This window comes from Saccharothrix lopnurensis (assembly GCF_042658445.1).
Classification (GTDB): Bacteria; Actinomycetota; Actinomycetes; order Mycobacteriales; family Pseudonocardiaceae; genus Actinosynnema; species Actinosynnema lopnurensis.
Genome location: NZ_JBHSQO010000024.1, coordinates 56,406 through 105,661, shown reverse-complemented (window position 1 = coordinate 105,661; position 49,256 = coordinate 56,406). Strand labels below are relative to the sequence as shown.

Here is a 49,256-nt window from a genome sequence, read left to right as displayed (position 1 = left end):
AGGCTCGGCGGGACGCTTTACCCCGCCGTGCCTGCCGACTGCGGCCTGCCTCCGGTACTCGTAAGGGCCCCATGTCAAATCGAGCCGGACCCACCCAAGGCCAACCCCAAGGCCAACCCAACAACACAGACCACACCCCCCGCTGAGACCTCCACCACAACCCCCTCCCCCACCGCACACCGAACCAGGTGGCAGTGCGCCTCGCCCAGCGACCTGAGGCAGGATGGAGGGGTGACCACTCCTCCGGAGAACTTCTACGAAGCGGTGGGCGGATACGACACGTTCCACCGGATCGTCAAGCGCTTCTACGAAGAGGTGGCGACCGACCCGATCCTCCGCCCCCTCTACCCGGAAGAAGACCTCGGTCCCGCCGAGGAGCGCTTCCGACTGTTCCTCATGCAGTACTGGGGCGGCCCGCACACCTACTCCGACACCCGGGGCCACCCCCGACTGCGGATGCGGCACGCCCCGTACGTCATCGGCCCCGTGGAGCGGGACGCCTGGCTGCGCTGCATGGAGATCGCCGTCGACTCGGTCGAACTGGACCCCGAGCACCGCAAGCAGCTGTGGGCCTACCTCGACATGGCAGCCAACAGCCTGATGAACGCCTGGGCCTGACCAAGTCGACCACCACAACGTCGGCCACCACAACGTCGACCAAAGGCCGACCAGCCGACCACCCAACTCGGCCAATCGAACGTTGACCACCCGAACGGGCTCGTGCCTCAGGCCGCGAATGGCAGGATGACTTCTCGTGCGACGATCCTCCGACCTCCAACCAGAGATCGCCGACGAGTCCGCCTGGTGGCGCGACGCCGTCTTCTACCAGGTCTACGTCCGATCCTTCGCCGACGCCAACGGCGACGGCGTGGGCGACCTCGACGGCATCCGCTCCCGGCTCGGGTACCTCGAACTGCTCGGGGTGGACGCGCTGTGGCTCACGCCGTTCTTCACCTCGCCCATGGCCGACCACGGCTACGACGTGGCGGACCCCCGGGACGTCGACCCCCTGTTCGGCGACCTGGACGCGTTCGACCGCCTGGTCACCGAGGCGCACGCGCACAACATCCGCATCACCATCGACCTCGTGCCCAACCACACCAGCGACCGGCACGCGTGGTTCCAGGCCGCCCTCCAGTCGCCTCCCGGCTCCCCGGAACGCGCCCGCTACGTCTTCCGCGACGGCGGCGGCTTCGACGGCTCCGTGCCGCCCAACAACTGGCCGAGCCAGTTCGGCGGCCCCGCGTGGACGCGCCTGCCGGACGGGCAGTGGTACCTGCACATCTTCGCGCCCGAGCAGCCGGACCTGAACTGGGGCAACCCCGAGGTGCCCGCCGACCTGGCGCGCACCCTGCGCTTCTGGCTGGACCGGGGCGTCGACGGGTTCCGCATCGACGTGGCGCACGGCATGGCCAAGCCCGATGACCTGCGCAACATCGACCCGCGCGCGGAGCTGGGCTCCGGGGTCCGGCACGACAACGCGCTGGACCCCCGCTTCGACAACGACGGGGTGCACGAGGTGCACCGGATGATCCGCAAGGTCGTCGACGAGTACCCGGGCCGCATGACCGTCGGCGAGATCTGGGTCAAGGACGACGAGCGGTGGGCCCGCTACGTCCGCCCCGACGAGCTGCACCTCGGGTTCAACTTCCGCCTGGTCGAGGCCCCGTTCGACGCCGACGGCGTGCGGTCGGCCATCGAGCACTCCCTGGCGGCCGTGCAGGGCACCGACGTCCCGCCCACCTGGACCCTGTCCAACCACGACGTGGCCAGGCACGTGACCCGCTACGGCGACGGCGCGATCGGCCGGCAGCGCGCCCGCGCCATGACCCTGGTCGAGCTGGCCCTGCCCGGCGTGGTCTACCTCTACAACGGCGAGGAACTGGGCCTGCCGAACGTGGAGCTGCCCGACTGGGCCCTCCAGGACCCGATCTGGACCCGCTCCCGGCACACCAGGCGCGGCCGCGACGGCTGCCGCGTCCCGCTGCCCTGGGAGGGCGACACGCCGCCGTTCGGCTTCACCCGGGCGGTGAACACCTGGCTGCCGCAGCCGAACGAGTGGGCGGGCCTGACCGCCGAGTCCCAGCTGGAGGACCCGAACTCGATGCTGTCGTTCTACCGGCACGCGATCGAGCTGCGGAAGTCGAACCCGGCGTTCTCCGGCGTGGAGCTGGAGTGGTACGGCGCGCCGGCGGGCTGCTTCGCGTTCCGCCGCAAGGGCGGGGGCCTGATCTGCGCGCTCAACACCTCGGGCGGCCCGGTCCCGCTGCCGCCCGGCGGTGTGCTGCTGTCCAGCGGCCCGATGGACGGCAACCAGCTGCCGCCGGACACCGCGGTGTGGCTGGTCTGAGCTTGGCGGGGTGCGTCCCACCGGGGCCGCCCCCGCCCAAGCCCGGCCAGCTCAACCCAGCCCGACCAGCCCAAGCCCAGCCCGGCCCAAACCCCGACTCAGACCAGCAGCGGCAACATCGAGTGCCGCCGACGGACCACCGCACCGAACCGGGCGTCGATGCGCAACCACGAGTCGGTAGCCGTCACCCGCACGTCGTCACCACCCAGGAACCCCATCCCGGACAGCGCGAACAGGCACCGCATCGGCACCTTCACGTCCAGCCCGGACCCGCTGACCGTGATCACGGTCTGGTCCAGCAGCGACGCGGGCGGGGTGCCGCGCGGACCCGCGTTCTCCCGCGCCACCGCCACGCCCTTCTCCGCCAGCTCGGACACCACGCTGCCGGGCAGCCGGTCCACGGGCAGCCAGCCCGCCGTCGGCGGCAGCGCCGAGCGCCACATCATGTCCCGCGCCGGACCGGTGTCCACGACCTCGCTGCGCACCACCGCCAGCCCGGTGAGCAGGTCGGTCGCCGACACGGTCAGGTCACCGGGGGTCACCTGCCCGGCCACGGTCCGGGTGGCCAGGGCGTCGAACGGTGTCGCCACCCACGCGTCGACCAGCCCGCCGACCGGCCCGTCACCCCCCGGACCACCGGCCGACCCGCCACCCCCGGAACCACCGACCGGCACGTCCCCGACCGGCCGGTTGCGCAGCCGCACCACCGCCTGGGGGTCGAGCCGCACCGCGCGGGCGACGAAAGCCCCGAGGTCGTCCCGCTCGGCGCGGTCGACGAGGACCAGCTCAGGCACCATTACCTCCGGCACGCCAGCCGGCGAGGAAATCGCGCTCGGCTTCGAGGAGACGGCGCGGACGCCCGGCCGTCAGGTTGTAGGGCACCATCAGTGTCTCAGCCCTGGTCACCACGGGACCGTCCTCCCGGCGATCACCGCGCACCGCGTAGTCGAGCGTGAACGACGCCGACTTCAGCTCCCGCACCGACACCTCCACCCGCACCTCGTCACCGGTGAAGGTCAGCGGCGCCAGGTAGTCCACCACGAGCCGCGCCACGACCATGCCCTCCGCCATCTCGGGGACGCCGTGCCGGGCGGCCTCGGTGAACAGCAGGTCGATCCGCGCCTCCTCCAGCAGCGTGACCGTGTTGGCGTGGTTGACGTGACCGAACGCGTCCATGTCCGACCAGCGCGGACGGACACCCGTGACGAACACACCCAACTTGACGCGCCTCCCGGGGTCGACATAGGTGGCAGTGACCTTATCCACGTGCCACGCCCTCACCGCGGCCGAGCCCCCGTGGACCCGCGCACCACCAGCTCCGGTTGGAACACGAACTCGGCGTGCGGCGCCGGCGTGCCGCCGATCTCCTCCAGCAGCGCGTGCACGGCCGCCTGCCCCATCGCCTCCACCGGCTGCCGGATCGTGGTCAGCGGCGGATCGGCGAACACGATCAGCGGCGAGTCGTCGAACCCGACCACCGACACGTCCCGGGGCACGTTCGCCCCGCGCTGCCGCGCCGCCCGGATCGCCCCGAACGCCATGAGGTCGCTGCCGCACACCACGGCCGTGCAGCCGCGGTCGAGGAGGGCGTTGGCCGCCGCCTGCCCGCCCTCGACGGTGAACAGCGAGTGCTCCACCAGCTCCTCCGCGCGCGACCGCACGAGGGTGAACCCCTCCACCATCCGCTGCGCGGGCACGAACCGCCGCGGTCCGACGGCCAGGCCGATCCTCTCGTGCCCGAGTTCCACCAGGTGGGACACTGCCAGCCGCGCGGCCGCCCGGTAGTCCACCGACACGAACGGCGCGGACACCTGGTCGGTGAACCCGTTGACCATCACGAACGGCACCCCGCGCCCGGCGAGCTTGACGTAGCGGTCCATGTCGGCCGTCGTGTCGGCGTGCAGGCCGGACACGAAGACGATGCCGTTGACGCCTCGGTCGACCAGCATCTCGGTCAGCTGGTCCTCTGTGGAGCCGCCCGGTGTCTGCGTGCACAGCACCGGCGTGTAACCGTCGCGGGTCAGCACCTGCTCCACGACCTGCGCGAACGCCGGGAAGATCGGGTTGCTCAACTCGGGGGTGATCAACCCGATCAACCCGGCGCTGCGCTGGCGCAGGCGTGGCGGGCGCTCGTAGCCGAGGACGTCCATCGCGGCGACCACGGCCTGGCGGGTGGCGGCGGAGACGCCTGGCTTGCCGTTGACCACCCGGCTGACCGTCGCCTCGCTCACGCCTGCCTGGTTCGCGATGTCACTGAGCCGCGCTGTCACACCGTGTGACTCTACGGGCGCGAGAGCCACACAGTCGTGTCCGGCGGCACGAGAACGTCCGCGTCTTCGGTCGCCACGCCCCCGGAGGACAGCAGCACCTCGCCGTCACGGGGTAGCCGCACCACCGCCGGACCGAGGTTGACCACGCACGTGAACCCGTTCCGGCGGAAGGACAGCACGCCCTCGGGCGCGGCCAGCCACTCCACTTCGGAGCCCGCCCCGAGGTCCGGGTGCTCGCGCCGGACCCGCAGCGCGCGGCGGTACAGCTCCAGCACCGAGTCCGGGTCGCCCTGCTGCGCCCCCACGCTCAGCGACGCCCACCCGGCCGGCTGCGGCAGCCACGAGCCGCCGTCGCCGAAGCCGAACGACGGGCCGTCGGGCGTCCACGGGATGGGAACACGGCAGCCGTCGCGGCCCCGGTCGGTGTGGCCGGAGCGCTCCCACACCGGGTCCTGGAGCACGTCCTCGGGGAGGTCCAGCACCTCGGGCAGGCCCAGCTCCTCGCCCTGGTAGACGTACGCGCTGCCGGGCAGCGCGAGCATCAGCAGGGCGGCGGCGCGGGCGCGGGCCACGCCGCCGTAGCGGGTGACGTGCCGCCGCACGTCGTGGTTGGACAGCACCCAGGTGGTCGGCGCGGCGACCGGGGCCATGGCGGCGAGGGAGTCGTCGATGACCCGCCTCAGCTCGGCGGCGTCCCACCCGGCGGTCAGGTAGTGGAAGTTGAACGCCTGGTGCAGCTCGTCGGCGCGCAGGTAGCGGGCGGTGCGCTCGGGGCTGGGCGTCCACGCCTCGGCCACGCCGATCCGCTGCCCCGGGTAGGAGTCGAGCACCTTGCGCCAGTCGCGGTAGATCTCGTGCACGCCGTCCTGGTCGAAGAACGGCAGGGTGTCGGTGCCCAGCATCCTGAGGTGGCCGGGCGTGCCGACGTCGGGCAGGCCGTCGGCCTTGACCATGCCGTGGGCCACGTCGATGCGGAACCCGTCGACGCCGAGGTCCAGCCAGAACCGCAGCACGTCGAGGAACTCCTCGCGCACCTCCGGCTGGTCCCAGTTGAGGTCGGGCTGCTCGGGCGCGAACAGGTGCAGGTACCACTGGCCGTCGGCGGTCCTCGACCAGGCCGGGCCGCCGAACACGGACTCCCAGTCGTTGGGCGGCAGGTCCCCGCCCTCGCCCCGGCCGTCGCGGAAGTGGTAGCGGGCGCGCTCGGGCGACCCCGGGCCCGCCGCCAGAGCGTGCCGGAACCACTCGTGCCGGTCGGACGTGTGGTTGGGGACGAGGTCGACGATCACCCGGAGGCCGTGCGCGTGCGCGTCCCCGATCAGCAGCCGGGCGTCCTCCAGGTCGCCGAAACTCGGGTCGACGGCGCGGTAGTCGGCCACGTCGTAGCCGCCGTCGGCCATCGGGGACGCGTAGAACGGGGTGATCCAGACGGCGTCCACGCCCAGGTCGGCGAGGTAGGGCAGGCGGGACCGGATGCCCGGGAGGTCACCGACGCCGTCCCCGTCGGAGTCGGCGAAGCTGCGCACGTAGACCTGGTAGATGACGGCCTCGCGCCACCAGTCCTGCGTCATGGGGGTTTCCTTCCGGATCGGGTCGACCGGAGGGCCATGAAATACTTTGCAAGTGTTTTCAGCAAGTCCCGCAGCTGGTATGACCTAAAGCACATCCCTGCCAGCCAAGGAGACAACGTGGTTTCCGCACCCCGGCGAGCGTTGCTCGCCATATCGGCCCTGCTGTTGACCTTGCTCGTGGTGCCGCAAAGTTTTGCGAGCCCGCCCTCCTCCAAGGACGTCACGGCGACGCTGTTCCAGTGGCCCTTCGCCCGGGTCGCTAGCGAGTGCACCACCGTGCTCGGCCCGAAGGGCTACGGGTTCGTCGAGGTCTCGCCCGCCACCGAGCACATCCAGGGCTCCCAGTGGTGGACCTCGTACCAGCCGGTCAGCTACCGGATCGCCGGACGGCTCGGCGACGAGAACGCGTTCCGCAACATGGTCAACACCTGCCACGCCGCCGGCGTGAAGGTCATCGCGGACGCGGTGATCAACCACATGAGCGCCGGGTCCGGCACCGGCACCGGCGGCTCGTCCTACGCGAAGTACAACTACCCCGGCACCTACGGCGACCAGGACTTCCACTCCTGCCGCACCAGCATCAGCGACTACCGCAACCGCGACAACGTGCAGAACTGCGAGCTGGTCGGCCTGTCGGACCTCAACACCGGCAGCGACTACGTGCGCGGGCGCATCGCCTCCTACCTCAACCACCTCATCTCGCTGGGCGTCGACGGGTTCCGCATCGACGCGGCCAAGCACATGGCGGCGGCCGACCTGGCGGCGATCAAGTCGCGGCTGTCGAACCCGAACGCGTTCTGGGTCCACGAGGTGATCTACGGCGCGGGCGAGGCCGTTCAGCCGGGCGAGTACACCGGTTCGGGTGACGTCGACGAGTTCCGCTACGCCTACGACATCAAGCGGATCTTCAACAACGAGAACCTGGCGTACCTCAAGACGTTCGGCGAGTCGTGGGGCTACCTGCCCAGCGGCCGGGCCCGCTCGTTCGTGGACAACTGGGACACCGAGCGCAACGGCTCGACCCTGACGTACAAGGACGGCTCCACCTACACGCTGGCGAACGCCTTCATGCTCGCGTGGCCCTACGGAGCCCCGAACGTGTACTCCGGCTACGAGTTCAGCAACCACGACGCGGGTCCGCCCGGTGGTTCCGAGTGCTACACGTCCGGGTGGAAGTGCCAGCACCGGTGGACGCAGATCGCGAACATGGTCCAGTTCCGCAACACGGTGGCGGGCACGGCGGTCACCAACTGGTGGGACAACGGCGGTGACGCCATCGCGTTCGGTCGCGGGAACAAGGGCTTCGTGGTGATCAACCGCGAGAGCGGTGGGCTGACCCGCACGTTCCAGACGTCCCTGCCCGCCGGCAACTACTGCAACGTCCAGCGGGACGGCTGCACGACGGTGGCGGTCGGGTCGAACGGCCAGTTCACCGCCACCCTGGGCGCGGGCGAGGCGCTGGCCCTGCACACCGGCGCGACCAGCGGCGGCGGCACCACTCCCCCGCCCACCGGCACGGCGTCGTTCTCGGTCGGCGCCACCACGTCGGTCGGGCAGAACGTCTTCGTCGTCGGTGACCACCCGTCGCTGGGCGCGTGGAACCCGGCGAACGCCGTGGCGCTGTCCTCGGCCGCCTACCCGACCTGGCGGGCGTCGGTGTCGCTGCCCACCGGCACGTCGTTCCAGTACAAGTACCTCCGCAAGGACGCGGGCGGCAACGTGACCTGGGAGAGCGGCGCCAACCGCACCGCCACGGCCCCGGTGACGCTGTCGGACACCTGGCGGAACTGATCCACCCCGGATGTCGGGGACGCCCGCGCGGGCGTCCCCGACATCCGGGCGTTTTCGGGTTATCTGGGCCTTTCAGGTGGTGCAGGTCTTTCGGGTGTTCTTGGTCTTTCAGGTGTTCTTGGTCTTTCGGGCGATCAGGGGCGGAGCCTGCGGGCCATCAGGTCGCGCAGGGCCCCGGTGCGGTCCGCCAGGTCGTGCAGGGAGTCCACCACCCGGTCGGCCCCGGTGCCGAGGGAGGCCAGCAGCTCGGCCGTCACCGCCGCCCGAGCCGCCCGCCCCGCCTCCACCGCCTCGTACCCGCGCGGTGTCATCTCGACCAGGCGGACGCGGCTGTCGCCCGGGTCGGGCCGGCGCACCACGTAGCCGACCCGCTCCATCTCGGCGACCACCTTGGACGCGCCCTGGGCCGTCATGCCCAGCAGGTCGGCCAGGTCGGTGACGCGGACCGGGCCGACGAGCAGGTGCTGGAAGACGTAGCCGTGGACGGTGCGGACCTCGTCGTGGCCGGCGGCGACCAGGCGGGCGCGCACGGCGGCGTCGCAGGACGCGGCCAGGGCGGTGAGGAGCAGGGTGAGGTCGGGACTTGACGGCACGGTCCGGATGCTGCCATGTTCAACCAAGGTTTATCAACCGGAGTTGAGGACATGGCGATGATCTGCGATCCGGCGTTCGAGCACGTGGTCGAAGCCTTCCGCGACGGCGTGGGCAAAGGCGGCGCGGCGCTGGCGATCGTGGCCGACGGACGCCTGGTGGTCGACGTGTGGCACGGCACACGCGACGAGGCGGGCCGGCTGCCGTGGGAGCGGGACACCGCGGTCAACGTGTTCTCCCTGTCCAAGGCCGTGCTGGCCACAGCCGCACACCTGGCCGCCCAGCGGGGACAACTCGACCTGGACGCCGCGGTAACGGCGTACTGGCCGGAGTTCCGGACCGACACCACCGTCGCGGACCTGCTGGCGCACCGCTCCGGCCTGCCCGCGATCCGCCGGAAGCTGCCGGCGGGCAGCCTCTACGACTGGACCGCCATGACCGACGCCCTGGCCGCCGAGGAACCGTGGTGGCCACCCGGCTCCCGCCACGGCTACCACGCCGTCACGTTCGGCTGGTTGGTCGGCGAGGTGCTGCGCCGCGCCACCGGCCGGGAGCCGCGCGAGCTGACCGCCGAGCTGGGCCTGTCCCTGGGGTGGCCGGGTCCAGGCGAGCCCGCGTTCGTGCTGCCGCTGGAGGGCGCGGGCATCGAACGGCTGCCCGCGCCGATCGCCGTGCGGGCCTTCGCCAACCCGGCCGACCTGATCGCGCCCGGCGTGGCCAACACGGCGGCGTGGCGCGCCGCGCAGATCCCCGCGGCCAACGGCCACGCCACCGCCCGCGCGCTGGCCGACCTGTTCGGGCGGATCGGGAACCTGCTCACCCCGACCCTCCTGGCCGAGGCCACCGCGCCGCACAGCGACGGACACGACGAGGTGCTGGCCGGCCCGACCCGGTTCGGCCTGGGGTACATGCTGCCCAGCGGGCTGCGCCCGTACTCACCGAACCCGCGCGCGTTCGGCCACACCGGGGCGGGCGGGGCACTGGTGTTCGCCGACCCGGACCTGGGCATCGCGCTCGCCTACACGCCGAACCGCCTGATCACCACGCCCACCGGGCCGGACCCGCGTTGGACGCCGATCACCGACGCCGTCTACGCGTGATGCCCTACCCGTGACGCCCTCACCCGTGACGCGCTCGCGCGCAACGCACTCACGCGTGACGCACTCACGCGTGACGCACTCACGCGCAACGGGCTCGCACGTGACGTCCCCTGCGCTGCGACATCCTCCCCGACGGCTCCTGCGCCCGACGGCCACCGTGAGCCCGTGACCCCGTGACCCGACGGGCTCCGCGGTGATCCCGACAGCCCCACGGTGATGCTGACCGCTGCTCGACCATGGCCGCTGGGGTCCCGCCGCGCCGCCTCCTTCTCTTCCGGCAACGACCAGGCTAGCCGTGGAGTTTCCGCAGATCTTCCATTCACGACCGGTTAACTCGATCGGGTCGCCGGGGTGTCCGGAGCACCCCCGAGCCACCAAGCCGGGGGTGCTCCGGACAGGTCTAGCGGATCATGCTGCGGACCTGCCTGGCCGCCACCGACAGGGTGGCCAGGTCCAGCTTGCTGACCCGGTTGATCTCCTCCAGCGCGGCCCTTGCCCGCCCCAGCCGGGACGAGTTGGCCTGCTCCCACTTGGCGATCTTCTCGTCCGCCGCGTCACCGGGGTCGGCGGACCGCAGCACGTCGACCGCGATCGACCGCAGCGACGAGTAGAAGTCGTCCCTCAGCGCCAGGCGCGCCAGCGCGTGCCAGCGGTTGAGGCGCTCCAGGCCGGACACGGAGCTGAGCATCCGGTCGACGTCCAGGTGGGCGGACAGCGCGTAGTACAGCTCGGCCGTCTCCACGTGCGTCCGCTCCCGGCCGGCCGTGACGCCGTCCTCGCGCTCGGCCAGCTCCGCCACCTCGGTGACGTCGAGCAGCGCGTAGGTGAACAGCAGCGCCGCGACCCTCCGCGCCAGTCGCACCGGCACGCCGTGGGAGACGAGGCGCTCGGTGGACTCGGCCCAGGACCGCTCCTCGTCGCCCTGGAGCAGGTCCGGCACGCGCGGTGCGAGGGAGGCGACCACCGGGGCGAACCGGCTGATCGTGGCGCCGACCGGCAGCGGTTGGGGGCGGTTGGTCAGCAGCCAGCGCGACGCGCGGTCGAGCAGGCGCCGGCTCTCCAGCACCATCTCGTCCTGGACCTCGGTCGGGATGGTGCTGTCCAGCGCCTGGATGTCCCGCCACAGCGACGGCAGGTCGAACACCGCCGTCACCACCGCGTACGCGCGCACGGCGTCCGTCGCGGAGGCGTTGGCCTCCTCGGCCAGCCGGAACGCGTAGGACACGCCGCCGCCGTCCACGACCTCGTTGACCAGCACCGTGGTGATGATCTCGCGGGACAGCGGGTGGCCGCCGATGGCGTCGCCGAAGCGCTCGCGCAGCTCGCTGGGGAAGTAGTCGGGCAGCTTGCGGGCCAGCACGTCGACCGAGGGCAGGTCGCCGGCCAGCACCTCCTCCTTCAGCGCCAGCTTGACGTGCGCGAGGAGGGTGGCCAGCTCGGGCGAGGTCAGGCCCTCGCCGGACTTCTCCAGCGCCTTGAACTCCGCCGGGGACGGCAGGGCCTCCAGCGCCCGGTCCAGCGCGCCGCGCTGCTCCAGGTCCGCCACGAGCCGCGCGTGCACCGACAGCATCGGCGCGGCGTGCGCGCGGGACACGCCCAGGACGAAGTTCTGGGAGTAGTTGTCGGCCAGCACCAGGTCGCCGACCTCGTCGGTCATCTGCCCCAGCAGCTCGTTGCGCTGCCCGGTGTCGAGCTTGCCGTCGCGGACCAGCTCGTCGAGCAGGATCTTGATGTTGACCTCGTGGTCGGAGCAGTCGACGCCGGCGGAGTTGTCCAGGGCGTCGGTGTTGACCTTGCCGCCGGCGCGGGCGAACTCGATGCGGCCCCGCTGGGTGAGGCCCAGGTTGCCGCCCTCGCCGACGACCTTGACGCGCAGGTCGGCGCCGTTGACGCGGATCGCGTCGTTGGCCTTGTCGCCGACCTCGGCGTGCGATTCCGCGACCGCCTTGACGTAGGTGCCGATGCCGCCGTTCCACAGCAGGTCGACGGGGGCGAGCAGGATCGCCCTCATCAGCTCCGGCGGCGACAGCTTGACCACGCCCTCGGGCAGGCCGAGCGCCACCCGCGCCCGCTCGCTGATCGGGATCGACTTGACCGCGCGCGGCCACACGCCGCCGCCCTCGCTGATCAGCGAGCGGTCGTAGTCGTCCCAGGAGGAGCGCGGGAGTTCGAACAGGCGCTTGCGCTCGGCGAAGGACAGCTGGGCGACCGGGTCGGGGTCGATGAAGACGTGCCGGTGGTCGAAGGCCGCGACCAGGCGGATGTGCTCGGAGAGCAACATGCCGTTGCCGAACACGTCGCCGGACATGTCGCCGACGCCGACCACGGTGAACTCCTCGGCCTGGGTGTTGACGCCCAGTTCGCGGAAGTGCCGCTTCACGCTCTCCCACGCGCCGCGGGCGGTGATGCCCATGGCCTTGTGGTCGTAGCCGACCGAGCCGCCGGAGGCGAAAGCGTCGCCGAGCCAGAAGCCGTAGGACGCCGACACCTCGTTGGCGATGTCGGAGAACGACGCGGTGCCCTTGTCGGCGGCGACGACCAGGTAGGTGTCGTCGCCGTCGTGGCGCACCACCTGCGGCGCGGGCAGGACGGTGCCCGAGCTGAGGTTGTCGGTCAGGTCCAGCAGGCCGGAGATGAACATGCGGTAGCAGGCGATGCCCTCGGCCAGGGACGCCTCGCGGTCCAGGCCCGGGTCGCCGGTCGGCGCGGGTGGCCGCTTGACCACGAACCCGCCCTTCGCGCCCACCGGCACGATCACCGCGTTCTTCACCGCCTGCGCCTTGACCAGGCCCAGGATCTCGGTGCGGAAGTCCTCGCGTCGGTCGGACCAGCGCAGGCCGCCGCGGGCGACCGGGCCGAACCGCAGGTGCACGCCCTCGACGCGGGGCGAGTACACGAAGATCTCGAACCGGGGCCGCGGTTGCGGCAGGTCCGGGATCGCGCGCGGGTCGAGCTTCACCGCCAGGTAGGGGCGCGGGGCGCCGTCGGCGTCGCGGACGAAGTGGTTCGTGCGCAGCGTCGCCTGGACGAGGGTGAGCAGGCTGCGCAGGATGCGGTCCGCGTCCAGGCTGGTCACGTCGTCGATCAGGGTGACGATCTCGGCGGCGAGGGACTCGGTGCGGCCCTCGCGCTGGTCGTCGGCCAGGCTCGGGTCGAACCGCGCCTCGAACAGGCGCACCAGGGCCGTGGCGACCTCGGTGTGCGCGAGCACGGCGTCCTCGATGTAGTCCTGGCTGTAGGGGGTGCCCGCCTGGCGCAGGTACTTGGCGTAGGCGCGCAGCATCGACGCCTGCTGCCAGGTCAGGCCGGCCTTGAGCACCAGGGTGTTGAAGCCGTCCACCTCGGCCTCGCCGCGCCAGGCGGCGGCGAACGCCTCCTGGAAGCGGGTGCGGACGGTCTCCAGGTCCTCCCGCGACAGCTTGTCGAGGGTGAGCTGGTCGAGGCGCAGGCCGAAGTCGTAGATCCAGCACTCGGCGCCGTCGTCGCGCGCCAGCTCGTAGGGGCGTTCGTCGACCACCACCACGCCCATGCGCTGGAGCATCGGCAGCACGTCCGACAGCGTGATCCGGGCGCCGACCAGGAACAGCTTGAACCGGCGCTCGCCGGGCTCGGCCTCGCGCGGCACGTAGAACACCATGTCGAGGCCGCCCGGGGCGAGCGCCTCGATGCGCCGGTAGTCGTCCAGGCCCTCGGCGGCGGTGAAGTCCTCCTTGTACGCCTCGGGGAACGCAGCGGCGATGCGCAGACCACGCTCGGGGGCCGACTCCGCGCCCAGCCCCTGGCCCTGCTCCAGCACCGCCTCGACCATGCGGTCGTCCCAGGTGCGGATGGCCTCGGCCAGCAGCTGCTGGAGGTAGCCGGTGTCCGGCTCGACCTGGCGCTGGGGCTCGGTGTGCACCATGAAGTGCACGCGGGCCAGCGCGGACTCGCCGATGCGGGCGCTGTACTCCAGGTTCACGCCGCCCAACCGGTCGATCAGCACCTCCTGCATGGCCAGCCGGGAGGTGGTGGTGTAGCGGTCGCGCGGCAGGTAGACCAGGCAGGAGTAGAAGCGGCCGTAGGGGTCGCGACGCAGGAACAGGCGCAGGCGGCGGCGCTCGGCCAGCGCGATGACGCCCGTCACGGTCTGGTAGAGGGTGTCGGGGTCGACGGAGAACAGCTCGGTGCGCGGGTAGTTCTGGATCACCTCCAGCATCTGCTGCCCCGAGTAGGAGTGCAGCGGGAAGCCCGCGCGGTGGATCACGTCGCGCACCCGGCGGTCGATGGCCGGGATGTCCAGCACGTCCTCGTGCAGGGCCGTGGTGGAGAAGACGCCGAGGAACCGGTGTTCGCCGGTGACGTTGCCGTCGGTGTCGAAGGTCTTCACGCCGACGTAGTACGGGTAGACCGAGCGGTGGACGCTGGACTGCGCGCTGGCCTGGGTGAGCACCAGCAACTCCGGGGAGAGCGCCTGGGCGCCCGCGTCGGGTCCGGCGGTCAGGCTGCGCGCCGCGAGGCTGTCCTGTCTGAGCACGCCCAGGCCGCTGGCCAGGACCGCGCGCAGGGCGGGCTCGCCGTCGGTGGCCGGGTCGTCGCGGACCACCTCGTACCGGCGGTAGCCGAGGAAGGTGAAGTGGTCGTTGGCCAGCCAGCGCAGCAGCTTCGCGCCGTCCCCGACCTCGTGCTCCGGCAGCGGCGGCGGGGACGCCTCCAGTTCGTCGGCCAGCGTGAGGGCGGTGCCGGTCATCTTGCTCGTGTCCTCGACGACCTCGCGGACGTCGTTGAGCACGGCGTGCAGCTTGGTCTCCAGCTCACGGGCCCGCTGCGGGTCGGTGAGGAGGTCGACCTCGATGTGCATCCACGACTCGGCCAGCGCGTCGGCGGGCGGGTCGGCGGGGTCCGCGCCGGGCAGGGCCTCCTCGAGCGCGCCGGTCACCACGTCCCGGCGCACCACGACGATCGGGTGAACCACGCGCTGGACCTGCACGCCGCCGCGGGTCAGCTCGGAGGCCACCGAGTCCACCAGGTACGGCATGTCGTCGGTGATCACCTGCACCACGGTGGCCGGGCAGGTCCAGCCGTCGTGCGCGCGGGTCGGGTTGATGATCCGCACCACCGGGCGACCCGGCACCCGGGTCTCGGCGAGCTGGTAGTTCGAGCGCACCGCGCCCACCAGGTCCACCGGGTCGTCGTCGATGACCTCTTCGGCCGGGACGTGCCGGTAGTACAGGCGGATCAGGTCGGCGAGCTCGGGGGCGTTGGCGGCGGCCCGCTCGATCAAGTCGTCGCGCGCCTGCTCGGGGCTGGCGGCACGAGCCACGGCGCCGTTGCCGGTGGCGTGCTCGGATCGGGACGGGACTCCAGTCGAGGTCATGTTCAGGCGGCTCCACAGTATGCGGACAGCATCCGGTACCTCTGTGTACCGAGTCCGCGCTCCACTTAATCACATGCGCGCGAACCCGATCATCGCCACCCCGCGACTGAATCGAACCACTGACGGAAAGTGGCTATTTCACTACGGCAGGACTCATTTACCCGCTTTGTTACCGGCGGGAAACCTTATTAGAACCTCAAATTGTTTCAGGATTCGGGAAGCGTCCAGGTGTCGAAGCGGGGCGGGTCCACGCGCCGGATCGGACCGGTGGTCTCGTTGTCCGGGTCGGGCGGGCGGACGGGGGCGGGCCGGGGGGCCGTGGCGACGGGCGCGACCGGCGCGTCCGAGGGGACGGGGGGGATCGGCACGGTGTCGTCGTCGGCCGGCGCGGGGTGTGCGGCGCGGTCGGGTTGCGCGACCCGGGGGGCGGGGTCGGCGGGGACGTCCTGGTCCACCTCGTCGGTCCAGCCGGCGGCCTCGTCCTCGCGGCGGGCGTCCTCGTACGCGACCAGGGCTTCGGCCAGGAGTTCGGCGAGGCTGAGGTCGCTCTTGGGGCGGCGCTCGGCGCGGGTGGTGCTCGGCAACTGGATCGGCTTGCTGATCGGCGGGAGGTCGATGGTCCTGCCCCCGACCACGACGGACCTGATGAAAGGTTCCTCCGCGCTGTCGTCCTCGACGTCGGCGGCGCCCAGGAACCCGGTCGGGTCGAGCGACTTGGGCGTGGACGGGGTGGGGGGTGTCGGGGCCGGTTCGGGCTCCGGGGCGGCGACGGGCTCCGGGGCGGGTTCCGGTTCTGGTGCCGGGGTCGGTGCGGACACGGCCTCGGGTTCCGGTTCGGGCGCCAGGTCGGGTGCTGCCGCCGGTTCCGGCAGGAACACCGGCTTCAGGATGGACGTCAGCTCGGACGCGGACTCCGGGGGCGCGGACACGGGTGGCGCGGACACGGGTGTCGGTGACGGCCCGAACAGCGGCGCCGACAACGACAACGACGCGGGCAGCGGCCGGGGTTCGGGTCGGGGTTCGGGCCGGGACACGGGCTCCTGAACGGACCGGGTCTCGTCCACGACCGCCGGGGAGGCCGGCTCCCCCGGCGCTCCGCTCGCGGGCGCGGATTCGGGTTTGATCTCGGTCTCGACCCCAACGGGGGCGTCATCCGCGTCGTGCATGGGGAACGCGGAGGGAACAGAAGCGAAATCCGGCGGTTCGGGCACCCTCGCGGTGGGGATGACCGGGCCCTTCACAAATGCGGCGCCAAGTCCAACCGGCGGAACATCGTCCCGAATCGCGGGCTGAACCATAGTGGGCGAGTCGAACATGTCGACGGGTTCCTCGACGCGGAACCTCGCCGGCGGCTCGACCCGCCATTGCACCTGCTCGACCACGGCGTCCGCGCCGGTGGCGACCTCGGGGCCGGCGGTGGGCACCGGCGCGGCGGACACCGGCTCGACGGCTCCGGGCTCGACGACGTTCGAGTCGGGGACGGCAGGCACCGAGAGGTCGACGACCTCCGGCTGGTCCGAGCCGGCAACTCCGGAGGGGAGTGCTCCGGGACCGGTCGCGGTGGCGGGTTCAGCGGTGGCAGGTTCAGCGGCGACCGGTGCTCCGGTGATGCCGTCCGCACCGTCCGGAGCCCGACGTCGTCCTCCACCGCGCGGGGAGTCGAGCAACCCGGCGGCCTTCAGGCTGTCCAGCACGCTGGACGACTCGCCCGCCTGCTCGGCGGACTGGTCGGGAGTCTCCTCGGTCGCCTCCCGGGCAGCTCGTCGGCGCCCGCTGCGCACCGCCCCGGCCGCGGCGATCAGCCCGGCGGCCGGAACGGTCCGGTCGCCACCGGACTTGGCGGTCGGAGCGGTGTCGGCGGAGGTGTCCTCGCCATCGGTCCAGCCCGCCCCGTCGAGAGCGGTCGGCAGGCTCAGGTCGAACGGCTCGCCACTGCTCGGCGCGGTGCTCGGATCCGCGCCGGTCCGCACGTTCGGCGACAGGTCGTCCGGAGGCGAGGCCACGGGATCGGTAGCGGCTGCTGGAGCGGGTTCCGGCGGGAAAGGACCGCGCAGGATCGGACCGCGCAGGATCGAGCTGGGCAGGACTGGGTTGGGCAGGACGGGAGCAGGCAGGCCAGGACCGGGCGGCGCGGAAACCGGAGGCACGGGAACCGGAGGAGTAGCGCTCGGCGGGAACGCGGGGCCCACGGCCGGGGCGAACAGGCCGGAACCCGGCATCACCGGCCCCGAGGTGGGCACGACCGGCTCGGGAGCGGACGCGGCCGGGCCGGAAACAGGCGCAGCCGGAGCGGCAGTGGTTGTAGCCGGAGCGGCAGTGGTCGGGCCGGCAGCGGTCGGGACCGGGCTGGCGGTCGGGACCGGGCCGGCAGTAGCCGAGACCGGGCCCGGAGTGGGCGCGACGAGCCTGCCGCCGGGAGCGGGGGCGGCGGGGGGCTGGAGGTTCAAGCCGCCCGGAGGGGTGGGGGGCTGGGACAGGGCGGTCGGTTTCGCCTCGATGCTCCGGGCGTGTTCCGGTCGACCCTGCGTGAAGGGCAGCGGCTCCCGCGACTGCGACCCCGGCACCGCGTCCGGGGCCCGGCGACGACCGGCGGGCTTGGACGTGTCTTCCACCTGGTCGCCCCGCCCACCCGGGTGGTCCTGCTGACCCTGCGGTCCCTGTTCGCCCTGCTCACCCTGTTCGCCCTGTTCGCCGAAGGGGTGCACCAGGCGCCAGCGGTCGGCGGCGTGCGCCCTGGCCGCCGAGATGCCCTCGACGGTCATGTCCTCCGCCGCGCGGCGGGAGCGCTTGACGCGCAGGCCCTCGTTGCGGTGGACCTGCACCGGGCGCCACTGGCGCAACTGCTGCTGCCCGACCTCGGGCGCCGGGGTGGTGGTGTCCGGGGCCGGCGGAGCGGTGGGGGCGCCCGTCCGCAGCAGCGTGGCCAGCTGCTCGTGCAGGCTGCCGGCGGACTGGCGGTGGATGCCGGAGAACTCGGCCGCGAGCCTGGCGCGGACCGCGTAGACGGCCCGCGCGCGCCTGCGCTCGGCCGCGTGGGCGGCGCGGAGGTTCGCCAGGGCCTCGGTCAGGTCGCCGGACACCTCGTGGACGTGCGCCAGCGCCAGGAAGCTCTCGGTCTGGAGGGTGTCGAGCTGGTGGCGTTCGGCGCTGTCCGCCACGTCGCGCAGCAGGTCGCGGGCCTGGTCGACCCGCCCCGCGGGCAGGTGGACCCTGGTGGCCAGGGCCAGGCGCAGCCAACCGGCGGTGGCCGCGGAGGGCGCCCGGACGGGGCGCTCCAGGAGCGGGGTGCCCACCCGTGACGCCTCGGCACCCTGGTTGGAGTCCAGCAGGGCGCAGACCAGCTCGACCGTGAGCCTGCCGCGGACCTGGCCGTTGTCCGACTCGGCCTCCCGGAGGCCGTCGAGGAGGGCGAGGCCCTCGCGGCAGGCGACGATCGCCTGCGGGAGGTCGCCCCAGCGGCGGTGCTGCCCCGCGGCCGCGGCGCGGAGCAGGCCGCGGTGCAGGATCGTCGTGTCGTGGTCCAGCAGCGGGTCGGCCTGGTAGAGGCGGTCGGCCTCGTCCAGGGCCTGGCCCAGGGCGGCGCCGCGGCCGACCGAGACCAGGCACTCGCCGGCCTGCACCAAGGCCGAGGCGCGCAGGCCCGGTGGCACGTCGTCCGCTTCGAGGACCGGGCGGACGGCGGCGAAGCCGGTCAGCGGCGCGCCCACCGACCTGGCGCTGTCGGCCAGCTCGACGCGGAGGCGCCAGGCCGTCTCCCGCTCGCCCGCGGCCTCGGCCGCCTTGAGCGCGTCGAGCGCCCGGTCGGCGGTCTTGACGCCCCGGCCCATGCGGTTGCTCGCGAAGATGACCAGTGCCTCCGCGCGCAACCGGTCGACCTCGTCACGGCGGGCGGAGGCGAGCGCGACGGCGCGCTCGCCCAGCACCAGAGCAAGCTCCGGTGCCCGCCAACGCAGCCGCCAGGCGGGCACGACCAGCGTGCTCACCTCGACGTCCGCCTGCGCTTCGCCCCTCGCCGCCACGATGTCGGTACTCGGCTCTCAGTCCCGGGTGAGCTTGCGGTAGGTCACGCGGTGCGGACGTGCCGCCTCCGCGCCGAGGCGCTCGACCTTGTTCTTCTCGTAGCCCTCGAAGTTGCCCTCGAACCAGTACCACTGGGCCGGGTTCTCCTCCGTGCCCTCCCAGGCCAGGATGTGGGTGGCGACGCGGTCGAGGAACCACCGGTCGTGCGAGATGACCACGGCGCAGCCGGGGAACTGCTCCAGCGCGTTCTCCAGCGAGCCCAGGGTCTCGACGTCCAGGTCGTTGGTCGGCTCGTCGAGCAGGATCAGATTGCCGCCCTGCTTGAGGGTCATGGCCAGGTTCAGCCGGTTGCGCTCGCCGCCGGAGAGCACACCAGCAGGCTTCTGCTGGTCCGGGCCCTTGAAGCCGAACGCGCTGACGTAAGCCCGCGACGGCATCTCGACGTTGCCGACGTGGATGTAGTCCAGACCGTCGGAGACGATCTCCCACACGTTCTTCTTCGGGTCCAGGCCGGCGCGGTTCTGGTCGACGTACGAGAGCTTGACCGTCTCGCCGATCTTCACCTCGCCCGCGTCCGCCTGCTCCAGGCCGACGATGGTCTTGAACAGCGTCGTCTTGCCCACGCCGTTCGGGCCGATCACGCCGACGATGCCGTTGCGCGGCAGGCTGAACGACAGGCCGTCGATCAGCACCCGGTCGCCGAAGCCCTTCTTCAGGGACTTGACCTCGACCACGACGCTGCCCAGGCGCGGGCCCGGCGGGATCTGGATCTCCTCGAAGTCGAGCTTGCGGGTCTTCTCCGCCTCCGCGGCCATCTCCTCGTAGCGACCGAGGCGGGCCTTGGACTTCGCCTGGCGGGCCTTGGCGCCCGACCGGACCCAGTCCAGCTCGTCCTTCAGGCGCTTCTGGAGCTTCTGGTCCTTCTTGCCCTGGACCGCGAGGCGCTCGGCCTTCTTCTCCAGGTACGTGGAGTAGTTGCCCTCGTAGACGTGGGCCCGACCGCGTTCGAGCTCCAGGATCCACTGGGAGAGGTTGTCCAGGAAGTACCGGTCGTGGGTGACCGCCAGGACGGCGCCCGGGTACTGGGCCAGGTGCTGCTCCAGCCACAGGACGCTCTCGGCGTCCAGGTGGTTGGTGGGCTCGTCGAGCAGGAGCAGGTCGGGCTTGCTCAGCAGCAGCTTGCACAGCGCCACCCGGCGGCGCTCACCACCGGAGAGCACCTTCACGTCGGCGTCCGGCGGCGGGCAGCGGAGGGCGTCCATCGCCTGCTCCAGCTGGGAGTCGAGGTCCCACGCGTCCGCGTGGTCCAGCTCCTCCTGGAGGACGCCCATCTCCTCCATCAGCTCGTCGGAGTAGTCGACGGCCATCTTCTCGGCGATCTCGTTGAAGCGGTCGAGCTTGACCTTGATCTCGCCCAGGCCCTCCTGGACGTTGCCCAGGACGGTCTTCTCCTCGTTGAGCGGCGGCTCCTGCTGGAGGATGCCCACCGTGTAGCCCGGAGAGAGGTACGCCTCGCCGTTGCCCGGGGTGTCCAGGCCGGCCATGATCTTCAGCACGCTCGACTTGCCGGCGCCGTTCGCGCCGACCAGGCCGATCTTCGCACCGGGGTAGAACATGATGGTGACGTCATCCAGGATGACCTTGTCCCCGTGCGCCTTGCGCACCTTCTTCATGGTGTAGATGAACTCGGCCATGCCCGCGATCGTAGAGCGGTGCCGATCGGGCCCGAACCTCGGACGCCGGCAACGACGTGACGACAACGCAGAGTTAACGCGAACGTGGGTCACCCACACCTGTCACAGGCCCTGAGGACCACCCTGGCGCGATGCCGCGACCAGCGGATCCGATCGGATGCGCGAACTGCTCGTGCTGTCAAGTCCCTCTGCCCGCGTGCGGGTCCGCCCCGAGGCGCCGACCCACGACCTCCCTCCTCCACGCTCGCAACGGCGACGACTGCCCGCCGCATTCTCCGCTGTGATTCCCGCTTGGGAAGCTCTTGTACCCCGATTGCCTCAGAACAGCACTTCGGCCACCCCCTTCGGACGCCCCGCTTCGTCCGGCCGCACCAGCGCCGGCTCACCCTCCCTGCGCGGGGCCACGATTTCGGCGGAGGGGAGGTCGGCGGAGGAGGGGTCGGCGGGTGGCACGGGAGGAGGAGCGGCGGGAGGGGCGGCAGGAGGGGCTGGCGGGGCCGCGGGAGGGTCGGGAACGAGGGCTGGAGGGGCGGGAACGGAGGCCGGCGCTGCGGGTGGAGTAGGCGAGGTCGGCGCAGGGGGCGAGGTGGCGGGTTCAGGGGTGGTCGGGGCCTTCTTCGGGGTCGCGCGGGACGTTGGAGCAGGACGTTTCCGGCCGGTGGGGGCAGGGTCGGCAGGAGCTGGACCGGCAGGAGCAGCGAAGGCCGCACCACCGGCCTGGGCCGCAGCGGTGGGGGCGGCAGGAGCAGCAGGAGCAGGGGCAGCTTCTGGAGCGCCGGCGGCGGAGGCCGCAGGAGCAGGGGCGGCGGCGCGAGCAGCGGCCGGGGCGACGGCAGAGGCGGCGACAGGGGCGGCAGCGGCGACAGGGGCGGCGCTCGCGGGCTGGTCGGCCAGCGCTTCGCCCGGCGCCGCCCTCATCCGCACGGCGCGGGCCGTGCACAGGGCGAGGTTCGGGCCGATCGCGGTCGCCTCGATCTCCACGAGCTGCCGGATCTTCCCGTCGTCCCGCAACTCCTTGATCGACATCCGGCCGGTGACCACCACGGGGTCACCCCGGTTGAGCGAGTTGTACGCGTTGTCGGCGAGCGCCCGCCAGCAGTTGACCGACAGGAACATCTGGCTGCCGTCGGCCCAGCCGCGCTGCTCCTGGTCCCACCGCCGCTCGGTGGTGAACAGCCGGAAGTTCACCCGGCTGAAGCCCGTGCCGACCTCGTGGCGCGTGACCTTGCTGGCCACGTTGCCGCACACGGTGACGCGGGTCTCGTTGTAGGCCATGACCGCCTCCTCTGGTTGATCGCCTGGGACCAGGTTGCCCAGTGCGGGGGCGACGGGAAAGCGGAGGTACGCGACCTGTGGACAACTCACGATCGGGTGACAGACTCAATGAGTGAGCACTCACTCGTTGACATGAGTGAGGACTCACTCATAAGCTGGTCCCATGCCCGAGGAGACCACCCCGCGCCGCAGGCGAGCACCGGCGATGAGCCCGGAGGACCGCCGCGAGGCGATCGTCCAGGCCACCGTCCCGCTGCTGTTCACCCACGGCGCCAACGTGACGACCAGTCAGATCGCCAAGGCGGCCGGCATCGCGGAGGGCACGGTCTTCCGGGCGTTCAAGGACAAGCAGGAGCTGATCCGCACCTGCGTGCAGGCCATCCTCGCGGCCGACGCCGAGCTGGAGCTGATCGACGAGGCCCGCGCGGCGAGCACCCTCGCCGCGCGCCTGTCCTGGGCCATCAGCGCCGTCTCCGGCTACCTGGACCGCATGTGGGCGCTGGCCGGCGTGCTGCGCGAGTCCGGGTTCGACCCGCGCGAGAAGCACGGGGAGCACGGCGAGCACCACGGCCCGCAGGCGGAGATGCAGCGCCTCTCCGAGCGCGTGGCCTCGCTGTTCGGTCCCGAGGACCACCTGCGCGTCGACCCGTCCCTGGCCGCCCGGCTGCTGCTCGGGCTCGTGTTCACCAACCGGATGCAGGGCAGGGGGTTCGGCGACGCCACGGCCGACGTCGACCGGCTCGTCGAGGTGTTCCTGCACGGCGCACTGAGGGGAGACCAGTGAACGACCTCATGATCGAGGCGACGGACGTCGACAAGGCGTTCGGCGCGCACAAGGCGCTCGACGGGGTGAGCGTCACCGTGCCGGGAGGCACGGTGCTCGGCCTGCTCGGCCACAACGGCGCGGGCAAGACGACCCTGGTCAACGTGCTGACCACGCTGCTCCCGCCGGACGGCGGTCACGCCAGGGTGGCCGGGTTCGACGTGGTCCGCGAGGCGCACCGGGTGCGCGGCCGGATCGGGCTGACCGGCCAGTTCGCCGCCGTGGACGAGCAGCTGTCCGGCCTGGACAACCTGGTCCTGATCGCCCGCCTGCTCGGCGCGTCCCCCCGGGAGGCCCGGGACCGGGCCCGCGAGCTGCTGGAGCTGTTCGGCCTCGCGGACGCGGCGAAGCGGGCGTCCCGCACCTACTCCGGCGGTATGCGCCGGCGCCTGGACCTGGCCGCGAGCCTGGTCGGCCACCCCGAGGTGATCTTCCTCGACGAGCCGACCACGGGCCTGGACCCGGCCAGCCGCCTGGGCCTGTGGGAGATCGTGGAGGGGCTGGTCGACGACGGCACCGCGGTCCTGCTCACCACCCAGTACCTGGACGAGGCCGACCGCCTCGCCGACTCCATCACCGTGCTCTCGCAGGGCCGGGTCGTCGCCTCGGGCACCAGCGCCGAGCTCAAGGCCCAGGTCGGGCAGCGCACCGTGACCGTCACCCTGGCCGACGTCGCGGACGTGCCCAAGGCCGCGGAGTCGCTGGAGCGGGCGGGCCTCCAGCCCGTCGCCGCGGCGAACGCGCTCACCGCGCCCGTCACGTCGTCCCGCGAGATCGCCACCGTGGTCCGCGCCCTGGACGAGGTCGGCCTGGAGGCCGCCGAGCTGGCCCTGGGCGAGCCGACCCTCGACGACGTCTACCTCTCCCTCGCCCACCAACCGCACGCGGCCTGAACAGGAGCCCAGGACATGACCACCCTCGCCGCCACGCGGACGCACTGGCGCGGCACCGGCTTCGGCACGCAGGTGCTCGTGCTGACGCAGAGATCGCTCCGCGCGCTGGTCAGCGACCCGCGCATGATCGTCTTCAGCGTCCTCCAACCGCTGATCATGCTGACCCTGTTCAGCCAGATCTTCGCCAGCGTCGCCGCCGCGCCCGGCTTCCCGCAGGGCGTGGCCTACATCGACTTCCTGATGCCCGCGATCCTGGTCAACACCGCCATGCAGTCCTCGCTCCAGGCGGGCGTGGGACTGGTCACCGACATGAAGAACGGCGTGCTGGCCCGGTTCCGCTCGCTGCCCGTCCAGCCGGGCTCGGTGCTCGTCGCCCGCAGCCTGTCCGACCTGGTCCGCACGACCGCGCAGCTGCTGCTGATGCTGGTGTTCGCGGTCGCGGTGTTCGGCTTCTCCCCCGCCGGCGGCCTCGCCGGGATCGCGGGCGCGCTGGCGCTGTCGCTGGCCGTCTCCTGGGGCCTGGGCTGGGTGTTCCTGGCCATCGCCACGTGGCTGCGCAACGCCGAGCTGATGCAGACCGTCGGCTTCCTGGCGATGTTCCCGCTGATGTTCGCCTCCAGCGCCTACGTGCCGATCAGCGGCCTGCCGGGTTGGCTCCAGGCCGTCGCCCACGTCAACCCGCTGACCTACGCGGTGGACGCGGCGCGCGCCATGGCGCTGGCCCACCCCGTCACCGGCGTGGTCGGCGCGCTGGTCACCAGCGGCGCGCTGGCCGCCGCCGGGTGGGCGCTGGCGGTGAAGGGCTTCCGGCGCCCGCTCTAGCCCGGTCCCGCTCTAGCCCTTCCCGGACATCTTGCGCAGCATCGCATTGTACGCGGCCAGGTCCGCGTCGCCGTCCGCGACCGCCCGCCGGTCCGCCCGGCGGGCGTCGCGGCCGTCCGAGCGCGCCCACTGCACCAGCAGCGCGACCATCACCACCAGCAGCGGCAGCTCGCCCGCCGCCCACGCGATGCCGCCGCCCAGCCGCTGGTCGTCCAGCAGGGACGTCACCCACGGCAGGCCCAGCGAGCGGTAGAAGTCCTCGCCGATCACGGTCTGCGAGCTCATCAGCACGATGCCGAAGAACGCGTGGAACGGGATCGAGGCGAACAGCAGCCCGAGCCGGCCCAGCGGCGGCAGCCGGTTCGGCGACGGGTCGATGCCGATCACCGGCCAGTAGAAGACGTAGCCGACCAGCAGGAAGTGGGCGTTCATCGCCAGGTGCGCCCAGTGGTAGTCCAGGGCCCAGTCGAACAGGCCCGAGAAGTACAGGCCGTAGAACGAGCCCACGAACAGCGCCAGCGCCACGAACGGGTTGGTCAGCAGCTTCGCCACCGGCGAGTGCACGAACGCCAGCAGCCACTCGCGGGGCCCGGGCGGGTTGCCCCGGCCCGCGGTCGGCAGCGCCCGCACCGCCAGCGTCACCGGGCCGCCCAGCACCAGCAGGATCGGCGCCAGCATGGACAGCAGCATGTGCGCCTCCATGTGGACGCTGAACATCGCCGGCGCGTACCGGCCCACGCCCGACGACGTGGCGAACAGCACGGTCAGGCAGCCCGCCACCCACGCCACCGCGCGGCCGACCGGCCACGCGTCGCCGCGCTTGCGCAGCCGCCGCACCCCCAGCAGGTACAGCACCGCCAGCACCACCGCGGCGGTGCCGAAGACCAGGTCGAACCGCCAGTCGAACAGCAGGCGGAACGCCGTGGGCGCGCCGTCCAGGTCGTAGCCGACGCGCAGCTCCACCCGGCTGGGCAGGGTGCGGCCCTCGGCGGGTGGCGGCGTGCGGCTCAGCGCGGCGGCCAGGCCGATGGTGGCGAACATCAGCAGGACCTCGACGCCCGCGAGCTTGAGCAGGGTGCGCCCGGACCCGGTGGCGACGACCTGCTTCACGCCCCGCTCGCGCTGGAACCAGCCGATCACGCCCAGCACGGCCAGGGCGAGCGTCTTGCCCAGCAGCAGCAGGCCGTAATCGCTGGTGAACAGCTGGTTCAGCGGCAGCCGCACCCACGCGTTGACCACGCCCGAGACCGCCATCACGATCCAGCAGACCAGGGCCAGCCGGGAGAACCGGGTGGTCGCCAGCGCCAGGTGGTCGCCGCCGCGGCGGCCGTGCGCGAGCAGCGCGATCAGGCCGCCGACCCACAGCGCCGCCGCGAGCAGGTGGTAGAGCAGGCTGTTCGTGGCCACGTCGTGCGAGCCGCCGCCCGAGGAGTGCCCGGTCACCGCCACCGGCACCAGGGCGAACAGCGACAGGAAGAACAGCGCCGTCGTCCAGCCCCAGGACAGCGCCAGCCGGCAGCCCAGGGCCAGCACCGCCACGACCACCGCGGTGACCACCCACGCCTTGGACTGCTCCACCAGGCCCGCGACCTGGAACAGCACCGAGGGCTCCAGGAACGTGGTCACCGGCTGGCCCAGCGCGTCCGCCACCGTGAACGGCACCGCGAGCACCGAGCCCAGCGTCCACACCAGCGCCGCCCACGCGGCCGTGCGCAACGCGGCGTAGCCGTCGGCGGCCAGCGTGCCGCTGTCCTGCGGTGGGACCAGGAACGCCGCCAGCAGCAGGGAGCCGATGGTCACCACCGCGGCCGACTCGGTCAGCACGCGCACGACCATCAGGCCCGAGGTGTCGCCGCCGGTGAGCGCCAGCAGGCCCGCCGTCAGCAGCGCGGCTATGGCCGAGCCGACGACCAGCAGGGGGATCAGACCGGTGCGCTGCGTTCGGGTGGGCGCTTCAGTGGTCACGGGACGAGGGTAGGCGGCGGGGGCGCGGTGCCACCAACCGCCGGACGTGCGCAGATCGCACCCACTACCGTTGCCGGGCGTGACCGGTTCCCGCGCGGCGCTCCTGGCCGTCCTCGTCCTGACCCTGTCCGGCGGGTGCAGCTACTCCGTCCACGGCACGGCGGTGCCGGGGGCCGGGGAGACGGCCTCCGCCCCGGGGTCCACCGCCCCCGGGACGCCGCGGATCGCGCGCCCGCGGACGGTCGTCGGCGTGGAGCCGTGCGGGCTGCTCACCGCGGACGACCTGCGGTCGATCGGGGCGTTCACGAAGGAGCCCGCGCGCAAGGACGACCTGATCCAGGAGTCGTGCCAGTACGTGCTGGACGACGGCTCGTTCGCCGGGCGCACCGTCGTCGCCGCGCTCTACCAGAAGTACCAGGACGTGCGGTCCCGGCAGCCGAAGGGCCGCGAGGTGGTCGTCGACGGGCACTCGGCCTGGGTGTTCTGCGAGGTCAGCGGCGGCTCGATGGCGTGCACGGCGACGCTGGCCGTGAACGCCAACCGCAGCGTCCTGGTCGCGATGACCCAGCCCGGCGGGGTGGAGGAGCAGATGCTGTCGGTGATGCAGCCGCTGCTCAAGGCCGCGCTGAACCGACTGCCCGCCGCGTGACCTCGCGGTCGCGGGAGCGCCGCGCCAGCCACACCGCGGGCACCATCATGGCGATCACGAACGCCACGAAGCCCAGCGACACCGACAGGTTGCTGACGTGGGCGATGCCGCCGACCAGCGGCGGACCCACCAGGAAGCCGGTGTAGGCGACCGTCGTCACCAGGCCGATCTCGCGCTCGCCGCCGGTGCCGTCCTCGCGGCGGCCCGCGTCGCCCGCCAGGTCCATGATCACCGGGAAGGCGAACGCCAGGCCCAGGCCGACGAGGCCGAAGCCGACGTAGCCGGTCGCCGCGACCGGGACGAGCACGACCAGCGCCAGACCCGCCGCGGCCACCACCGCGCCGCCCGCGAGCAGGCGGTACGGGCCCAGCCGGCGCTGCACGGACTCGCCGAACAGGCGCGCGACGGCCATCGCGATGGAGAAGCCGACGTAGGCGGCCGCCGCGGCGCTCTCGCTGAGGCCGCGCTCGTTGACGAAGAACAGCGCGGACCAGTCGGAGGTGGCGCCCTCCGCGATCGCGGAGAACAGCGTGATCGTCGCCAGCAGCCACAGCAGCGGGCGCTTGACCACGGGGCGGTCGTCCGCCGACGCGGCGCCGGTCTCGCCGGTGGCCCCCGGCACGGCCCGCAGCACCCAGGCGATGGCGACCACGCCGACGACCGCGGCGGTGAGCAGGTGGCGGGTCAGGTCCCAGCCGACGCCCGCGGCCACGGCCGCGCCGAGCGAGCCGATCAGGCCGCCGACGCTGAAGCCCGCGTGGAACTGCGGCATCAGCGGGCGGTCCAGGGCGCGGGTGACGGCCACCGCGGCGACGTTCATGCCCACGTCCAGCATCGCGCCGCACGAGCCGAGCACGAACAGGACCAGGCCCAGGTGCAGCGGCGTCGTGGCGAGGGTGAGCGAGGGCACCGCCACCACCGTGATGGCCGCGCCCACCAGGACCAGGCTGCGCGCGCCGACCCGCGCGCAGATCCGGGCCGCGAACGGCGCGGTGAGCGCGAGGCCGACGCTGGCGCCCAGCAGGGCCAGGCCGAGGGTCGCCTCGGTGGCGCCGACCTGGTTGGCCAGCGCGGGCATCCGGGCGGCCCAGGACAGGAACATCGCCCCGTTGAACAGGAACACCGCGAAGACGGCGAGGCGTGGCGTCGGCATGGTGACGAGTGTGACTGAAGCGCTTCAGAACGTCCACTCCGATACCTGGTTAGGCTCCTCGCGTGGACCGCCCCCGGAAGCCGACGCTCGACACGGTCGCCAGTGCCGTCGGCGTGTCGCGCGCGACGGTCTCCAACGCCTACAACCGGCCGGACCAGCTGTCCGCCGCGTTGCGCGAGCGCATCCTGGCCGCGGCCGCCTCGCTGGGGTACGGGGGGCCGGACCCGGTCGCGCGCAGCCTCGCGACCAGGCACAGCGCGGCGGTCGGGTTCATGCTCGGGCAGCAGCTGTCCACGTCGTTCTCCGACCCGGCGCTGTCGATCGTGCTCGACGGGCTGGCCTCGACCGTGGACGGGCACGACCACTGCCTGGTGCTGATGCCGGGCAACGACCGGGGCGGACCGCGACCGGAGACCGTGGCGCGGGCGCAGGCCGACGTCGTGGTGGCGTACTCGCTGCCGGACGACGCGCCCGCCCTGGCCGCCGTGCGGGCGCGCGGGCTGCCGATGGTGGTGATCGACCAGCCCGTGCTGCCGGACACCGCGCGGGTCGAGGTGGACGACCTCGGCGGGGCGCGGCTGGCCGCCGAGGCGCTGCGCGACCTGGGGCACCGCCGGTTCGGCGTGCTGACCTTCGCGCTGCGCCCGGACGGGCACAGCGGGCCGGTGTCGGCCGAGCGGCTGACGGCGGCGCCGTTCCGGGTCACCCGGGACCGGCTGCACGGGTACCTGGAGGTGGCCGGCCCGCAGCCGATCTGGGAGTGCGCGCGGAGCAGCCGCGAACCGGGGCGCGAGGGCGCGCGCGAGCTGCTGTCCGCCTCCCCCCGGCCGACGGCGCTGCTGTGCGCCTCGGACGAGCTGGCGTTCGGCGCGCTCCAGGCGGTGCGCGACCTCGGGCTGCGGGTACCCGACGACGTGTCCGTGGTGGGTTTCGACGACGTGCCGGCGGCCGCGCACGCGGATCCGCCGCTGACTACGGTGCGTCAACCCCTGACGGAGAAGGGGCGGCGCGCCGGCGAACTGGCGCTGCGCCTGCTGGACGGCGCCAGACCGAGCGGACCCACAAGACTGCCCGTTTCCCTGGTCGCCCGCGAGTCGACGACGGCTCTGACGTGATGCACGTCACTTTTTTGCCGTTCTGATCACACTTCTGGCGCGGGATGGAAACGCGAAGCATCGTCCGGACGATGTGTCCGGTGGGACCGACCTCGCAGCTACGGCGCGTGGCCGGCACCCCGAGCCTCCGTAGCTCAGTGGAGAGAGCGAGGGACTTCTAATCCCGAGGTCGCAGGTTCGAATCCTGCCGGGGGCGCTCGACGGACCGGGCCCCTGACCTGTGCGACAGGTCGGGGGTGCCGGGGGTCATCACCGATGGGGCGCGTGTGCGATCCGCCCGCCGGACTTCGAAAGAGTATCGGTTCCGCCGCTTGGCGTCTCCCCCCTGTACTGCCATTGGCCCAGTGGCGACCTGGTGCGCGCACGCCGGTGGTTCGAAATTTGCGAATATAGTTTCGAAGATTTTCGATACCTCCCACCTGGTGCGACCGTTTCCGACGTCGTCGACCAAGCATGGCGGATAACCGAGTTGAAGATGGCTTGAGCTGGCCTTTTGGACCTCAGAGTGGATCAAGGTTAATCGATTCGCCTTCGAGGCGGCGGGGGTGTCGATGACGGCACCGGAGGTGCCTGGAGCGGCTCGGGCGAGCGAAACAGAGCCTTGTCTCGCCCATCTTTTTCGGTTGATACTGCTGAAAGTTTCAGTCGATCACCCGCTCCACCTGCGCCGACCGCAGGTGCTCCCCAGAAGGTGCCAACACATGAAGCTGACAGTGAAGTCAGTCTCACGGGTCGCGCTCGTGTCGACACTGGTGGCCGCCGCCACGGGTGCGGCGGTGCTCGTGGCCTCGCCCGCCAGCGCCGCGACCACCCTCGGGGCCTCGGCTGCCGAGAGGGGGCGTTATTTCGGCACGGCGGTGGCGGCGAACAAGCTGTCGGACTCGACCTACGTGGGCATCCTCAACCGTGAGTTCGACATGGTCACGGCCGAGAACGAGATGAAGATCGACGCCCTGGAACCGCAGCAGAACCAGTTCAACTACGCCAACGCCGACCGGATCGTCAACCACGCCCGCAACCAGGGCAAGAAGGTGCGCGGGCACACCCTCGCCTGGCACTCGCAGCAGCCCGGCTGGATGCAGAACATGAGCGGGTCGGCGTTGCGCAGCGCCATGCTCAACCACGTCACCAAGGTCGCCACCTACTACCGGGGCAAGATCCACTCCTGGGACGTGGTGAACGAGGCGTTCGCGGACGGCAGCTCCGGCGGTCGTCGTGACTCCAACCTCCAGCGCACCGGCAACGACTGGATCGAGGCCGCGTTCCGCGCCGCCCGCGCCGCCGACCCGGGCGCGAAGCTCTGCTACAACGACTACAACACCGACAACTGGTCGCACGCCAAGACCCAGGGCGTCTACCGGATGGTCCAGGACTTCAAGACCCGCGGCGTGCCCATCGACTGCGTCGGGTTCCAGGCCCACTTCAACAGCGGCAACCCCGTGCCCTCGAACTACCACACCACGCTCCAGAACTTCGCCAACCTCGGCGTCGACGTCCAGATCACCGAACTCGACATCGAGGGCTCCGGCTCGACCCAGGCCCAGCAGTACCAGGGTGTGGTGCAGGCTTGCCTGGCCGTGTCGCGCTGCAACGGCGTCACCGTCTGGGGCATCCGCGACAGCGACTCCTGGCGCGCCTCGGGCACCCCGCTGCTGTTCGACGGCAGCGGCAACAAGAAGGCCGCCTACAACTCGGTGCTCTCCGCGCTGAACAACGGCTCGTCGACGAATCCGACCACGCCGACCAGCCCCACCACGCCGACCAACCCGGGCGGCGGCTGCACCGCGACCTACTCCGCCGGCCAGAGCTGGAGCGACCGCTTCAACGGCCAGGTGACCGTCTCCGGCGCGAGCAACTGGATCGTCACGGTCACGACGTCCTCGCCGCAGAAGATCATCGCCACCTGGAACACCGCCGCGAGCTGGGACTCCAGTGGCAACGTGATGACCGCCCGCCCCAACGGCAACGGTGACGTCTTCGGCTTCACCGTCCAGCACGGCGGCAACACGAGCCGGCCCACCGTGTCCTGCCGGGTCGGCTGACCGACCGCGATGACCGAGGGGGTCCGGCAGCGTCGCCGGGCCCTCCTCCCCGTTCCCGGGTCCGGTGGTGCGACCAGCGCGGCAAGGGGTCACGCGGTTCGGCAGCAGGTCGTCGCCCGGCACGGCCAGCTGACCGCGGAGCCCACGGTGACCAGGGCGGCGTGGGTGAGGAACTGGTCGCGCCGGGCGCGCTCGTCCAGGTGCGAGCAGCCGCACGGCTCGGAGGTGACCGGCCGCTCGTGGTGGGCCAGGCCCATGTAGCCCGGCGGGATGCCCAGGCCGTGCGCGATGGCGGCGAGGGTGTCGTAGTCCTCGACCCGGCCGCCGTCGAGCACCCGGTGGACCTCCCGCGCCGGCCGGTCGGTCAGCTCGGCGATGCGTCGCGCGGGCACGCCGTGCCCGATGAGCAGGCGGTAGGCGGTGGTGATGTCGCGCGACGCCAGCGCGGCGCGCATCTCGTGCTGCTCCCACAGGTCCGGCAGGTCGGGGCGGGCGCGGACCGGGCGCACGGCCCGTTCCCGCACGGCCGGGCCCGGCGCGGTGGCGGCCAGCCACTCGACCCAGGCCCGGTCCGGTTCGCCGGTGGTGGTGGTCGAGCGGCGGTGGGCGGTGGTCAGGGCCACGCCGCGCACCGCGTCGCGGAACTCGTGCGCCACCGCCGCGGCGCCCGCGATGCCGCAGGCGGACCGGGTCAGGATGGCGGCGACCGACCGGCTGGGCGGACCGCCGCGCCAGTGCAGCTCCAGCACGTCGCCGACGACCACGCCGTCCAGCCAGGCCGCGCCCCGCCACAGCGGCAGGCGGCGCAGGACGCCGCTCATCAGGCCGGCGGGTGTGGGTGGCGGCGGGACCGGGGCGAGCCCGGCGGGTTCGGCCGGCCCGGTGGCCCCGGCGGATTCGGCGAGCCCGGTGAGCCCGGCGGGTTCGGCCGGCTCGACGGATTCGGCCAGCCCGGCGGCCGCGCGCCGCCAGCGCTTCCTGGTGACGCCGAGCAGCCGGAGCTCGCCGTCGGGGGCGCGCAGGTCGAGGTGGTCGCGGCCGGGGTGGGCGCGCAGGCCCGGGACGCCGCGGACCCGGCCGCCCGCGGTCGTCGGCAGCACCTCGGCCAGCAGGTCGTCCAGCGCGGTGTCGTCGACCTGGAGGCCGACCGCGTGCGAGCCGAGCTGCACGCGGTTGATCAGGGAGGTCGGGCGCAGGGGGTGGCCGCGGCGGCGCAGGCCGGCCATGGCGCGCACGGCCGCCTGGAGGAACTCGGCCTCGACCCGGGCCTGGCCGGGGGTGGTGGCGCGGGGCACCAGGGCCTGGCCGTCGGTGGTGCGCTGCCGGCGCACCGCGTTGGGCGTCTCACCGGTGCACCGGCAGCGCCGGCGCAGGTCGGAGCTTGTGAACACGGGGAACCTCCGCGGCCGCCGCCCGGTCGGCGCCACCGGGTCCGCGCACGCCGAACCACGGGAGTGGAGTGGGGATGCGGACACGCCCACGCGGGACGCGCTTCGGAGGCACTCGCTCCAACCGGGTCAGGAGGAGCCTCGGCGGCAGCCGCACCTGCCAGGTCACGAAACTACAACACCGGCAGGTGGGGCGGGCCGCTGATCACTCGAAGGTGCGAGCGGGTCAGGCGATCGGGTTCCGGGTCCTCGGCGTGGGCCCGCTCCCGGAACGGGTGCTCGTCGGTGGCCACAGGGGTGGCCACCGGGGGTGGCGCCGACGACGTCCTCGACCGGCCCGCGGGCACGCGGCGCCGGCGGACGTCCTGATCACGGGCGTGGCGCCCGCCGGAGGGGTGCCCGGGAACGGCCGTTCCCGGTCCCGGCCCTGGTGGCGCGCATAGGATGGGAGGTCCACGAGCCGCTCACCAGGGGGTCGACGTTGTCCGTCCACGCCACGTGGTCCGGTCTGCGGGCGCTGCACCACCGGATCAACGCGAACCTGGAGCGGGCCCTCCAGCGGCGCTTCCACTTCGGCCTCTCGGAGTTCGCCGCGCTGTCCGCGCTGGTGCGGGCGCCGGACGGCGGGCTGCGGATGCAGGAGCTGACCGAGGTGGTCGGGCTGAACCAGAGCTCGGTGAGCAGGCTGGTGGCCCGGCTGGAGCAGTCCGGGCTGACCGGGCGGGAGCTGTGCGAGACCGACCGGCGCGGGGTCTACAGCTGCATCACCCCCGCGGGGCGCGAGGTCCAGGCCGCCGCGGCGACGTTCTTCGACGAGACCCTGGAGACGATCTTCACCGAGGTCTCCCGGGACCCGGAACTGGGCCCGATGCTGGCCAAAGTGCGTGCTTGAGGGCGGTTTTCTGTCGGTGCCACGCGGTAGGATCGAACACGAGTTCGAGCCCGAGGGGAGCATGCCGTGGCACCGATCAGCGTCACCGCCCTGTCCTTCACCGAGTACGTCATGAGCGGCCAGCGCGGCCGGATCAGCATCGTGAACGACCAGCGGCGGATCTACCTGTCGTCGGAGCACTGGGTCGCCGGTTTCTACAACCCGATGCGCGACGCGATGCGCCGGGCCGCGAACTCGCCCGACCCGGAGGCCGAGCTGGAGAAGGCCGTCGGCACGGCGTTGGACCACCCGCGGGCCGGGCAGCTGCGGGCGTTCGAGGAGATCAAGGCCGGGTTCCTGCCCTGGCTGCTGGAGACCAGGGCCACCGGGGTGCCGACCGGGTCGGCGCGCTGGCACGCGGGCGACCTGGAGCTGAAGGTGCGGCCGCACCTGGGGCTGATCGCGCCGGACGGGACTCGGGCCGCGGTGATGGTGTACGTGAAGGAGCCGCCGCTGACCCAGGAGTCGGCGAACGTGGCGCTGCGCATCCTCCAGCAGACCATGGACGACGTGCTGCCGGGCGCCACGCCGCTGGTGCTGGACGCGCGGCGCGGCCAGGCGTTCCGGATGTCCCGGCGGACGAACCTGACCAAGCTCGACGCCCTGATCGCGGCCGAGGCCGCGGGCTACGTCGTCCACTGGCGGATGAGCGCGTGACCCCGGGCGCCGGCCCCCGCCCGTCCCGGGGGCCGGCGCGCGGGGTCAGCCGGCGGCGGGACCCTCGGGTCAGCCGGCGGCGAACCCTCGGGGTCAGTCCGCGGCGAGACCCGCCGCGTCGTGGGCGAAGTCCCCGCCGACCACGGTGGCCAGCACCCCGATGTCCCCGATCCGCGACACCTCGCAGGTCAGCGGGTCGGTCTCCAGGACGGCGAAGTCGGCGTGCCGCCCCGGCGCGACGCGGCCCAGCACGTGCTCCAGCCGGCAGGCGTAGGCGCCGCCGAACGTGTAGGCCCGCAGCGCCTCCTCGACCGTCACGGCCTCGTCCGGGCCGATCGCGGCGCCCGCCCGCGACAGCCGCTCGACCATGAACTGGACCGCGCGCAGCGGGCTGCCGTCGACCACCGGGCGGTCCGAGCTGCCGGCGAGCACGATCCCCCGGTCGAGGAACGCCCGCCCCCGGTACATCCACGGCGCCCGCTCCGGCCCCATGACGCGCGCGTAGTCGTCCCCGTAGGCCCACAGGAACGAGGGCTGGACCACCGGGACCACCCCCAGCCCGGCGATCCGGTCCAGCTGGTCGGGCCGCACCAGCCCGCAGTGCTCGACGCGGTGCCGGGCGTCGGGCCGGGGCACCACCCGCTGGGCCTCCGCCAGCGCGTCCAGCGCGAAGTCGACCGCCCGGTCCCCGATCGCGTGCACGGCCAGCTGCCACCCGGCCGCGTGCCCGTCCAGGATCGCGGCGCGCATCACGTCCGGGTCGTCCTGGAGCTGACCGGCCGTGTCCAGGCCCGCGTAGGGCTCGGTCAGGGCGGCGGTCCGGGCCATCATGCCGCCGTCGGTCCACAGCTTCAGCGCGCCGATGGACAGCCGGTCGCCGCCCAGGCCGGTGCGCAGCCCCAGCGGCACGGCCCGCCGGATGCCGTCGGCGACGTGGGCGACCACGGGTTCCAGGCGGTCGGCCGACACCATCAGCTGCACCCGGATCGGCAGGTCGGCCCGCTGGTACGCCTCCACCTCCAGCGGGCTGCTGCCGATCAGGCCGCCGCCCACGCCGGCCTCGGCGGCCAGCACGACGCCCTCGTGGGCGCACTGCGCCGCGCCCAGCGCCACGTCCGAGGCGATCTCGTCGAGGGAGTAGGGCAGCCGCAGGGCCCGCACGGCGGTCTGCGCGCCCTCGGCCAGGAACCCGGTGGGCCTGCCGTCCGGGCCGCGTCGCGCCTCCCGCAGCACGGACGCGGGCAGCAGCTCCAGCACGTCGCCGCTCACCACGCAGGCGTGCCCGGACAGGTCCTGCACGTACACCCGGGACCCGACCAGGTCCAGGTCGCGCGAGGTCAGCGGCCGGTCCAGGGCCCGGTGGTCGTACCCGGCCACCTCCAGCCAGCCGGCCGACCCCGGCAGGGCCCGCAGCACGTCCACCACCTGCGCCGCGGTCGCGCACCGGGAGATGTCCGCGGTCCGCGACGCCCGCCCGGCCCAGGCCAGGTGGGTGTGCGCGTCGACGAACCCGGGCAGTAGCACCGCCCCGTCCAGGTCCACCACCCGCCGGGCGGGCAGGTCGGCCACGTCGGCGTCCAGGCCGACCACCCGGCCCGCCCACACCCCCACCCCGGTCGCCACCGGCCTGGCCGGGTCCATCGTCACGACCCGGCCGTTCACGTACTTCTGGTCCAGGATCACCCGCGCAGGCTAGCGAACGCCCACTTAGGTTAGGGTTCCTTAAGTTAGGTGAGGCTAAGGAGAGCAGCCATGCGCGTCGTCATGTTCGGCTACCAGACCTGGGGCCACCGCACCCTCCAGGCGCTGCTGGACTCCGAGCACGAGGTGGTCCTGGTGGTCACCCACCCCAAGAGCGATCACGCCTACGAGCGCATCTGGAGCGACTCGGTCGCCGACCTCGCCGCCGAGCACGGCGTCGAGACCCTGGTCCGCGAGCGGCCGGACGACGACGAGCTGCTCCAGCGGCTCGAGGAGGTCGACCCGGACGTCATCGTCGCCACCAACTGGCGCACCTGGATCCCGCCGCGCGTCTTCACCCTGCCCCGGCACGGGACGCTGAACGTGCACGACTCGCTGCTGCCCGCCTACGCCGGCTTCTCGCCGCTGATCTGGGCGCTGATCAACGACGAGAAGGAGGTCGGCGTCACCGCGCACCTGATGGACGAGACGCTGGACGCCGGTGACGTCGTGCTCCAGCGGTCGGTCCCGGTCGGCCCCCGCGACACCACCGCCGACCTGTTCCACAAGACGCTGGAGCTGTTCGGCCCGATCACCGTCGACGGGCTCGCCGAGATCGCCTCGGGCCGCACGGACTTCGCCAAGCAGGACCGGTCGAGGGCGAGCTTCTTCCACAAGCGGGCCGAGGAGGACCTGCGCATCGACTGGACGTGGGAGGCCGAGGAGCTCGACCGGCTGGTCCGCGCCCAGTGCGCGCCGTACCCGAGCGCGTTCTGCTTCCACCGGGGCAGGCGGCTGGAGATCGTCGAGGCCGAGGTCTCCGCGCAGCGCTACGGCGGCACGCCCGGCCGCGTCTTCTACCGCGAGGGCGACGGCGTGGCCGTGGTGGCGGGCGCGCTGGCCCGGCGCGGCCACAACCACGCGCTGCTGGTGAGGAAGGTCCGCACCGAGGACGGCCGCGAGCTGGGCGCGACCGACTACTTCACGCACATGGGCGGGTACCTGACGAGCCGGCCCTGAGACCGAGCACCACCAGCAGCGCCCAGGTCAGCGCGATGAGCACGGCGTGCGCGACCAGCGGTCCGGGTGACTTCTCCACCAGGAACCAGCCCAGCCACGTGTAGGTGACCAGGGCGCCGGCCGCCGCCGCGAACCGGTGGCCGGCGCCCCACCGCGCGCCGCGCCCGAACCACAGCCCGAGCGCGGCGGCGACGACCAGCCAGCCGATCTTGAGCGCGAACCCGGTCCAGTCGTCGGGCATGAGGACGAACAGCGAGGACAGCAGGAACGCGCCGACGCCCACCACCCGCGGCCGCGGCACGCGCCGGTCCACCCGGGGCCGGGGGCGCGGCGGCAGCGCGGCCAGGACGAGGGCGACCACGGTGAGGGCGGCCCCGACGCGCTGCGCCGGCGTGGCGAGGAACCCCTCGGCGCGCAGCAGGAAGCGGAACACCAGGGCCGAGCCCCCGGCGAAGACCAGCGCGCACACCGCCAGGCCGGTGCGCCCCAGCCAGGGGCCGGGTCGGGCCGCGGACTCCACCAGCGCGATCGGCACGCCGATGCTCCACACCGCGTGGCCGACCACGAAGGCCAGCGCGTTCACCGCGCTGATGCCGAGCGCCGGGACCGGGGTCACCTCCAGGAACCGGTGCCCCTCGAAGTCCGGGTTGAACAGCGACTGGTCCAGCAGCCCCGCCTCCAGCACCCCGTAGGCCAGGCCGAGCACGAGGATCGCCGGCCAACCGCGACCGGTGCGCCGGGCCACCTCGCGGATCAGCACCGCGCCCCCGCCGTACATCCCGGCGAGCACGACGAGCGCGGGCAGCGCCGACACCGGGACGTTGCCGAGGACGTACTCGCCGACCAGGGGCGCGAGGAGCAGGAGGGACAGCGTGGGCCACATGCCCCGGACGCTAGGGAAGCCGGACGCCCGGCACATCGGGCGCGGGAACGGTCCCCGGCCTCATCCCTCAGGCGGAGCGCGGGCGGACCAGGCCCACCTCGTAGGCGAGCACCACGGCCTGCACGCGGTCGCGCAGGCCGAGCTTGCGCAGCACCGCGGAGACGTGCGTCTTCACCGTCGCCTCGGTCAGCACCAGGTGGGCGGCGATCTCGGCGTTCGACAGGGCCAGCGCCACCAGGCGCAGCACCTCGCGCTCCCGCCCGGTCAGCACGTCCAGCGCGCGGGGCGACGGCGCGGGCAGGGCCCGCACCAACCGGTCCAGCAGCCGCCTGGTCACCGACGGCGCGAGCAGCGCGTCACCGCGGGCCACCACCCGCACCGCCTCCACCAGCTCCACCGGCCGCACGTCCTTGAGCAGGAACCCGCTCGCGCCCGCGCGCAGCGCCGCGTACACCGAGTCGTCCACGTCGTAGGTGGTGAGCACCAGCACGCGCGCCACGGCGCCCGAGGCGACGATCTCGCGGGTCGCGGTCAGGCCGTCCACGCCGGGCATCCGCACGTCCATCAGGACCACGTCGGGGTCCAGCGCGGCGGTCAGCTCGACGGCCTCCGCGCCGTCCGCGGCCTCGCCGACCACCTCGACGTCGTCCCGCGACTCCAGGATCATCCGGAACCCGCCGCGCACCAGCGCCTGGTCGTCGGCGATCAGCACGCGGATCACGCGGTCACCGCCAGCGGGAGGCGGGCGCGCACGCGGAAGCCGCCGCCGGGCGCCGGGCCCGCCTCGACCGTGCCGCCGAGCAGCGCGGCCCGCTCGCGCATCCCGGCGATGCCGCGGCCCGGACCGACCGGCGCGCCGCCGCGGCCATCGTCGCGGACCTCCAGCTCCAGCACACCGCCGTCGTCGCGCACCAGCACCTCCGCCCGGCTCGCGCGGGCGTGCCGCAGGGTGTTGGTCAACGCCTCCTGCACGATCCGGTAGGCCGACTGGTCGACGCCCGGGGGCAGCGGCGGCCGCTCGCACCGCACGTCCACCAGCAGGCCCGCCGCCCGCAGCGGCCCGACCAGGTCGGCCAGCCGGTCCAGGCCGGGGCGCCCGTCCGGGCCGGCGAGAAGCTTGCGCAGCTCGTCGAGCGTGGCGCGACCGGTCGCCTCGATCGACCGCAGCGACTCGCGCGCCCGGTCCGGGGCGCGGTCGAACACGTCGTCCGCGGCGGCCGCCTGCACCACGATCACCGAGACGCCGTGCGCGATCACGTCGTGCAGCTCGCGGGCGATCCGGGCCTGCTCCTCGGCCACGGCGCGCTCGGCGGCCTGCGCCACGGCGACCCGGCGGTTGCGCACCGCCTCGCCCAGCGCCCACACCACCACCGCGACGGCCAGCACGAACCGCGCGTCCTCGGCGGTGGTGGTGCGGAAGTTCAGCGAGACCAGGCCCAGCAGCAGGGCCAGGGCGGGCAGCGACAGCCGGGGCGGCCGGGTCGCGGCGAGCGAGCCGACGGCGACCAGGGCCGCGAGCGGGAACACGGTCATCGGCGCGACCAGCTGGACGGCGAGGCCCCCGGCGAGCGCGACGGCCGTGACCGGGACCGGGTGGCGGCGACGCCACCACAGCGCGGCGCCCGACACCAGCGCCGCCAGGGCCGTGAGCACCGTGACGACCCCGGCGTACCGAGACGTGCCCAGGACCGCGACCGCGCAGAGCAGCGCGACCGCGACCGGCACGACCACGTCGAACGCCATTCGAAGCACGCGCACGGGTGGAATTGTCCCAGGGCGTTCGGGTGCGGTGTTCGGATCGGGTGTTTGCACGGCGGCCGACATCACTGATCATGGGTGCATGAGTGGCAAGCGGTCGTCCACGGTCGCCGGCGTCGTCCTGTTGGTCCTGGTGATCATCGTCGGCTACTACATATCCCGGGAGCCGGACACCGACCAGGCGCCGGGCGGCGGGCCGACGACGTCCGGGCCCGCCGCGCCCGGCGACGACCCGGCGGCGCAGCTCGCGGCCCTGGCCCTGGCGCCCGAGGGGAAGATGACCGGTTACAGCCGCGACCGGTTCCCGCACTGGAGCTCCCAGGGCGACTCCTGCGACACGCGCGAGATCGTGCTCCAGCGGCAGGGCTCGGACGTGCAGGTGGACGACCAGTGCCGGGCCACCTCCGGGACGTGGGTCAGCCCGTACGACGGGGTGACCGTGACGCAGGCGGGCGACCTGGACATCGACCACACCGTGGCGCTGGCCGAGGCGTGGCGGTCGGGCGCGGCCGAGTGGACCGACGAGGAGCGCAAGAAGTTCGCCAACGACCTGGGCGGGTTGCAGCTGTTCGCGGTGACGGCGAGCAGCAACCGGTCCAAGGGCGACCAGGACGTGGCCAAGTGGAAGCCCCCGGTGGAGGACTACTGGTGCACCTACGCGCGGTCGGTGGTGTCGGTGAAGACGCTGTACTCGCTGAGCGTGGACGAGGCCGAGCGCGACGCGCTGGCGACGATGCTCCAGACCTGCTGACCCCGGGGCGGGCACCCCTCCGGGGGTGCCCGCTCAGGACTGCTCGCTCAGGGGTGCCAGGGGTGCTCGCTCAGGGGTGCTCGCTCAGGGGTGCAGGGAGTCCAGCTGGTCCACCAGGTCGGCGTGGATCTCGGCCCGGCGAACCCACGCGGCGATGCCCGAGCCGGCCGAGGGCACCTCGCCCAGGGGTGAGACGGGGTCGGTGACGCCGTACTCCAGGCGGTACGCGATCAGGGTCACCGCGGCCTCCACCCAGGGCGCCGGGTCCGGGTGGGTGATCTCGCCCAGGCCGACGCGGAACCACAGCGGCAGCCGGGTGTCGGCGGCCAGGGCGCGTTCCAGGCGCGTGCGGGCGATGTCCAGGACCTCCTGGCGGGCCTTGTCACCGGCCACCACGGCTTCGGCGCGCCACGGCTCCTCGGCGGCGGCCCGGTCGGCGGCCAGGCGCTCGGCCGCGGCCGCGGCGTCGGTCTCCCGCACGCTGAGCTGCCACTCCAGGTTGTCCACCCGGTGCTGGAGCTGGTCGCGCTCCATGCGCGGCACCCGGCCGGAGGTGAGCCGGCCGGCGACGGCGTCCAGCTCCTGCCGCAGCGACTCGTACTCGGCCACCTCGGCGCGCAGCTCGGCCCGCACCGAGTCGGCCAGCAGCTCCTGCTCCGCGTCCCACGCGGCGCGCAGCGCGGCCACGGTGTCGGCGATGCCGTCCACCGCGTCCAGGTCCTCGTCCGGGCCCGAACCGGTCCCGGAGAGCCTGCTCTCCAGCACGCGCAGGCGCGTGCTGACCCGGTTGAGCTCGGCCTTCAGCGACTCCGTGGTGGCGACGAGGTCCGCGACCGTGGGCTCGACCTCGTCGAGCCGCTCCTTCTCCGTGGGCACGTGACCAGCCAACCCCACCGGCCGGTCCTGTCCAGGGACGAACCGGGAAAACCACGCCAACGGTCCGACGCAAACCCCCGGCCTGGTTAACGCGCCGTCACCGAGGGTGATGATGACTGAAACACCACCAAGCGGTGTATGCCTGTTCCATGGCGAGGTCGGTGCACGAGACGGAACGCAAGTACGAGGCACCCGAGGGTGTGGGGCTGCCGGAGCTGACCGGGCTGCCCGGCGTCGCCGCCGCGGCGGGCCCGGAGGAGCAGCGGCTGGAGGCGGTCTACTACGACACCTCCGACCTGCGGCTGGCCCGCGCCGGGCTGACGCTGCGCCGCCGCACGGGTGGTGACGACGCGGGCTGGCACCTCAAGCTGCCGGTCGGCGGCGACACCCGCGAGGAGGTGCGGCTGCCACCGGGCCGGGCGGCCAAGCACCCGCCCCGGGAGCTCGGCTCGCTGGTCCAGGTGCACACGAGGGGCACCGAGCTGGCGCCGGTCGCGCGCATCCGGACCACGCGGCACCGGTGGCAACTGGTGGACGACCGGGGCCGGCTGCTCGTCGAGGTGGTCGAGGACCTGGTCACGGCGCAGGACACCGCCGACGACTCCCGCGTCGAGTCGTGGCGCGAGATCGAGGTGGAGCTGGGCGAGCGCGGCGACACCGGGCTGCTGGACCGGGTCGAGGCGCTGCTGGCGAAGTCCGGGATCGCGCGGTCGCGGTCGTCGGCCAAGCTGACGCGGCTGCTGGCCGGGCGGCTCCCGTCCGGCACGTCGCGCGGCGGTGGCGCCGGGGGCACGACCGCGGGCGACGTGGTCCGGGCCTACCTGCGCGAGCAGGCCGACGCGATCAAGCACCAGGACCCGCGGGTGCGCCGGCGCGAGGAGGACGCGGTGCACCAGCTGCGGGTGGCCACCCGGCGGATGCGCAGCGCGTTGCAGGCGTTCGGCGCGGTGGTGGCGCGCGACCGCACCCGCGAGCTGACCGACGAGCTGAAGTGGCTGGCCGGGGTGCTGGGCGAGGCGCGCGACCTGGAGGTGCTGCGCGACCGGTTCGAGCGGGCGGTGGACGGGCTGGACGAGGAGCTGGTGCTCGGGCCGGTGCGGGCGCAGCTGACCCGGTACTTCGCCCCGAAGGAGGTCGCCGCGCAGGAGGCGGCGGTGGCGGCGCTGGACAGCCCCCGGTACTTCGCCCTGCTCGACGCGGTCGACGCGCTGGTCGAGGACCCGCCGTTCACGCCGCTGGGGGCCAGGAAGGCCACCAAGGTGCTGCCGGACCTGGTCGCCCGGACCTACCGCAGGCTCGCCAAGCGGGTCGCGGCCGCCGACGACGACACGGGGCTGCACGAGGCGCGCAAGTCGGCCAAGCGGCTGCGGTACTCGGTCGAGGTGGCCGAGCCGGTGTTCGGCAAGCGGGGCAAGGCGTACCGCGACCGCGTGAAGGAGGTGCAGACGCTGCTGGGCGAGCACCAGGACGGCGTGGTGGCGCGGCCGGTGCTGCGCGAGCTGGGCGCCAGGGCGCAGCTGGACGGGGAGAACGGGTTCACCTTCGGCCTGCTGCACGGCCTGGAGGCCGGGGCGGCCCGGCAGGTGGAGGAGCGGTTCGCCGCCACCTGGCCGGAGCTGGGGCGCCCCCGGCTGAAGTGACCTCACCGGGCCCCGGGCAGGTCCCGACCGGGCCCCCGCCCGCGGCCGCGTTCGGCACCTCACCCGCGACCGAACGCCGATTGGTCTGGACCTTGACACCTCCTGGCGGGGCTGTAACGGTGAATTCGGGCCGCCGCCCTTGACGCACGCCCGCCAAGGAGGACGTCAGTGTCCAGAAAGAAGGAAGGCGCCGCGAGGCGCGGGCTCGGTCGAGCGCTCGCCGCACTGCTGTTCCTGGGCGCGGTCGGCACGGCGACCCCCGCGCACGCAGCCCCGGAGACATCGTTGCACCACATCGTGCCCGCGCCCGTGCAGGTCAGCCCGCGACCGGGCACGACCTACCAGCTCGGCGCGCACACCCTCATCCACACCCACCCCGGCTCGGCCGCGGCCCGGCAGGTCGGCGAGTACCTGGCCGGCGTGCTGCGGCCCTCCACCGGCTACCGGCTGCCGGTCGTGCCCGGCGCGTCCACGCGCGGCATCACGCTGCTGCTGGCCGGCGCGGACCCGTCGGTCGGCGCCGAGGGCTACCAGCTCGACGTGACCCGCTCCGGCGTGCTCGTCCGGGCCCGGACGGCGGCGGGCCTGTTCGCCGGCGTGCAGACGCTGCGCCAGCTGCTGCCCGCCCGGGTCGAGGCCAAGACCAGGCAGCGCGGACCGTTCACCGTGCCCGGCGGCCGGGTGCTCGACCACCCGCGCTACGCCCACCGCGGCGCGATGCTGGACGTGGCGCGCCACTTCTTCTCGGTCGACGAGGTCAAGCGGTACGTCGACCAGATCGCGCTCTACAAGATCAACCGGCTGCACCTGCACCTGACCGACGACCAGGGCTGGCGGCTGGAGATCAAGAGCTGGCCGCGGCTGACCACGCACGGCGGCAGCACCGAGGTCGGCGGCGGGCCGGGCGGGTACTACACGCAGGAGCAGTACCGCGACCTGGTCGCGTACGCGGCGTCCCGGCACATCACGGTGATCCCGGAGATCGACCTGCCGGGCCACACCAACGCGGCCCTGTCCTCGTACCCGGAGCTGAACTGCGACGGCGTCGCCCCGCCGCTCTACACCGGCATCGAGGTCGGGTTCAGCTCGCTGTGCATCGACAAGGAGATCACCTACCGGTTCGTCGAGGACGTGCTGCGCGAGGTCGCCGCGCTGACCCCGGGCCGGTACGTCCACATCGGCGGTGACGAGGCGCACGCCACCGCCGACCCGGACTACGACCGGTTCATGGACCGGGTCCTGCCGCTGGTGTCGAAGTACGGCAAGACCGCCACCGGCTGGCACGAGTTCGTCAAGTCCGGTCCGCCGGTGGAGGCGGTGCCGCAGTTCTGGGGCACCCGGACCACCGCGCCGGACATGGTGGCGGCCGCGGCGCGGGGCAGCCGGATCGTGCTGTCGCCGGCGTCCAAGGCGTACCTGGACATGAAGTACGACGCGAGCACCCCGCTGGGGCTGAGCTGGGCGGGCTACACCGACGTGCGGGACGCCTACGACTGGAACCCGGGCGCCTACATCGAGGGGCTGCCGGCCGAGGCCGTGCACGGGGTCGAGGCCCCGCTGTGGAGCGAGACGCTGACGAACTCGGCGGACATCGAGTTCATGGCCTTCCCGCGCCTGCCGGCGATCGCGGAGCTGGGCTGGTCGCCGTGGTCCACCCACGACTGGGAGGCGTTCAAGGTGCGCCTGGCCGCGCAGGCCGACCGGTGGCGGGTGATGGGCGTGAACTTCCACCCCGCCCCCGAGGTCCCCTGGCGGAGCTGACCCGACAGGAGGGGCGGTTCCCGCCGAACCGCCCCTCCGCGAGTCGTACGTCCAGACCGACCGTGTCGTACGTCCAGGACGGGTGAGTTCTGCGTTCGGGACAGGGGTCAGCAGAAGCCCTGCGCGGTGTCCGATTCCCGGCGGTGCGCGAGGCGTTGCGCGCGGGGGACGTCGGCACGGCCGCGGCGGTCCACCGGGGTCCGCTGCTGCCCCGGTCCGAGGCGCCCGCGGTGCGCGAGGACCTGGCCTCGGCGGTGCGGCGGGCCGTGCCGGACCGGGGCGATGTGGCGGCGCTGTGGGCGTTCGGGCTGGTCAGCGACGACGTGGCGGTGCTGGAGCGGCTGGTGTGGCTGCTGCCGGGCACCGACCCCCGGCGCGAGGTGGCGACCCGGCGGCTTGGCCTGGCGGGACCGGCGGGCGTGGCGGGTTCCGGACCCGGGCACGACCGCGCGACGGGCCGGTCACCCGAGCGAGCACCACCGCGTGACCGGCGGCCCGCCCGAGCACGCCCGCGTGACCCACGCCGCCGCGTCCTAGGCTGTCCGCGTGGGGTTCTTCCAACCGGGTGACGTGGCGTTGCGGCGCGAGGTGCTGCACGGGAAGCCGTGGTCGGTGACGCCGACGCGGGTCGTGCTCGACGGGCCCGGCCTGCTGGTCGTGTTCACACCGCCCGGCGCGGTGTTCGGGTTCCCGCCGCACCACCGGGCCCACCACTGGCAGGCGCGCGGCCGGACGCACTGGCGCGGGGTCGGCAAGCTCCAGCTGCACCGGCCCGGCGACGCCTACTCGGTGGACCTGTACTGGGGCGGGGACGGCCGGTTCAAGGGTTGGTACCTCAACCTCCAGGACCCGTTCCGGCGCACCGCGCTCGGGTTCGACACCCTCGACCACGCGCTGGACTACTGGGCGCCGGTGGACGGGGACTGGGAGGAGCTGGACCGCGACGAGTTCGAGGAGCAGGTGGCGGAGGGCAAGTACACCGCCGGGCAGGCCGGGGCGATCCGCGCCACCGGCGAGGAGGTCGCGGCCATGCTGACCGCGGGCACGACGTGGTGGGACCCGGCGTGGGCGGCGTGGCGGCCGGACCCGGACTGGCCGGTGCCGGCGCTGCCGGCCGGGTGGGCGGACTACCCGCTGCCGTGAAGGTCGTGCCCCTCTCCCCCCGCGCCCTGGTGGACGAGCTGGTCGGGCGGGTCGACGCCCTGCCGCGCTCGACGTGGGCCCGCGTGCTCCTCGACGGCGCGCCGCCGACCCGGCCGGGCGAGCTGGCCGACCGCCTGGTGGAGCCGCTGCGCGCGCTGGGCCGCCCGGTGCTGCGCGTGTCCGCCGACGACTTCCTGAGGCCTGCGTCCGTGCGCCTGGAGCACGGCCACGAGGACCCGGACTCGTTCCGCGACTCGTGGCTGGACGTGGGCGGGCTGACGCGGGAGGTGCTCGGACCGCTGGACCCCGGCGGTTCGGGGCGGGTGCTGCCGAGGCTGTGGAACGCGGCCGCGGACCGGGCTCACCGCGCCGACTACGTGGCGCTCGGCCCGGCCGGGGTGCTGCTGCTCGACGGCACGCTGCTGCTGGACAGGTGGCTGCCCGCCGAGCTGTCCGTGCACCTGTGGCTCTCGCCGGCGGCGCTGGAGCGGCAGCTGCCGGACGCGTGGCGGTGGACGCTGCCCGCGTACGACTCCTACGAGCCCCGGGCCGATGTGACGGTGCGCTACGACCACCCCGCGCGACCCGCTCTCGTGGGTACAGTGGGCTGAGGGGGTGATGGGCGTGGACGGGGTGCGGCTGCTGATCGCGCTGGTCCTGCCCGCGCTCTACTCCCTCGCGGTGCTGAACTCGCCGGCCGAGGTCATCGCCGCCGTGGCGGCCGTGGCGCTGGTGCTGCTGCTGCTCACCGCGCCGGTGGTGCACGCCGCGCCCGCGTGGGTGCGGTCGCTGTCGATCCGCGAGAAGTCGCTGCGCGCCGCGTTCCTGCGGTTGCGCGACCCCGACGCCGCCGGGCGTCCCCGTCCCAGGGCACCGGGATTCGGCCGATAAGCGCCGAGTCCCCTTTTTCCCGCTCTGAAGACGGAGTTCCCCTTGTTCCACGCCCTGGGCTCAGCCCTGGCCGGGATCGCCACGCCCGCCCTGGCCATCGTCCTGCTCACCGCGGCCGTCCGGCTGCTGCTGCACCCGCTCAGCCGGGCCGCCGTGCGCGGCGAGAAGGCCCGTGCCGCCCTCGCCCCCGAACTGCGCGCGCTCACCGACAGGTACGGCGAGGACCGGGTGAAGCTCCAGGAGAAGACCCTGGAGCTCTACCGGGAGAACGGCACCTCGCTGTTCGCCGGCTGCCTGCCCGCGTTGGCGCAGGCGCCGTTCTTCATGGTCGTGTACCAGCTCGTGACCACACCGAACCCGCTGCTCGACGGCACGCTGCTGGGCGTGCCGCTGGGCGCGCACTGGTTCGGCGCCTGGACGCACACGCCGGTGTTCGCCGGGTTGTTCGCGCTGCTGGCGGTGGTCGCGTTCGCGACCTCCCGCTGGCAGGCCGCGGTGGCCAGGCGCGGTGGAGCACCGCAGCCGCCGTTCGCGGGGCTGCTGCGGCTGCTGCCGTTCGGCACGGTGCTGATCGCCGCCGTGCTGCCGCTGGCCGCCGGGCTCTACCTGGCGGCCACCACTAGCTGGACGCTGCTGGAGCGAGCTTTCCTGTACCGCGCAGTTCGGCTCCCGCCTCGTGCAGGTACTTCAGCACGTGCGCGTAAGAGGTGAACAGGCCGCACTCGGCGTAGGACACCGAGTGCCGGCCGCAGAAGTCGCGGACCAGCGCCTGCGCGTGGCGCAGGTGCGGCCGCGGCATGTTCGGGAACAGGTGGTGCTCGATCTGGTAGTTCAGGCCGCCGAGCAGGAAGTCGGTGAACCAGCCGCCGGTGACGTTGCGCGAGGTGAGCACCTGCTTGCGCAGGAAGTCCAACTGGTGGCCGGCCTGGAGCACCGGCATCCCCTTGTGGTTGGGCGCGAAGGAGATGCCCATGTAGACGCCGAACAGGCCCTGGTGGACCGCGATGAAGGCCAGGGCCTTGCCCGGCGACATCATCGAGAACACCAGCGCCAGGTAGCCGATGACGTGCGCGGCCAGCAGCGCCAGCTCCAGCCGCCAGCCCTTGACCTCGCGGCGCACGGCGGCGGCGGCGCTGATGATGTGCAGGCTGAAGCCCTCCAGCAGCAGCAGCGGGAAGAACAGCCACGCCTGGTGCTTCACCACGAACCGGAAGAACCCGCGCTTGCGCTCGGCCTGCTCGGCGCTGAACGCGAGCACCGAGATGTCCACGTCCGGGTCGTCGTCCTCGTGGTTGGGGTTGGCGTGGTGGCGGGTGTGCTTGCCCATCCACCAGCCGTAGCCCACGCCGACGAACAGGTTGCCCAGCAGCAGGCCGGCGGTCTGGTTGGCGCGGTGGCTCGCGAAGACCTGCCGGTGACCTGAATCATGTCCGAGGAAGGCGATCTGCGTGAAGACCACGGCGAGCACCGCGGCGGGCACGAGCTGCCACCAGGAGTCGCCGATGAGCACCACGGCAGCGACGGTGAGGAGCAAGGCGCCCACCACCCCGGCGAAGTACCAGGCGTAATAGCCGACGCGTCGGTCGAGCAGCCCTCGCTGCTTGACCAACCGGGATAGTTCAGCGAAGTCGCTGCCGCGGGTGCTCACCAGCGGAGGGTACGTGGGCCGGGGCCGTTCCCTCAGGACAGCCTCAGTTGCAGCTGTGCGAACAACCGAAGGAGTGGGTCGTCCAGGTCGAAGCCGCCGAGCTCCGCGGCGCGGCGGACCCGGTACCTCAGCGTGTTCGGGTGGACGTGCAGTTTCGCCGCCGCGGTGCGCACGTCGCCGAACTCGTCGAGGTAGGCCAGCAGGGAGCGGGCCAGCTCCGGGTCCAGCGCGGTCAGCCTCGGGTCGCGGATGCGCGGGTGCCCGGCGAGCAGCGCCAGGGTCTCCCCGACCAGCACCCGGGAGCGCACGTCGGCCAGGGTGGCGACGTCGGCGTCCAGGTCGCGGGCCATCGCGTCCAGCACCCGGTCGGCCTCCCCGCGCGAGACCATCACCTCGTCCACGGTCGGCACCGTGCACCCGACCGCGGCCTGCACGCGCAGGCCCATGTGCCCGCGGGCGGCGGCCACGATCTCCCTGGTCAGGGCGAGCAGCGGCGCCTTCGGCGGCAGGTCGGGCAGCAGCGCGTAGGTGCGGCCGGACCGCTGGCTGACCAGGGCGGTGCGCCGGTACGCGGCGGCGTGCACGGAGATCAGGCCGGTCATCTCGGCGCGGCGCAGCTCGTGCTCGGTGCGGTCGGCGTGCTCCTGCCCGCGCAGCGCGAACACCACGACCGCGGCGGGCCGGTCCGGGTCGGCGCCGATCTGCTCGGCCAGCGACCCGGCCTCCGTGCGGCCGTCGAGCAGCGAGGCCAG

40 protein-coding genes and 1 tRNA gene (1 of these 41 only partly in view) are annotated in these 49,256 nt (G+C 73.1%); 22 read left to right on the top strand and 19 right to left on the bottom strand.

Annotation, left to right across the window (positions count from 1 at the left end; translation table 11 throughout):
- The first annotated feature begins 231 nt into the window (after positions 1–231).
- Together ACFP3R_RS22740 and ACFP3R_RS22735 are read left to right on the top strand one after the other, a co-directional pair.
- On the top strand, positions 232–618 hold the full coding sequence (locus ACFP3R_RS22740; RefSeq protein WP_380638390.1) for a globin: 387 nt from the start codon (positions 232–234) through the stop codon (positions 616–618).
- Positions 619–754: 136 nt separating this feature from the next.
- Positions 755–2,350: a glycoside hydrolase family 13 protein gene (locus ACFP3R_RS22735; protein WP_380638389.1), complete on the top strand. Its 1,596-nt coding sequence runs from the start codon at positions 755–757 to the stop codon at positions 2,348–2,350.
- A 98-nt stretch (positions 2,351–2,448) separates the two neighbouring features.
- Here ACFP3R_RS22735 and ACFP3R_RS22730 read toward each other — a convergent pair whose 3' ends face one another.
- The 4 genes from ACFP3R_RS22730 to ACFP3R_RS22715 are packed head-to-tail and all read right to left on the bottom strand — an operon-like array spanning position 2,449 to position 6,191.
- Positions 2,449–3,144: a DUF8185 domain-containing protein gene (locus ACFP3R_RS22730; RefSeq protein ID WP_380638388.1), complete on the bottom strand. Its 696-nt coding sequence runs from the start codon at positions 3,142–3,144 to the stop codon at positions 2,449–2,451.
- Positions 3,137–3,568, bottom strand: a complete 432-nt coding sequence (locus ACFP3R_RS22725; RefSeq protein WP_380638387.1) for an acyl-CoA thioesterase — start codon at positions 3,566–3,568, stop codon at positions 3,137–3,139. Before ACFP3R_RS22725 ends, ACFP3R_RS22730 begins: the two co-directional genes overlap by 8 nt.
- Before the next feature lie 59 nt (positions 3,569–3,627).
- The gene (locus tag ACFP3R_RS22720; RefSeq protein WP_380638386.1) at positions 3,628–4,650 is read right to left on the bottom strand and encodes a LacI family DNA-binding transcriptional regulator; all 1,023 of its coding nucleotides are present in this window, start codon (positions 4,648–4,650) and stop codon (positions 3,628–3,630) included.
- Positions 4,632–6,191: a glycoside hydrolase family 13 protein gene (locus tag ACFP3R_RS22715; RefSeq protein WP_380638385.1), complete on the bottom strand. Its 1,560-nt coding sequence runs from the start codon at positions 6,189–6,191 to the stop codon at positions 4,632–4,634. The genes ACFP3R_RS22720 and ACFP3R_RS22715 overlap by 19 nt, the downstream gene beginning before the upstream one ends.
- Before the next feature lie 165 nt (positions 6,192–6,356).
- Here ACFP3R_RS22715 and ACFP3R_RS22710 point away from each other — a divergent pair, with 165 nt between their 5' ends.
- Entirely contained in the window at positions 6,357–7,982 is a 1,626-nt protein-coding gene (locus ACFP3R_RS22710; protein ID WP_380638384.1) for a carbohydrate-binding module family 20 domain-containing protein, read from the top strand.
- A gap of 134 nt (positions 7,983–8,116) precedes the next feature.
- Here ACFP3R_RS22710 and ACFP3R_RS22705 read toward each other — a convergent pair whose 3' ends face one another.
- Positions 8,117–8,575, bottom strand: a complete 459-nt coding sequence (locus ACFP3R_RS22705; RefSeq protein WP_380638383.1) for a MarR family winged helix-turn-helix transcriptional regulator — start codon at positions 8,573–8,575, stop codon at positions 8,117–8,119.
- Positions 8,576–8,632: 57 nt separating this feature from the next.
- On the opposite strand from ACFP3R_RS22705, the gene ACFP3R_RS22700 reads away from it, so the two are divergent.
- The gene (locus ACFP3R_RS22700) at positions 8,633–9,673 is read left to right on the top strand and encodes a serine hydrolase domain-containing protein (protein WP_380638382.1); all 1,041 of its coding nucleotides are present in this window, start codon (positions 8,633–8,635) and stop codon (positions 9,671–9,673) included.
- Between the two features lie 400 nt (positions 9,674–10,073).
- Here ACFP3R_RS22700 and ACFP3R_RS22695 read toward each other — a convergent pair whose 3' ends face one another.
- The 4 genes from ACFP3R_RS22695 to ACFP3R_RS22680 form a co-directional block, all read right to left on the bottom strand.
- Positions 10,074–15,026, bottom strand: a complete 4,953-nt coding sequence (locus tag ACFP3R_RS22695) for an NAD-glutamate dehydrogenase (protein WP_380638381.1) — start codon at positions 15,024–15,026, stop codon at positions 10,074–10,076.
- Positions 15,027–15,232: 206 nt separating this feature from the next.
- The gene (locus tag ACFP3R_RS22690; RefSeq protein ID WP_380638380.1) at positions 15,233–19,045 is read right to left on the bottom strand and encodes a hypothetical protein; all 3,813 of its coding nucleotides are present in this window, start codon (positions 19,043–19,045) and stop codon (positions 15,233–15,235) included.
- Between the two features lie 18 nt (positions 19,046–19,063).
- The gene (ettA, locus tag ACFP3R_RS22685; protein WP_380638379.1) at positions 19,064–20,740 is read right to left on the bottom strand and encodes an energy-dependent translational throttle protein EttA; all 1,677 of its coding nucleotides are present in this window, start codon (positions 20,738–20,740) and stop codon (positions 19,064–19,066) included.
- Positions 20,741–21,058: 318 nt separating this feature from the next.
- On the bottom strand, positions 21,059–22,015 hold the full coding sequence (locus ACFP3R_RS22680; protein ID WP_380638378.1) for a single-stranded DNA-binding protein: 957 nt from the start codon (positions 22,013–22,015) through the stop codon (positions 21,059–21,061).
- Positions 22,016–22,178: 163 nt separating this feature from the next.
- On the opposite strand from ACFP3R_RS22680, the gene ACFP3R_RS22675 reads away from it, so the two are divergent.
- From ACFP3R_RS22675 to ACFP3R_RS22665, 3 genes are read left to right on the top strand one after another with little or no spacing between them, the layout of a single operon-like run.
- The gene (locus ACFP3R_RS22675) at positions 22,179–22,799 is read left to right on the top strand and encodes a TetR/AcrR family transcriptional regulator (RefSeq protein ID WP_380638377.1); all 621 of its coding nucleotides are present in this window, start codon (positions 22,179–22,181) and stop codon (positions 22,797–22,799) included.
- The gene (locus ACFP3R_RS22670) at positions 22,796–23,731 is read left to right on the top strand and encodes an ATP-binding cassette domain-containing protein (RefSeq protein ID WP_380638376.1); all 936 of its coding nucleotides are present in this window, start codon (positions 22,796–22,798) and stop codon (positions 23,729–23,731) included. Before ACFP3R_RS22675 ends, ACFP3R_RS22670 begins: the two co-directional genes overlap by 4 nt.
- A gap of 15 nt (positions 23,732–23,746) precedes the next feature.
- The gene (locus ACFP3R_RS22665) at positions 23,747–24,553 is read left to right on the top strand and encodes an ABC transporter permease (RefSeq protein ID WP_380638375.1); all 807 of its coding nucleotides are present in this window, start codon (positions 23,747–23,749) and stop codon (positions 24,551–24,553) included.
- Positions 24,554–24,565: 12 nt separating this feature from the next.
- Here the strand turns inward: ACFP3R_RS22665 and ACFP3R_RS22660 are convergent, their stop codons facing one another.
- Complete coding sequence (locus tag ACFP3R_RS22660; RefSeq protein ID WP_380638374.1) at positions 24,566–26,518, bottom strand: bifunctional copper resistance protein CopD/cytochrome c oxidase assembly protein; 1,953 nt, start codon at positions 26,516–26,518, stop codon at positions 24,566–24,568.
- A 79-nt stretch (positions 26,519–26,597) separates the two neighbouring features.
- Here ACFP3R_RS22660 and ACFP3R_RS22655 point away from each other — a divergent pair, with 79 nt between their 5' ends.
- Complete coding sequence (locus ACFP3R_RS22655) at positions 26,598–27,167, top strand: DUF3558 family protein (protein ID WP_380638373.1); 570 nt, start codon at positions 26,598–26,600, stop codon at positions 27,165–27,167.
- Here the strand turns inward: ACFP3R_RS22655 and ACFP3R_RS22650 are convergent.
- Complete coding sequence (locus ACFP3R_RS22650; RefSeq protein ID WP_380638372.1) at positions 27,133–28,320, bottom strand: MFS transporter; 1,188 nt, start codon at positions 28,318–28,320, stop codon at positions 27,133–27,135. The genes ACFP3R_RS22655 and ACFP3R_RS22650 overlap by 35 nt on opposite strands.
- A 62-nt stretch (positions 28,321–28,382) precedes the next feature.
- Here ACFP3R_RS22650 and ACFP3R_RS22645 point away from each other — a divergent pair, with 62 nt between their 5' ends.
- From ACFP3R_RS22645 to ACFP3R_RS22635, 3 genes are all read left to right on the top strand, one after another.
- On the top strand, positions 28,383–29,435 hold the full coding sequence (locus tag ACFP3R_RS22645) for a LacI family DNA-binding transcriptional regulator (RefSeq protein WP_380638371.1): 1,053 nt from the start codon (positions 28,383–28,385) through the stop codon (positions 29,433–29,435).
- A 123-nt stretch (positions 29,436–29,558) separates the two neighbouring features.
- A tRNA-Arg gene (locus tag ACFP3R_RS22640) sits at positions 29,559–29,631 on the top strand.
- A 505-nt stretch (positions 29,632–30,136) separates the two neighbouring features.
- Positions 30,137–31,477 (top strand): endo-1,4-beta-xylanase, encoded by a 1,341-nt coding sequence (locus ACFP3R_RS22635; RefSeq protein WP_380638370.1) that lies wholly within the window; start codon positions 30,137–30,139, stop codon positions 31,475–31,477.
- A gap of 89 nt (positions 31,478–31,566) precedes the next feature.
- Here ACFP3R_RS22635 and ACFP3R_RS22630 read toward each other — a convergent pair whose 3' ends face one another.
- Entirely contained in the window at positions 31,567–32,868 is a 1,302-nt protein-coding gene (locus ACFP3R_RS22630; RefSeq protein ID WP_380638369.1) for a hypothetical protein, read from the bottom strand.
- Positions 32,869–33,295: 427 nt separating this feature from the next.
- Between ACFP3R_RS22630 and ACFP3R_RS22625 the strand changes: the two genes are divergently transcribed.
- Entirely contained in the window at positions 33,296–33,757 is a 462-nt protein-coding gene (locus tag ACFP3R_RS22625; RefSeq protein WP_380638368.1) for a MarR family winged helix-turn-helix transcriptional regulator, read from the top strand.
- Between the two features lie 66 nt (positions 33,758–33,823).
- Entirely contained in the window at positions 33,824–34,453 is a 630-nt protein-coding gene (locus ACFP3R_RS22620) for a hypothetical protein (protein WP_380638367.1), read from the top strand.
- Positions 34,454–34,546: 93 nt separating this feature from the next.
- On the opposite strand, the gene ACFP3R_RS22615 is transcribed toward ACFP3R_RS22620, so the two are convergent.
- The gene (locus ACFP3R_RS22615) at positions 34,547–36,136 is read right to left on the bottom strand and encodes an amidohydrolase (protein WP_380638366.1); all 1,590 of its coding nucleotides are present in this window, start codon (positions 36,134–36,136) and stop codon (positions 34,547–34,549) included.
- 69 nt (positions 36,137–36,205) lie between these two features.
- Between ACFP3R_RS22615 and ACFP3R_RS22610 the strand changes: the two genes are divergently transcribed.
- Positions 36,206–37,153: a methionyl-tRNA formyltransferase gene (locus ACFP3R_RS22610; RefSeq protein WP_380638365.1), complete on the top strand. Its 948-nt coding sequence runs from the start codon at positions 36,206–36,208 to the stop codon at positions 37,151–37,153.
- Here the strand turns inward: ACFP3R_RS22610 and ACFP3R_RS22605 are convergent.
- The 3 genes from ACFP3R_RS22605 to ACFP3R_RS22595 form a co-directional block, all read right to left on the bottom strand.
- Positions 37,116–38,036 (bottom strand): hypothetical protein, encoded by a 921-nt coding sequence (locus ACFP3R_RS22605; RefSeq protein ID WP_380638364.1) that lies wholly within the window; start codon positions 38,034–38,036, stop codon positions 37,116–37,118. The two genes, ACFP3R_RS22610 and ACFP3R_RS22605, sit on opposite strands and share 38 nt — an antisense overlap.
- A gap of 67 nt (positions 38,037–38,103) precedes the next feature.
- Positions 38,104–38,757 (bottom strand): response regulator, encoded by a 654-nt coding sequence (locus ACFP3R_RS22600; RefSeq protein ID WP_380638363.1) that lies wholly within the window; start codon positions 38,755–38,757, stop codon positions 38,104–38,106.
- Positions 38,754–39,794, bottom strand: coding sequence for a sensor histidine kinase (locus ACFP3R_RS22595; protein ID WP_380638362.1), 1,041 nt, complete (start codon positions 39,792–39,794; stop codon positions 38,754–38,756). The genes ACFP3R_RS22600 and ACFP3R_RS22595 overlap by 4 nt, the downstream gene beginning before the upstream one ends.
- Positions 39,795–39,876: 82 nt before the next feature.
- Between ACFP3R_RS22595 and ACFP3R_RS22590 the strand changes: the two genes are divergently transcribed.
- A complete protein-coding gene (locus ACFP3R_RS22590; protein WP_380638361.1) occupies positions 39,877–40,545 on the top strand; it encodes an HNH endonuclease family protein in 669 nt (222 codons plus the stop codon).
- 84 nt (positions 40,546–40,629) lie between these two features.
- On the opposite strand, the gene ACFP3R_RS22585 is transcribed toward ACFP3R_RS22590, so the two are convergent.
- Positions 40,630–41,421: a hypothetical protein gene (locus ACFP3R_RS22585; protein WP_380638360.1), complete on the bottom strand. Its 792-nt coding sequence runs from the start codon at positions 41,419–41,421 to the stop codon at positions 40,630–40,632.
- A 149-nt stretch (positions 41,422–41,570) separates the two neighbouring features.
- Here ACFP3R_RS22585 and ACFP3R_RS22580 point away from each other — a divergent pair, with 149 nt between their 5' ends.
- The 7 genes from ACFP3R_RS22580 to ACFP3R_RS22550 all read left to right on the top strand — a co-directional run bounded on the left by ACFP3R_RS22580 (position 41,571) and on the right by ACFP3R_RS22550 (position 47,567).
- The gene (locus ACFP3R_RS22580; protein WP_380638359.1) at positions 41,571–43,061 is read left to right on the top strand and encodes a CYTH and CHAD domain-containing protein; all 1,491 of its coding nucleotides are present in this window, start codon (positions 41,571–41,573) and stop codon (positions 43,059–43,061) included.
- Between the two features lie 168 nt (positions 43,062–43,229).
- Complete coding sequence (locus ACFP3R_RS22575) at positions 43,230–44,822, top strand: beta-N-acetylhexosaminidase (protein ID WP_380638358.1); 1,593 nt, start codon at positions 43,230–43,232, stop codon at positions 44,820–44,822.
- Between the two features lie 143 nt (positions 44,823–44,965).
- Complete coding sequence (locus ACFP3R_RS22570) at positions 44,966–45,391, top strand: hypothetical protein (RefSeq protein ID WP_380638357.1); 426 nt, start codon at positions 44,966–44,968, stop codon at positions 45,389–45,391.
- Positions 45,369–45,965: a DUF402 domain-containing protein gene (locus ACFP3R_RS22565; protein ID WP_380638356.1), complete on the top strand. Its 597-nt coding sequence runs from the start codon at positions 45,369–45,371 to the stop codon at positions 45,963–45,965. The genes ACFP3R_RS22570 and ACFP3R_RS22565 overlap by 23 nt, the downstream gene beginning before the upstream one ends.
- Positions 45,962–46,576 carry a nucleoside/nucleotide kinase family protein gene (locus ACFP3R_RS22560; RefSeq protein WP_380638355.1) on the top strand — a complete coding sequence of 205 codons (615 nt, stop codon included), beginning with the start codon at positions 45,962–45,964 and terminating at the stop codon, positions 46,574–46,576. Before ACFP3R_RS22565 ends, ACFP3R_RS22560 begins: the two co-directional genes overlap by 4 nt.
- A gap of 13 nt (positions 46,577–46,589) precedes the next feature.
- The gene (locus ACFP3R_RS22555) at positions 46,590–46,856 is read left to right on the top strand and encodes a DUF6412 domain-containing protein (protein WP_380638354.1); all 267 of its coding nucleotides are present in this window, start codon (positions 46,590–46,592) and stop codon (positions 46,854–46,856) included.
- A 42-nt stretch (positions 46,857–46,898) separates the two neighbouring features.
- Positions 46,899–47,567 carry a YidC/Oxa1 family membrane protein insertase gene (locus ACFP3R_RS22550; RefSeq protein WP_380638353.1) on the top strand — a complete coding sequence of 223 codons (669 nt, stop codon included), beginning with the start codon at positions 46,899–46,901 and terminating at the stop codon, positions 47,565–47,567.
- Here the strand turns inward: ACFP3R_RS22550 and ACFP3R_RS22545 are convergent.
- Positions 47,476–48,507 (bottom strand): fatty acid desaturase family protein, encoded by a 1,032-nt coding sequence (locus ACFP3R_RS22545; RefSeq protein ID WP_380638395.1) that lies wholly within the window; start codon positions 48,505–48,507, stop codon positions 47,476–47,478. The genes ACFP3R_RS22550 and ACFP3R_RS22545 overlap by 92 nt on opposite strands.
- Before the next feature lie 29 nt (positions 48,508–48,536).
- On the bottom strand, positions 48,537–49,256 hold the 3' portion of the coding sequence (locus tag ACFP3R_RS22540; protein ID WP_380638352.1) for a PucR family transcriptional regulator. 822 nt of this gene lie beyond the right edge of the window; 720 of the gene's 1,542 nt are visible here — the last part of the coding sequence; its start codon lies off the right edge, out of view; its stop codon occupies positions 48,537–48,539.

Coding starts and splice junctions, on each gene's coding strand:
- ACFP3R_RS22715 (WP_380638385.1), bottom strand. CDS start 6,191: ATGACGCAGGACTGGTGGCGCGAGGCCGTCATCTACCAGGTCTACGTG.
- ACFP3R_RS22700 (WP_380638382.1), top strand. CDS start 8,633: ATGATCTGCGATCCGGCGTTCGAGCACGTGGTCGAAGCCTTCCGCGAC.
- ACFP3R_RS22695 (WP_380638381.1), bottom strand. CDS start 15,026: ATGACCTCGACTGGAGTCCCGTCCCGATCCGAGCACGCCACCGGCAAC.
- ettA (WP_380638379.1), bottom strand. CDS start 20,740: ATGGCCGAGTTCATCTACACCATGAAGAAGGTGCGCAAGGCGCACGGG.
- ACFP3R_RS22680 (WP_380638378.1), bottom strand. CDS start 22,015: ATGGCCTACAACGAGACCCGCGTCACCGTGTGCGGCAACGTGGCCAGC.
- ACFP3R_RS22675 (WP_380638377.1), top strand. CDS start 22,179: ATGCCCGAGGAGACCACCCCGCGCCGCAGGCGAGCACCGGCGATGAGC.
- ACFP3R_RS22665 (WP_380638375.1), top strand. CDS start 23,747: ATGACCACCCTCGCCGCCACGCGGACGCACTGGCGCGGCACCGGCTTC.
- ACFP3R_RS22650 (WP_380638372.1), bottom strand. CDS start 28,320: ATGCCGACGCCACGCCTCGCCGTCTTCGCGGTGTTCCTGTTCAACGGG.
- ACFP3R_RS22635 (WP_380638370.1), top strand. CDS start 30,137: ATGAAGCTGACAGTGAAGTCAGTCTCACGGGTCGCGCTCGTGTCGACA.
- ACFP3R_RS22610 (WP_380638365.1), top strand. CDS start 36,206: ATGCGCGTCGTCATGTTCGGCTACCAGACCTGGGGCCACCGCACCCTC.
- ACFP3R_RS22605 (WP_380638364.1), bottom strand. CDS start 38,036: ATGTGGCCCACGCTGTCCCTCCTGCTCCTCGCGCCCCTGGTCGGCGAG.
- ACFP3R_RS22590 (WP_380638361.1), top strand. CDS start 39,877: ATGAGTGGCAAGCGGTCGTCCACGGTCGCCGGCGTCGTCCTGTTGGTC.
- ACFP3R_RS22580 (WP_380638359.1), top strand. CDS start 41,571: ATGGCGAGGTCGGTGCACGAGACGGAACGCAAGTACGAGGCACCCGAG.